Annotated in this window: 55 protein-coding genes and 4 pseudogenes (1 of these 59 cut by a window edge); 42 read left to right on the top strand and 17 right to left on the bottom strand. The window is 69.8% G+C overall.

Annotated features, from left to right (window positions below):
- Window positions 1–168 precede the first annotated feature (168 nt).
- From ACFYOS_RS04760 to ACFYOS_RS04825, 14 genes are all read left to right on the top strand, one after another.
- On the top strand, window positions 169–459 hold the full coding sequence (locus ACFYOS_RS04760) for a hypothetical protein (RefSeq protein ID WP_387136059.1): 291 nt from the start codon (window positions 169–171) through the stop codon (window positions 457–459).
- A 157-nt stretch (window positions 460–616) separates the two neighbouring features.
- Window positions 617–1,657, top strand: a complete 1,041-nt coding sequence (locus ACFYOS_RS04765) for a DUF2637 domain-containing protein (protein WP_387136060.1) — start codon at window positions 617–619, stop codon at window positions 1,655–1,657.
- Window positions 1,658–1,671: 14 nt separating this feature from the next.
- Entirely contained in the window at window positions 1,672–2,076 is a 405-nt protein-coding gene (locus ACFYOS_RS04770) for a hypothetical protein (RefSeq protein WP_387136061.1), read from the top strand.
- A gap of 326 nt (window positions 2,077–2,402) precedes the next feature.
- Entirely contained in the window at window positions 2,403–3,368 is a 966-nt protein-coding gene (locus ACFYOS_RS04775; protein ID WP_387136062.1) for a recombinase family protein, read from the top strand.
- Window positions 3,369–3,604: 236 nt separating this feature from the next.
- On the top strand, window positions 3,605–3,871 hold the full coding sequence (locus ACFYOS_RS04780) for a hypothetical protein (RefSeq protein WP_387136063.1): 267 nt from the start codon (window positions 3,605–3,607) through the stop codon (window positions 3,869–3,871).
- A gap of 117 nt (window positions 3,872–3,988) precedes the next feature.
- Window positions 3,989–5,056, top strand: coding sequence for a ParB/RepB/Spo0J family partition protein (locus ACFYOS_RS04785; protein WP_387136064.1), 1,068 nt, complete (start codon window positions 3,989–3,991; stop codon window positions 5,054–5,056).
- A gap of 124 nt (window positions 5,057–5,180) precedes the next feature.
- Window positions 5,181–5,360 carry a hypothetical protein gene (locus ACFYOS_RS04790; protein ID WP_387136065.1) on the top strand — a complete coding sequence of 60 codons (180 nt, stop codon included), beginning with the start codon at window positions 5,181–5,183 and terminating at the stop codon, window positions 5,358–5,360.
- A 415-nt stretch (window positions 5,361–5,775) separates the two neighbouring features.
- Window positions 5,776–6,258: a hypothetical protein gene (locus tag ACFYOS_RS04795; protein ID WP_387136066.1), complete on the top strand. Its 483-nt coding sequence runs from the start codon at window positions 5,776–5,778 to the stop codon at window positions 6,256–6,258.
- Window positions 6,255–6,521 (top strand): hypothetical protein, encoded by a 267-nt coding sequence (locus ACFYOS_RS04800; protein WP_387136067.1) that lies wholly within the window; start codon window positions 6,255–6,257, stop codon window positions 6,519–6,521. The genes ACFYOS_RS04795 and ACFYOS_RS04800 overlap by 4 nt, the downstream gene beginning before the upstream one ends.
- On the top strand, window positions 6,521–6,787 hold the full coding sequence (locus ACFYOS_RS04805) for a hypothetical protein (protein ID WP_387136068.1): 267 nt from the start codon (window positions 6,521–6,523) through the stop codon (window positions 6,785–6,787). Before ACFYOS_RS04800 ends, ACFYOS_RS04805 begins: the two co-directional genes overlap by 1 nt.
- Window positions 6,788–6,790: 3 nt before the next feature.
- Window positions 6,791–6,940 carry a DUF6011 domain-containing protein gene (locus ACFYOS_RS04810; protein WP_387136069.1) on the top strand — a complete coding sequence of 50 codons (150 nt, stop codon included), beginning with the start codon at window positions 6,791–6,793 and terminating at the stop codon, window positions 6,938–6,940.
- On the top strand, window positions 6,937–7,200 hold the full coding sequence (locus ACFYOS_RS04815; RefSeq protein WP_387136070.1) for a hypothetical protein: 264 nt from the start codon (window positions 6,937–6,939) through the stop codon (window positions 7,198–7,200). Before ACFYOS_RS04810 ends, ACFYOS_RS04815 begins: the two co-directional genes overlap by 4 nt.
- A 1-nt stretch (window position 7,201) precedes the next feature.
- On the top strand, window positions 7,202–7,612 hold the full coding sequence (locus tag ACFYOS_RS04820) for a hypothetical protein (protein WP_387136071.1): 411 nt from the start codon (window positions 7,202–7,204) through the stop codon (window positions 7,610–7,612).
- Window positions 7,613–7,628: 16 nt separating this feature from the next.
- Window positions 7,629–8,129, top strand: coding sequence for a hypothetical protein (locus tag ACFYOS_RS04825; protein WP_387136072.1), 501 nt, complete (start codon window positions 7,629–7,631; stop codon window positions 8,127–8,129).
- Window positions 8,130–8,494: 365 nt separating this feature from the next.
- Here the strand turns inward: ACFYOS_RS04825 and ACFYOS_RS04830 are convergent, their stop codons facing one another.
- From ACFYOS_RS04830 to ACFYOS_RS04845, 4 genes are all read right to left on the bottom strand, one after another.
- The gene (locus ACFYOS_RS04830; protein WP_387136073.1) at window positions 8,495–9,277 is read right to left on the bottom strand and encodes an integrase core domain-containing protein; all 783 of its coding nucleotides are present in this window, start codon (window positions 9,275–9,277) and stop codon (window positions 8,495–8,497) included.
- 119 nt (window positions 9,278–9,396) lie between these two features.
- Window positions 9,397–10,938, bottom strand: coding sequence for an aldehyde dehydrogenase family protein (locus ACFYOS_RS04835; protein WP_387136074.1), 1,542 nt, complete (start codon window positions 10,936–10,938; stop codon window positions 9,397–9,399).
- Window positions 10,939–10,981: 43 nt separating this feature from the next.
- On the bottom strand, window positions 10,982–12,148 hold the full coding sequence (locus ACFYOS_RS04840) for an NAD(P)/FAD-dependent oxidoreductase (RefSeq protein ID WP_387136075.1): 1,167 nt from the start codon (window positions 12,146–12,148) through the stop codon (window positions 10,982–10,984).
- Between the two features lie 44 nt (window positions 12,149–12,192).
- Window positions 12,193–13,404, bottom strand: a complete 1,212-nt coding sequence (locus ACFYOS_RS04845) for a PucR family transcriptional regulator (RefSeq protein WP_387136076.1) — start codon at window positions 13,402–13,404, stop codon at window positions 12,193–12,195.
- A gap of 356 nt (window positions 13,405–13,760) precedes the next feature.
- On the opposite strand from ACFYOS_RS04845, the gene ACFYOS_RS04850 reads away from it, so the two are divergent.
- From ACFYOS_RS04850 to ACFYOS_RS04870, 5 genes are all read left to right on the top strand, one after another.
- Window positions 13,761–15,032, top strand: coding sequence for a branched-chain amino acid ABC transporter substrate-binding protein (locus ACFYOS_RS04850; protein ID WP_387136077.1), 1,272 nt, complete (start codon window positions 13,761–13,763; stop codon window positions 15,030–15,032).
- An 82-nt stretch (window positions 15,033–15,114) separates the two neighbouring features.
- The gene (locus ACFYOS_RS04855) at window positions 15,115–16,158 is read left to right on the top strand and encodes a branched-chain amino acid ABC transporter permease (protein ID WP_387136078.1); all 1,044 of its coding nucleotides are present in this window, start codon (window positions 15,115–15,117) and stop codon (window positions 16,156–16,158) included.
- Window positions 16,071–17,423, top strand: coding sequence for a branched-chain amino acid ABC transporter permease (locus ACFYOS_RS04860; protein ID WP_387136079.1), 1,353 nt, complete (start codon window positions 16,071–16,073; stop codon window positions 17,421–17,423). The genes ACFYOS_RS04855 and ACFYOS_RS04860 overlap by 88 nt, the downstream gene beginning before the upstream one ends.
- A complete protein-coding gene (locus ACFYOS_RS04865) occupies window positions 17,420–18,229 on the top strand; it encodes an ABC transporter ATP-binding protein (protein ID WP_387136080.1) in 810 nt (269 codons plus the stop codon). The genes ACFYOS_RS04860 and ACFYOS_RS04865 overlap by 4 nt, the downstream gene beginning before the upstream one ends.
- Window positions 18,230–18,291: 62 nt before the next feature.
- Window positions 18,292–18,996: an ABC transporter ATP-binding protein gene (locus tag ACFYOS_RS04870; RefSeq protein ID WP_387136347.1), complete on the top strand. Its 705-nt coding sequence runs from the start codon at window positions 18,292–18,294 to the stop codon at window positions 18,994–18,996.
- Window positions 18,997–19,134: 138 nt separating this feature from the next.
- Here the strand turns inward: ACFYOS_RS04870 and ACFYOS_RS04875 are convergent.
- From ACFYOS_RS04875 to ACFYOS_RS04885, 3 genes and pseudogenes are all read right to left on the bottom strand, one after another.
- Window positions 19,135–19,361, bottom strand: a pseudogene (locus ACFYOS_RS04875) (elongation factor Tu); the annotation flags it as partial.
- Window positions 19,362–19,636: 275 nt separating this feature from the next.
- Complete coding sequence (locus ACFYOS_RS04880; RefSeq protein ID WP_387136081.1) at window positions 19,637–19,777, bottom strand: hypothetical protein; 141 nt, start codon at window positions 19,775–19,777, stop codon at window positions 19,637–19,639.
- A gap of 3 nt (window positions 19,778–19,780) precedes the next feature.
- Entirely contained in the window at window positions 19,781–20,188 is a 408-nt protein-coding gene (locus ACFYOS_RS04885; protein WP_387136082.1) for a hypothetical protein, read from the bottom strand.
- A gap of 135 nt (window positions 20,189–20,323) precedes the next feature.
- Here ACFYOS_RS04885 and ACFYOS_RS04890 point away from each other — a divergent pair, with 135 nt between their 5' ends.
- From ACFYOS_RS04890 to ACFYOS_RS04920, 7 genes are all read left to right on the top strand, one after another.
- Window positions 20,324–20,689, top strand: coding sequence for an ArsR/SmtB family transcription factor (locus tag ACFYOS_RS04890; RefSeq protein WP_387136083.1), 366 nt, complete (start codon window positions 20,324–20,326; stop codon window positions 20,687–20,689).
- Window positions 20,686–22,404 carry a SulP family inorganic anion transporter gene (locus ACFYOS_RS04895; RefSeq protein ID WP_387136084.1) on the top strand — a complete coding sequence of 573 codons (1,719 nt, stop codon included), beginning with the start codon at window positions 20,686–20,688 and terminating at the stop codon, window positions 22,402–22,404. The genes ACFYOS_RS04890 and ACFYOS_RS04895 overlap by 4 nt, the downstream gene beginning before the upstream one ends.
- A gap of 18 nt (window positions 22,405–22,422) precedes the next feature.
- Entirely contained in the window at window positions 22,423–22,755 is a 333-nt protein-coding gene (locus ACFYOS_RS04900; protein WP_387136085.1) for a hypothetical protein, read from the top strand.
- Window positions 22,756–23,296: 541 nt separating this feature from the next.
- Entirely contained in the window at window positions 23,297–24,445 is a 1,149-nt protein-coding gene (locus ACFYOS_RS04905; RefSeq protein ID WP_387136086.1) for an NADP-dependent malic enzyme, read from the top strand.
- Window positions 24,442–24,786: an ArsR/SmtB family transcription factor gene (locus tag ACFYOS_RS04910; protein WP_387136087.1), complete on the top strand. Its 345-nt coding sequence runs from the start codon at window positions 24,442–24,444 to the stop codon at window positions 24,784–24,786. The genes ACFYOS_RS04905 and ACFYOS_RS04910 overlap by 4 nt, the downstream gene beginning before the upstream one ends.
- 60 nt (window positions 24,787–24,846) lie before the next feature.
- Window positions 24,847–25,743 carry a hypothetical protein gene (locus ACFYOS_RS04915; RefSeq protein ID WP_387136088.1) on the top strand — a complete coding sequence of 299 codons (897 nt, stop codon included), beginning with the start codon at window positions 24,847–24,849 and terminating at the stop codon, window positions 25,741–25,743.
- On the top strand, window positions 25,740–26,237 hold the full coding sequence (locus ACFYOS_RS04920; RefSeq protein WP_387136089.1) for a hypothetical protein: 498 nt from the start codon (window positions 25,740–25,742) through the stop codon (window positions 26,235–26,237). Before ACFYOS_RS04915 ends, ACFYOS_RS04920 begins: the two co-directional genes overlap by 4 nt.
- Before the next feature lie 138 nt (window positions 26,238–26,375).
- Here the strand turns inward: ACFYOS_RS04920 and ACFYOS_RS04925 are convergent, their stop codons facing one another.
- The gene (locus ACFYOS_RS04925) at window positions 26,376–27,131 is read right to left on the bottom strand and encodes a DUF6081 family protein (RefSeq protein ID WP_387136090.1); all 756 of its coding nucleotides are present in this window, start codon (window positions 27,129–27,131) and stop codon (window positions 26,376–26,378) included.
- A 404-nt stretch (window positions 27,132–27,535) separates the two neighbouring features.
- Here ACFYOS_RS04925 and ACFYOS_RS04930 point away from each other — a divergent pair, with 404 nt between their 5' ends.
- Window positions 27,536–29,026 (top strand): MFS transporter, encoded by a 1,491-nt coding sequence (locus ACFYOS_RS04930; RefSeq protein WP_387136091.1) that lies wholly within the window; start codon window positions 27,536–27,538, stop codon window positions 29,024–29,026.
- 67 nt (window positions 29,027–29,093) lie between these two features.
- On the opposite strand, the gene ACFYOS_RS04935 is transcribed toward ACFYOS_RS04930, so the two are convergent.
- Window positions 29,094–29,249 (bottom strand): hypothetical protein, encoded by a 156-nt coding sequence (locus ACFYOS_RS04935; RefSeq protein WP_387136092.1) that lies wholly within the window; start codon window positions 29,247–29,249, stop codon window positions 29,094–29,096.
- A gap of 93 nt (window positions 29,250–29,342) precedes the next feature.
- Window positions 29,343–30,023: an LUD domain-containing protein gene (locus ACFYOS_RS04940; RefSeq protein WP_387136093.1), complete on the bottom strand. Its 681-nt coding sequence runs from the start codon at window positions 30,021–30,023 to the stop codon at window positions 29,343–29,345.
- Window positions 30,024–30,355: 332 nt separating this feature from the next.
- On the opposite strand from ACFYOS_RS04940, the gene ACFYOS_RS04945 reads away from it, so the two are divergent.
- The 10 genes and pseudogenes from ACFYOS_RS04945 to ACFYOS_RS04990 all read left to right on the top strand — a co-directional run.
- Window positions 30,356–33,676 (top strand): LamG-like jellyroll fold domain-containing protein, encoded by a 3,321-nt coding sequence (locus ACFYOS_RS04945; protein ID WP_387136094.1) that lies wholly within the window; start codon window positions 30,356–30,358, stop codon window positions 33,674–33,676.
- Between the two features lie 10 nt (window positions 33,677–33,686).
- Window positions 33,687–39,893, top strand: coding sequence for an RHS repeat-associated core domain-containing protein (locus ACFYOS_RS04950; RefSeq protein ID WP_387136095.1), 6,207 nt, complete (start codon window positions 33,687–33,689; stop codon window positions 39,891–39,893).
- A gap of 164 nt (window positions 39,894–40,057) precedes the next feature.
- Window positions 40,058–40,624: a DDE-type integrase/transposase/recombinase gene (locus ACFYOS_RS04955; protein WP_387136348.1), complete on the top strand. Its 567-nt coding sequence runs from the start codon at window positions 40,058–40,060 to the stop codon at window positions 40,622–40,624.
- A gap of 87 nt (window positions 40,625–40,711) precedes the next feature.
- Complete coding sequence (locus ACFYOS_RS04960) at window positions 40,712–41,374, top strand: nitroreductase (RefSeq protein ID WP_387136096.1); 663 nt, start codon at window positions 40,712–40,714, stop codon at window positions 41,372–41,374.
- A 252-nt stretch (window positions 41,375–41,626) separates the two neighbouring features.
- Window positions 41,627–42,922, top strand: coding sequence for an alpha/beta fold hydrolase (locus ACFYOS_RS04965; RefSeq protein WP_387136097.1), 1,296 nt, complete (start codon window positions 41,627–41,629; stop codon window positions 42,920–42,922).
- A 5-nt stretch (window positions 42,923–42,927) separates the two neighbouring features.
- A complete protein-coding gene (locus ACFYOS_RS04970; protein WP_387136098.1) occupies window positions 42,928–43,473 on the top strand; it encodes an RNA polymerase sigma factor in 546 nt (181 codons plus the stop codon).
- Window positions 43,470–43,943: an SRPBCC family protein gene (locus ACFYOS_RS04975; protein WP_387136099.1), complete on the top strand. Its 474-nt coding sequence runs from the start codon at window positions 43,470–43,472 to the stop codon at window positions 43,941–43,943. Before ACFYOS_RS04970 ends, ACFYOS_RS04975 begins: the two co-directional genes overlap by 4 nt.
- Window positions 43,944–44,019: 76 nt before the next feature.
- Window positions 44,020–44,451: a DUF3995 domain-containing protein gene (locus ACFYOS_RS04980; protein ID WP_387136100.1), complete on the top strand. Its 432-nt coding sequence runs from the start codon at window positions 44,020–44,022 to the stop codon at window positions 44,449–44,451.
- Between the two features lie 482 nt (window positions 44,452–44,933).
- Window positions 44,934–45,119: pseudogene (locus tag ACFYOS_RS04985) on the top strand (oligopeptide/dipeptide ABC transporter ATP-binding protein); the annotation flags it as partial.
- Window positions 45,116–45,265 (top strand): annotated as a pseudogene (locus ACFYOS_RS04990) (copper homeostasis protein CutC); the annotation flags it as partial. The pseudogenes ACFYOS_RS04985 and ACFYOS_RS04990, both read left to right, overlap by 4 nt.
- Before the next feature lie 64 nt (window positions 45,266–45,329).
- Here ACFYOS_RS04990 and ACFYOS_RS04995 read toward each other — a convergent pair.
- Both ACFYOS_RS04995 and ACFYOS_RS05000 read right to left on the bottom strand, forming a co-directional pair.
- A pseudogene (locus tag ACFYOS_RS04995) lies at window positions 45,330–45,617 on the bottom strand (DUF2716 domain-containing protein); the annotation flags it as partial.
- A gap of 120 nt (window positions 45,618–45,737) precedes the next feature.
- Window positions 45,738–46,670, bottom strand: coding sequence for a LysR family transcriptional regulator (locus tag ACFYOS_RS05000; protein ID WP_387136101.1), 933 nt, complete (start codon window positions 46,668–46,670; stop codon window positions 45,738–45,740).
- A 73-nt stretch (window positions 46,671–46,743) separates the two neighbouring features.
- Between ACFYOS_RS05000 and ACFYOS_RS05005 the strand changes: the two genes are divergently transcribed.
- On the top strand, window positions 46,744–47,724 hold the full coding sequence (locus ACFYOS_RS05005; protein WP_387136102.1) for a DMT family transporter: 981 nt from the start codon (window positions 46,744–46,746) through the stop codon (window positions 47,722–47,724).
- A gap of 109 nt (window positions 47,725–47,833) precedes the next feature.
- Window positions 47,834–48,112: a hypothetical protein gene (locus ACFYOS_RS05010; RefSeq protein ID WP_387136103.1), complete on the top strand. Its 279-nt coding sequence runs from the start codon at window positions 47,834–47,836 to the stop codon at window positions 48,110–48,112.
- Here ACFYOS_RS05010 and ACFYOS_RS05015 read toward each other — a convergent pair.
- Entirely contained in the window at window positions 48,102–49,547 is a 1,446-nt protein-coding gene (locus tag ACFYOS_RS05015) for a SagB family peptide dehydrogenase (protein ID WP_387136104.1), read from the bottom strand. The genes ACFYOS_RS05010 and ACFYOS_RS05015 overlap by 11 nt on opposite strands.
- 569 nt (window positions 49,548–50,116) lie before the next feature.
- On the opposite strand from ACFYOS_RS05015, the gene ACFYOS_RS05020 reads away from it, so the two are divergent.
- Window positions 50,117–51,013, top strand: coding sequence for a hypothetical protein (locus ACFYOS_RS05020; RefSeq protein WP_387136105.1), 897 nt, complete (start codon window positions 50,117–50,119; stop codon window positions 51,011–51,013).
- Between the two features lie 396 nt (window positions 51,014–51,409).
- Here the strand turns inward: ACFYOS_RS05020 and ACFYOS_RS05025 are convergent, their stop codons facing one another.
- Window positions 51,410–51,985 (bottom strand): ArsR/SmtB family transcription factor, encoded by a 576-nt coding sequence (locus tag ACFYOS_RS05025; protein ID WP_387136106.1) that lies wholly within the window; start codon window positions 51,983–51,985, stop codon window positions 51,410–51,412.
- Window positions 51,986–52,042: 57 nt separating this feature from the next.
- Between ACFYOS_RS05025 and ACFYOS_RS05030 the strand changes: the two genes are divergently transcribed.
- Both ACFYOS_RS05030 and ACFYOS_RS05035 read left to right on the top strand, forming a co-directional pair.
- Window positions 52,043–52,228, top strand: a complete 186-nt coding sequence (locus ACFYOS_RS05030; protein WP_387136107.1) for a hypothetical protein — start codon at window positions 52,043–52,045, stop codon at window positions 52,226–52,228.
- A 2-nt stretch (window positions 52,229–52,230) separates the two neighbouring features.
- Window positions 52,231–53,265 carry an aldo/keto reductase gene (locus tag ACFYOS_RS05035; protein ID WP_387136349.1) on the top strand — a complete coding sequence of 345 codons (1,035 nt, stop codon included), beginning with the start codon at window positions 52,231–52,233 and terminating at the stop codon, window positions 53,263–53,265.
- Window positions 53,266–53,280: 15 nt separating this feature from the next.
- Here the strand turns inward: ACFYOS_RS05035 and ACFYOS_RS05040 are convergent, their stop codons facing one another.
- The 3 genes in view from ACFYOS_RS05040 to ACFYOS_RS05050 are tightly spaced (at most 9 nt apart) and all read right to left on the bottom strand, a layout consistent with a single transcriptional unit that may run on beyond the window.
- Entirely contained in the window at window positions 53,281–55,020 is a 1,740-nt protein-coding gene (locus tag ACFYOS_RS05040) for a multicopper oxidase family protein (RefSeq protein WP_387136108.1), read from the bottom strand.
- Entirely contained in the window at window positions 55,017–55,469 is a 453-nt protein-coding gene (locus ACFYOS_RS05045) for a DUF6220 domain-containing protein (RefSeq protein WP_387136109.1), read from the bottom strand. The genes ACFYOS_RS05040 and ACFYOS_RS05045 overlap by 4 nt, the downstream gene beginning before the upstream one ends.
- A gap of 9 nt (window positions 55,470–55,478) precedes the next feature.
- Window positions 55,479–55,831 carry the 3' end of a carboxymuconolactone decarboxylase family protein gene (locus ACFYOS_RS05050; RefSeq protein WP_387136110.1) on the bottom strand. The gene runs 637 nt beyond the window's last position, so the window shows 353 of its 990 coding nt (coding positions 638–990); the start codon falls outside the window, past its right edge — the gene reads right to left on this strand; the stop codon is at window positions 55,479–55,481.

Genomic DNA, 55,831 nt, shown 5'->3' on the forward strand with positions numbered 1-55,831 from the left:
GCCGGGGGGGGTTTAATGGCCGGCCTTTCGGGTGTGGGGGGGGGGGGGGGGGCGGGGGGGGGCGGCCCGCCCCCCCCCGCCCCCCCCGGGGCCCCGGGGGGGGGGGGGGGCCGGGGGGGGCCCCCCCCGCTTCCATATCCCGACCTGCCCTGACCTGAGGAGCGAGAGATGCCCGAGCTGACCTGCACCGAGCGCCTTGTGATCCCGACCTTCAACGCCGAGTTCGTGCCCGAGGAGGACGGCGGGCCGTGCACCGAGCCGGCGGTCGCCCGCCTGGTGACCGAGCACGACGGCGAGAAGTGCGGGGACGGCGGGCTGTGCCTGTTCGACCCGGAGGAGGGCGTGGAGCTGGCGCCGTACACGCAGGAGCAGCTGCTGTGCGCCAACCACCTGCACGAGCACGAGGCGGCGGTGGCCGAGCGCGGCGAGCTGGTGGGGGAGACGCTGACCCGCCTGTGACGACCGACGAGAGCCGCCCGGGACCCCCGGGCGGCCTCTACCCGTTGGAGGGAAACCGATGGAGAGCAAGAGGGTGCCGGACGTGCCGGCACTGCCGAGGCCGGCGGCACTGCCGCCCGACGGCGGCACTGCCGTCGCGGCTGCCGGGTAGGCCGGCGTGGTTCACGTGGAGAAGGTCGACGTGCCGGAGCGGCCGAGCAAGGGCGCGTGGGTGTCGGTGTGGCTGGCGTTCGGTGCCGGCATCGCGGCATCGCTGGCGGCGAACATCGCGCACGCCGGGACCGGTGGCGTGGCGCGTGCCGTTGCCGGGTGGGCGCCGCTGGCGCTGCTGCTGTGCTCGGAGGTGATGACGCGGGTGCCGCCACCGCGGCACAAGTGGCTGCGGCGCGTGCAGGTCGTCAGCACGGTGATCGTCGCCGGGGTCGCCGCGCTGGCCAGCTACCGGCACATGAAGGGCCTGGCCCTGGAGTACGGCGAGGACGGCCTGACGGCGAGCACGCTGCCACTGTCGGTCGACGGCCTGGTGGTCGTGGCGTCGATCGGGCTGGTGGTGCTGTCGCAGCAGCGGCGGGAGGCGGACGCCGCCGCGCGTGCCGCCGCCCTGGCGGCTGCCGCCGAGCGGGAGGCGTACCTGAGTTCCGTGGTCGCGCCGCCGCCCCCGGTGCCGGTGCCGCCGGCCGCCGCCGAGCCAGTGCCGCTGCCGGAGCCGGACCCGCTGCCGGAGCCGCAGCCGATGCCGGAGCTGGTGCCGCTGCCGCAGTCGGTGCCGCTGCTGGAGCCGGAGCCGGACCCGGAGCCGGTGCCGCTGCCGGAGCCGGACCCGGAGCCCGAGCCGGTGCCGGTGCCGCATTCGGCGCGGGTGCCGCTGCCGTCGCTGGACGTGGTGGTGCCGCCGGAGCCGTGGCCGGCCCAGCCGCCGCTGCCGCTGCCGCCGCCGGACCCGGCGCCGGTGCCGGACGCGGCGACCGAGGAGCTGTGGGCTGCCGCCCGGAAGAGGTGGCGGGACTCCGCGGCCGCCGGCGAGCCGCTGACGGGGCAGGCCCTCGGCCAGAAGTTCGGCCGGGGCGAGAGATGGGGCCGGCAGCGCATCGCCGAAGCGAAGGCGGAGCTCCAGGCCGGGAAGGAGGCCGGCGGCGACGTCGCCGGCGACAGCGACCAGCAGGAAGCCCGGGTGCCGGTCGGCGCCGGGGTCGCGTAGAGGAGGAGAGACAGATGGTGTCGATGGCGATGATCGCGGCCGAGCGGGCGGCGCAGTTCCCCGGCAACCCGTACGCCTGGGTGCTGACCCGGGACCGGGCCTGCGAGCTGGGCGGCATGTTCGAGTCGGAGGTGGGAACGTCCGGTCCCCGGCAGGCCACCGCGGAGATGGTCGAGCGGGCCCGGACCGAGGGCCGGCAGTTCCGGATGCTCGACGAGGGCGACACCGACCAGGGCGCGATCGAGGAAGGGAAGGACGTCGACCCGGCGGAGCGCGGCGTGGTGTACGAGGGGCTGATCTGGACCGAAGCGGAGCCCGGCGGCGACGCGGACTTCGGGCCGCTGGACGACTTCGGGCAGCCGAACTGGGGCTGCGTCGAGATCCAGTACCGCGAGGGCGACCGCTGGGTTTCGCTGTAGTGGCGAGCCGTCCGGTCGCGATGGTTGAATGTGACCGGTCTCGTCCCGCGATGCCGTGCGGTGAGCGGGGCCGGTCAGGGGAGCCGTCGGGGGACAGCAAGACCTGATCGGGCCCGCTCCCAGCCAAGAGCCCGGGCCTCCAATAGGGGGTTCCGGGCTCTTTGTGTCCGGAGTTGTCCGACTTGCCTGTGAGGTTACGGTGTCCGGAAGGCGACAACTGCCCCGCGTAACTCATAGGTACCCGTAGGTAGCACGGTGCCATGAGGCACTGCTAACTTATAGGCCGGTCGAGTTCAGGCCGGCCAAAGCGCGTGCTGGGGGTCAGGATGCGGTGCTACGGGTACGACGAGACAGGACGGGAGATCATCGATGCTGAGGCGTCGGTGATCCGTGACGTCGTGAAGCGAGTGCTCGACGGGGAGAGTATGCGATCAACCGTCGCCGATCTACGGGCACGGGAGATCATGACGTCCGCCGGGCGGCCCTGGACCCAGCAGTCGCTGTCGCGGCTGCTGCGCAACCCGCGGCTGGCCGGCTTGAAGACGTACCTCGGCGAGGTGGTCGGCAAGGGCGAGTGGCCGCCGATCATCGACGAGGCCACGCACGGCCGGCTCCTGGAGCTGCTGGACGCCCCGGAGCGCAAGCAGCCGCATGCGACGAACGTGCGGAAGTACCTGCTGTCTGGCGGGTTCCTGGTGTGCGGCTACCCGCTGCCCGACGAGAACGGGCCCGGCACGCACATCGACGGGAAGCCGCTCTACACGCAGCCGAGCAACAGCGGCAAGCGCGGGTACGTCTGCCGGGCCGGCAGCCCCAGCTACGGGTGCGGGCGCATCCGGATCGCGGCGGAGAGCCTGGAGGAGGAGGTCGCCGCCCGGGCCCTGGCGCGACTGGCCTCGCCGAAGGTGCGGGCCCGGCTGGAGCGCGCCGTGGGCTCGGCGATGAACGGCGCGGCGCCGATGCAGGCGGTGCTGCAGGCGATCGAGGACCGGCTGGCCGAGGCCGGCCAGGCGTACGCCAAGCGGGAGATCAGCCTGGTGACGCTGACGGCGATCGAGGCCGAGGCGAAGCGCGAGCAGAAGCAGCTGCGCGAGCGGCTGGCCCAGGCGGAGCGGTTGCAGGCGCTGCCGGCGACGACGCCGGAGGGCCTGGCGGAGTGGTGGGTCGACGCGCCGCTGGAGCGGCGCCGGGAGCTGCTGGCGCTGGTGCTGGACCGGATCATCGTGAAGCCGGCGACCCGTGCGGGCGCGACGCAGCTCGACGTCGACCGGCTGGAGTTCGTCTGGAAGTAAGGGGCACACACTGGCCCCCACCGTTATATCGGTGCGCCGCGTCTCCGTGTAACAACGGGTTGCCGCGTGGCGCGTGAAAAGTATTTGCGAAGCCGAGTTCGGCCCTGTTGCGTCCGGCCACGGTCCGCATAGGATCGGTGACATTGATCTTTAAGGCTGCCTTAGCCGCCTGCTGGCCTGTGGGGTCGCAGTGGGATGGTTGGTGCATCGAGACGGATGACGGGGGGGCTGAGACGTTGTACCGAGAGCGCGAGATCGATGTCCAGAAGCTGGCGGCGAGGATCGAGGCGGAGCTGGAGTCGGGCCGGGCGGACGACGCCGACCTGAGCGACGAGCAGGCGGAGAAGGTGGCGGCCGTGCTGCGGCCGGAGACGCCGGTCGAGCTGCTGTCGAGAGTGGTGGGTCGGGCGGTGCGGCAGACGGTGCGGACGGCTCAGCTGGTGGCCGCCGGCCCCCTGGTCCCGACGCTCTTCGCCGCAGTGGGCTCGGCGATGGCATCGTGATGCGCTCCACGGTAGAGCGTACATAAAATATTGACGGCAAGATCGTCTTTTGACTACAATGAATGTGTACCGCTTGGTGCGACCCGTTCACTGTGGAGGAAGACGATGGTTGCGAGTGTGACTGCTGCGAAGAAGCCGGCGAAGCCGGTCCTGCGGACGATCCCCGTCGGGAAGATCGAGGCGGACCCGGACCAGCCGCGCAAGCAGTTCACCGAGGAGGAGCTGGCCGAGCTGGCGGCCTCGATGAAGAAGCTCGGCCAGCTCCAGCCGGTCGCCGTGCGGAAGCTGGCGAAGGCGGGCACCTACCGCCTGGTCGTCGGCGAGCGGCGCTGGCGGGCCGCCCAGCAGGGCGGCATCGAGGACCTGGCCGCGATGGTCTGGGAGATGGACGACGAGGCGGCGTTCATCGCGCAGGTGGCGGAGAACGTCAACCGGCAGGACATGACGCCGATGGAGGAGGCCGCGGCGTACGCGCGCCTCGCGGACGCCGGCTGGGAGGTCGAGGCGATCGCCGAGCTGTTCGGCAAGAGCCAGCCGTACATCGGCTGGCGGATCGACCTGCTCGGGCTGATCGACGACGCGAAGCAGCTCGTGGCGAAGGGCCAGCTGCAGGTGGGCGTCGCCTGGTACGTGTGCCGGCTGTCCGCCGACCAGCAGCGGCGGTTCCTGGTGAAGTGGGCGCGGGGCGAGTTCTCGTCGGCGCGGGACGCGGAGGCGTTCGCGAAGGCGTGCAAGGCGGCCGAGGAGCAGGGCGGGTTCTTCCAGCTCGACGAGGCCGAGCACAGCGAGGAAGAGCAGGAGAAGGTGGTGGCCGCGCGGAAGAAGGTGGTCAGCAAGATCGACCGCCTGGCGGCGGCCGGCGAGATCCTGGCCGAGCTGGCGCAGCTGGACGAGGTGGAGCTGGCGAAGCTGCTCGCCGGCGCCGAGGGCGGCGTGGCCGCGTACCGGCAGCGCGTCGACCACCTGCGCACGGCGGCGGGGAAGGTGTCGGCGAAGCTGCGCAAGGCGCAGGCGATCGCGGCGTCGGCCAAGGTGGAGCTGGACCCGGAGGTCGTGGTGGAGGTGCCGGCCGAGCTGGTCGACGTGTCGTCGACCGGGCCGATCAAGGTGGACCCGAACTGCACCTGGGAGGGCCATGAGAACGCGGTGGAGGAGGCCGGCTTCTGCCCGGTGTGCCAGCACTGATCGGCGAGAGTGGACGCCCCGCGGGCTGACCCGCGGGGCGTTCCTCGTCCCGGCGCAGCCTGTGCGGGCGCGGTGGGAGTGCGTATGCTCCGGGCGTGGACGTCTGTTCGCGTGGAGCGCACTGATGCCGGTGCTCGGGCCGATCGACCTGACGCCGTGCGGGATCTGCCGGCGAGCCCGGGTGCGGGCCCGCCGAGGCGACCGCGACCCGGTGGTGCTGTGCCTGGCCTGCGACGGCGGGCCCCTGGTCGAGAAGGCCCGGCGGGTGCTCTCCGAAGACCAGCGGCGGGCTCTGAACCTGTGAGGCGGCGTCGCCGTGGCCGCCAGCTGTACGGTCGCAGTTTGACTGTGCGTGGTCTGTCCGATACAATGTTTATGTACAACCCTCGGCTGTTGGAGGCGATCGGTGCGAGGCAGGTGGTCAGGGTCCTGTGGGCGTGGCCGCTGCCGTCCGGGCCGGCCCGCCTGCGGCAGGCGATGCGGCGAGCGCAGGCCGAGCTGTACCGGCAGGCGCGGATGCTGAACGCGGTCCCGCTCGGACCGGCGGCCTTCCGGGTCGCCCGACGAGCGGTGTTCGACACCCACGCCGGTCCGGCGCTCGTCGCGGAAGTCAGGGCAGCCCAGCTGCCGAAACCGAACGGAGAGGGGACAACTGTGCCCGCAAGCTGTACGGCCGCAATGCTCGACTGCGGCCTCCGATGCCGGCGAGGTGAGGCGCGATGAGCCTCACCGCCCAGCAGGAAGAGCAGGCCCGCAAGGTGAAGGCGGCCCTGCCGGGCTACCTGGCAGTGCGGGAGACGGCGGCCGCCGTGCTCCTCGCGGCCGGGAAGGACATCGGGCTGCGCCTCGACGAGCGCGACGCCCGGGACCTGGCCGAGGCCGTGGTCGACGCGATCCACAAGGGCGCCGAGGTGCGCGGGATCTCGTTCGCCTGCGACGTCGCCGACATGGAGCTGGCCGCCCACGACCGGTACCTGCTCCCACGGTCGAAGGCGGAGGCCGCAGCCGGCGACCCGATGGCCCGCAAGGTGCTGCACGACCTGGAGATGTACGTCGACGGCGCGAAGAAGCTGCGTGACGAGCTGGTCGAGCGGCTGGCGCGGGTCGGCGGGCAGTGGATGGCCGAGCGGCAGAAGGTCGTCGCGGTCGTGCCGATGCCGACCCCCGACAAGGGGCAGCACCGGGCGAAGGCGGCGGCGTGACCGCGCTCGCCGTCCAGGTGCCGCAGCTCGACCCGGAGCAGGCCGCCAAGATCCGGGCGGCGTGGGAGCAGCTGGGCCGCCAGCTCGCCGAGCAGTTCAAGCCGCTGCAAGAGGCGTTCCGGCAGCTCGGCATCGCCGTGCGGCGCGCTCTCGCGGCTCTCGCACCGCTGGTCCGCCTGGCGGACCAGCGCCGGGCGCGGCTGCGGGCGATGCACACGGAGTACCGGCGGCGGCTGCGGCACCGGCGGCGGCGGGCCCGGTAGTGGCCGAGCAGGAGACGGCGCGGGACCGGGCTCTGGCCCGGGCCCGCGCCACCCGGCGCGAGACGGGCGCTGACCTGCCGCCGCGCCGGGGCCGGCCGATGGTGACCCGGCCGCCGGCGGACGCCCCGCCGGTGGATGACCGGGTGGCAACCCTGGCCACGGCGTACCTCGTCGACGGCTACACGGCCGACGAGGTGGCCGAACGGCTCGGGGTCGACCGCGGATGGTGCCGGGGGATCGCCGCCCGGCTGCGAGGGAGGAGGTAGCCGATGCCTGACCAGGTGGCGGCCAGCCCCGACGAAGAGCCCGTGGAGTGCGAGGACTGCGGACGTCCGCTGCGGACGAAGCGGGCTCGCGCCGAGCGGGTCGGACCGAAGTGCCGCATCAAGCGGCTGCTGGCGTTGGGAGGAGCAGCGTGACCGCGATCCTCAGGTTCCGGGGCGGGGTCTACACGCCGCTGGTGCAGGCGAAGGCGGTCCTGCCGCTGCCGCCGCTGCCGGACGGCGAGGCGGTCGACGTCGCCCACGGCGACGGGATCGCGGAGCTGGAGCTGCTGACGATCACGGGTCCGCCGTCGGTGGTCGCGTCCGCTGTGGACGCGCTGGGCGCCTACCTGGACGAGCTGGTGCCGGCGATGGCCCAGCTCTACGACGAGTCCACGCCTCAACATGGAGGTTGAGTTGCAGCTGTTCACGAACCGCTACCAGCGGTTCAAGCCCGAGCAGGGCGCGCCCGTCCGGTCGACGGTCGGGGCGCCCAGGTTCCCGCTCCCGTACGACCTGGCCGGGTACGCCCGGCTCCTCGCGCCGAGCTACGCGATGTTGAAGATGGCGCAGGGGCCGTACCGGCACATCTACCTGGAGCGGATGGAAGCAGCCGGCGTGGATCTGATCTCCGAGCAGTTCGCGGAGATCGCCGACGCGGCCGGCACCGACCGGCTGGTCCTGCTGTGCTTCTGCGACCTGAACGTGCCGCCACCGGACAACTGGTGCCACCGGCGCATGTTCGCCGCCTGGTGGGAAGACCAGACCGGCCAGGAAGTGCGCGAGCTGGACCGGCGGCGCGAGACGCCGGCCGCGACCCTGTTCTGACGACGAAGGAGTTCACGTGGAACTGACTCTGGAGAAGCCACCGGAGGCGGGCGTGCCGCTCGACCTCAACCCGGAGCTGGAGCCCGGCGCGTCCGGGTACTTCGCGGGGGAGTGGCTGGAGTACCCGTACGACGGCGGCCGCCGGTTCGAGTCGGCGTACACCGGCACGCTGGTCCGGCGCTGGAACGGCTGGGCGGTGTGGTCCTGCACCCGCGACGTCGCCGCCGCAGTGGTGACCGACGAGGAGACCGCCCGCCGGCACTGGCGGGCGGTGTACGAGGCGCAGGGCATGACCGAGCCGAGGCTGAGCCGGACGCTCGACGCCGACGTGCCGGAGATGCGGTGGGACGGCGACGTGATCGTGGTCGACCGCCGCTACGCCGGCGAGGAGGAGCCGGAGCTGCGCATCGAGCCGGACGAGCACGGCCGGTACGTTGTGATGGGCGGGATCTGGCCGTGGGAAGAGGTGCCGGTCGACGGGGCCGACACGGTGCACGGGGTCGCTGAGCGACCGTAGCCGTACAGCTGGGGGCCGGTCCGTTGGGCCGGCCCCTTCGCAGATGGGCAAGATCAACGGTGTTCCCGGCGGGAACACGGGCGGGAACAGAGGGCCACAAGCGGCTACAAGGGAGCACGAGTAGACACACGCTGAGCAGGGCCGATAGAATTGGCCCTGGTCAGGAGGTCGGAGGTGCGGGGTTCAAGTCCCCCCTCGGACACGATCTTGAGAACCACGATAACAGGCCGCTGAGCTGGGCGAATCCAGCAAGGCGGCCTTCGTCGTTTCCGGGGTGCACCCCGCGCCGGGAACATCTCGGGAACATGGGTTCCCGGGTGACCTGTCGGGTTCCAAAACCCTGCCACTTGTCCTGGGCTGGGCTTCTATGCGGCTCGTTCATACTCAGTGATCAGCCCGCCGAGGACGGGCCGGCGTTTGATCCGTTCGTGGGTCAGGTCAACGACGGGACGGTCGGAGCGCGGGGGCTGCAACTGCAGGGCTCGGTGTGGGCGCCGCCGGTTGTAGTGACGGGCGTATCCATCGAGCGTGCGGCGCAGATGCCGCTGGCCGAAGATGAGCATTCGGTCTGTGGCCTCGCTTCGGACGGTGCCGACGAACCGTTCCGCGTAGGCGTTCGCTCGTGGGCTTTGCGGTGGGATTTTGCAGACCGTGACGCCGGCGTCGGTCAGCACGCTGTCGATGGTGTCGGTGAACTGCCCGGCCCGGTCCCGGATCAGGAATCTGAACTGATCGGCGCGCTCGCCGAGGTCCATGAGCAGATTTCTGGCCTGCTGGGCGGTCCACGGCCCGTCCGGGTTGGTGGTGACGCCGAGGATGTGCACGTACCGGCTACCGACCTCGAGGACGAAGAACACGTACAAGCGTTTCAGGGTGAGCGCGCAGTCCACGTGGAAGAAGTCGCAGGCGAGCATGGTCGACGCTTGGGTGCGCAGGAATCGTCGCCACGTGGTGTGGTTGCGGCGGACCGGTGTTGGTGGGATGCGCGGAGGGCGACCAGCCGCCGATGCCAGCGAAGGACCGTGGCTGGGGTGACGAGGCGATGGGCTGGCGATCCGGCAGAACACGAGGTAGATCAGGCGGAGCGACACGAGTAACGATGGTGCCCGCATCCCCTGTCGGGCACCACATCTGGCCAGGCCAGCCACGATGACCGGGTTTTGGAACCCCGCAAGGGCGATTGACCTCGGACCGAGACGGGTTCATTCAGCACGTCCATCGATCCCACCATGCAACGGCGCCTTTGCGAGCCCGACAGGTTCAGCGGTCAGACCGTGAAGTCGACGCCCTGCGCCAGGGGAAGCTCACCGGAGAAGTTGACCGTGTTGGTCGCCCGGCGCATATAGCTCTTCCAAGCGTCCGAGCCCGACTCGCGGCCGCCGCCGGTCTCCTTCTCGCCGCCGAAGGCGCCACCGATCTCAGCGCCCGAGGTGCCGATGTTGACGTTGACAATCCCACAGTCGGAGCCGTCCGCGGAGATGAACCGCTCGGCCTCCCGTTGGTCGTTGGTGAAGATGCTCGATGACAGGCCTTGGGGCACCGCGTTGTTCATCTCGATTGCCTCGTCCAGGCTCTCGTACGGCATAACGTACAGGATCGGCGCGAACGTTTCCTGCCGGACGATGTCGGTCTGCTCGCCAACGCGCACGATCGCCGGCTCGGCGTAGTACGCGTTGGGGGCCTGGTCTTCGAAGCGACGCCCACGGCCAACCAGTACCGCGCCACCCTGCTGGGTGGCGGCTGCCAGGGCGTTGCTCATGTTCTTGTACGCGGAGTCACTGATCAGCGGGCCGACCAGCGTTCCCGCCCCCAGCGGATTGCCGATGGGCAGTCGGTTGTACGCCTCGGAGACCTTCTCGACGAGCCGGTCGATGACGGAGGTGTGTGCGATGACCCGGCGCATCGTCGTACACCGCTGCCCGGCGGTGCCTGCGGCCGCGAAGACGATGCCGCGGGTGGTCAGGTCGAGGTCGGCCGAGGGCGCGACGATGGCGGCGTTGTTGCCACCCAACTCAAGCAGGACACGTCCGAAGCGGTCGGCGACCCGCGGTCCGACCGAGCGGCCCATGCGGGTTGAACCGGTGGCGCTCAGCAGTGCCACGCCCGATTGGTCGACGAGCGCCTGCCCGACGTCCGCGCCGCCGATCAGCACCTGGCTGAGGTGCGTCGGCGCCCCCAGCTCCGTGATGGCCCGGTTGAGCAGGGCGCCGCACGCGGCGGAGGTGAGCGGGGTGATCTCCGACGGCTTCCAGACGACAGGATCGCCGCAGACGAGGGCGACCGCCGTATTCCACGACCAGACGGCGGCGGGGAAGTTGAAGGCGCTGATGACGCCCACGACGCCGAGCGGGTGCCAGGTCTCCAGGAGGCGGTGACCGGGCCGCTCGGAGGTCATCGTCCGGCCGTACAGCTGCCGGGAGAGGCCCACGGCGAAGTCGCAGATGTCGATCATCTCCTGGACTTCGCCGAGCGCCTCCGAAGCAATCTTGCCGACCTCGAGGCTGATGAGCGCAGCGAGGTGGCTCTTGTGCTCGGTCAGCAGCTCGCCGAACCGTTTGACCAGGGCGCCGCGGACCGGTGCCGGTACGGTACGCCACGCGAGGAACGCCTCCTGGGCGCGCTCGACGGCGAGATCGACGGCCTTCGCGTCCACCCACCCGACCGAGAGCAGGCTCTCACCATTGATGGGCGATGTCGTCTTAACGTCGCCGGCGATCGCCGCCAGGTCCACTCCGCACCGCTGTGCGGTGGTACGGGCAAGCTCGGCGAGTTCCTCGGCACGGGGAATCGGGGTTGGCCTCGATGCCATGAATGTCTCCCTGTACTGGTCTTGAGCGCGTGCGCGCGGGCGGTCAGACGATGTTCAGTTCGGGTCGGATCTCGGCGTCGGCGAACCTGCCGGCATGCAGCCCGCTGACGTCGACGAAGGGCTGCCGACCCAGGTAGAGGTCCCTCATGACCTCCCCGACGGCCGGACCCATCAGGAAGCCGTGGCCGGAGAAACCGGTGGCGTACAGGAACCGTCTCACCTCGGCCGCCTCTCCGATAAGGGCGTTGTGGTCGGGAGTCATCTCGTACAGGCCGGCCCAGCCGCTGGCGATGCCCACGTCTGACAGTGCCGGGGTGCGGCGCGCTATCGCCTTGCCCAGCCCCGGCAGCCAACTATCGGAGCGGGTCAGCTTGAACCCGGGGGTCTCGTCGGGGTCGGACATCCCGAGCAGCAGCCCTCTGCCCTCACAGTGGAAGTAGAGGCTGGTACCGAAGTCGATGGTGAACGGGGTGGCGGCATCGAGGCCGGGGATCGGCTCCGTGATGAGGATCTGTCGGCGCAGGGGGGATACCGGCAGGTCGACGCCGACCCATTCGCCGATCTGGCGTGACCACGCGCCGGTCGTGCAGATGACCGTGTCGGTCTCGATCCGGCCGCCCTCCGTGTTAACCGCGACGATCCGATCGCCGTCGGTCTCTATGCCGATGGCGGCGCAGCTCGTGATCAGTTTCGCGCCGTTACGGCGGGCGGCGGAGGCGTATCCGAGGACGACCGACTCGGGGGTGCAGTGCCCGTCGGTGGGGGCGTACACGGCGCCGAGCAGGCCCTCGGTGGAGATCAGCGGGGACATCCGCTTCGCCTCGTCGACCGGGATCATTCGACTGGGTACGCCGAGTCCGTTCTGCAGCGCGACGTTGCGCTCGAACGTGGCCACGCTCTCGGGGGAGTCGAGCAGGAACAGGTAGCCCACCTGGTGCAGGTCGATCTCCTGCTCGAAGCGCTCCCGGAAATGCCTGAACATCTCTAGGCTGCGGAGCCCGAGTGCGATGTTGATCCGGTCGGAGAACTGGGCGCGTACCCCGCCGGCGGCCTTGCTGGTGGAGCCGGCGCCCAGCGCCTCCTTCTCCAGGAGTGCGACGTCGCATACGCCCGCCGCGGCCAGGTTGTACGCGGTGCTGACGCCCATGACACCGCCTCCGATGATCACCACCGACGCCTTCGACGGTAGTTCGCGACCGGTTCGCGTCATCGTTCCTCGCTCTCAAAACGACCCTGGGTTGGCGGAATGAGCAGCTATCGCCCAGCGGGTTGCCCGCCGTTGCGGTGGGGGATGAGGCCGGCGAGGCGGCCGAGCTTGATGCTCAGGTGCAGGGCCAGCCGATCGAGCCCGTCGTGCAGGTGGAGGCCGGACACGGTCTCCACTTTGCGGAGGCGGTGGTAGACCGTTCCGCGGTGCACGTTGAGGAAGGCGGACGTGCACTTCATGTCGCAACCGCTATCGAGGTAGGCCTCGAGCGTCGGCAGCAGGCTGGGGTCACCGGCGTCCATGATGGACCGTACGACGGAGGCGGCCAGCGCACCGACCTGGTCGGTGGGGATGCAGACCAGCGCCCGGAAGGCGCCCAGGCGGCCCCATTCGGCGACCGGCCCCAGCTCGGGTAGCGACTCCGCGACGCGCGCCGCAAGTTTGGCCTGGCGGTAGGCTGCGTGGACCTCGACGAGTTCGGTCTGCGGGTCGCTGATGCCAGCGACGACGGTCGACAGCGGCGGGTGCGTGGTGTTCAGGTAGACCCGGCGCAGCCGCGCCGCCGCCGACCGTGCGGGCTGGAGATCGCCGGACCGGGGCAGCGGTACGAGGAGCACGGTGTGGTTCGACTCGACGACCCGCAAGACGGCCCGTGGCAGGGCGTCTGTGCCGACGTCCCACAGAACCGTCTCGAGGTCGTCGGGGGTCGCCTCGGCGGCCGGATGCGCAAGTACGACCGCGGCCACCGGCGAGCGGGGCGGGATGATGCCGGCCTCCAACAGCTCAGCTGCTGCCCGCTGCCGTACGTCGAGCGGCGCGGCGACCAGGTCGGACAATCGGCTTGCGTCAACATGGCGGGCGCGTTGCATGGCGTGCAGCAGCCGGCCGATCTCCGCGCCGACGTCTGCGACGTGCTGGAGCTGATGATCGGTCAGCACCTGCCCGTTGTCGAGAATCCATAGGTAGCCGTAGGTGAGGTTGTGCCAGCGGGTTGGCACGGCCACCCGGCTCCACATGCCCTGATCCGGGTCGGCGGGGATCCGCAACGGACCGATGGCGGAGAAGACGCCGCTGCGCTCCAGTAGCGCGCGGGCCTGGTGGGGAGTGCGGCGCAGTAGCAGACTCTCCCGTCGGATCCAGTCGATCTCGCCGCCGTGCGGGCCGAACACGATCGAGTCCAGCCGTACGTCAGTCAGCTGTATCGGCAGCCCCACGTATTCCGTGAGGTCATCGACGATCCGCTGGAGATCAGAGTGCACGAGGACTCCCAGGCATCGACCAGCCGCCGTTTGGGTATCCATCGATTTTGAACAATCGTCGAAAAGATCGGGAGTCTTCGACGGTTGCGGAACGATAAACGGCACGATCGGCTGGTCGCTACCAACACGTTATCCAGGGAAAACGGTGCGAAGGTGCAGGTCGGGCACGGTACCTCGACAGATGTTCAACGCCGGGTGTGCTGACCACGACAATCGTCCATCGCCGCGCGGGCCGGTCGCGCCTACGGTCGTCGCCACGATCGAGGTCGGTACAGCCGGGCTCGGGGAGGGGCCCGGAGGCCTACCGCGGCTTCGCCGACCCCAGTCGCAGTTACGACGAGGGAGAGGAGCTCCGGATGGCCAGACATGTCAACGTACTCGCGGGTCTGGTGGTCGTCGCGATGGCCGCTGGGGCGTGCGGGGGAGACCCGGGCGGCACGGGTACCAGCGCCGGCGCGGCGAAGAACGTCGTCGTCGGCGTGGACCTGCCGTTCCAGGGCGCGTCCAAGGACGCCTCCGACGCCACGTGGAACGCCATGCAGCTCTACCTGGAGCAGCAGGGCGGCAAGGCCGGCAAGCACACCGTGACACTAAAGAAGTACGACGACTCCACGGCGGCCAAGGGCGCGTGGGACGACGCCACCTGCGCCAAGAACGCGCAGGACCACGTCGCGAACGCCAACGAGGTCGCGGTCATGGGCACCTACAACTCCGGCTGCGCCAAGATCGAGGCTCCGGTGCTGAACGCGGACTCGACGGGACCGCTGCTGATGATCTCGCACGCGAACACCAACCCCGGCCTGACGAAGAAGTGGGACCCGGGCGAGCCGGAGAAATTCTTCCCAAGCGGCAAGCGGAACTACGGTCGGGTCATCACCACCGATGACTATCAGGGTGCCGCGGCCGCGCAGTTCGTCGCCAAGGATCTTCAGCTCAAGAAGTGCTACGTGCTCAATGACAACGAGACGTACGGCCAGGGCGTGGCCAAGACGTTCGCGGACGAGGCGAAGAAGCAGGGTATCGAGGTCGTTGGCGAGCAGGCCTGGGACAAGGCCCAGCCGAACTACGTGGCGCTGTTCCAGCAGGTCAAGTCGAAGAACCCAGACTGCGTCTACTTCGGCGGCATCTACGACAACAACGGCGGCCAACTGGTCAAGGACAAGGTCAAGGTCCTCGGCCCGAACAGCGGCCCGGTGAAGCTGCTCGGTCCCGACGGCTTCACGGGCTACACCGACCTGCAGAAGCTCGCCGAGGGCCAGGGCATGTACCTGACGTTCGCCGGCCTGGACACGGCGCAGCTGCGGGCGGCCGGCGGCGCCGCAGCCACCTTCCTCGACGCTTACAAGGCCAAGTACAGCTCCGACCCGGTTACCAGCTATGCGCTGTACGGCGTGATGGCGCTGCAGGTGATCCTCGCCGCCATCGAGAAGTCCGACGGCACCCGCAAGGGCGTTCGGGACGCGGTGTTCGAGGGCTCCGGCATCTCCATTCCGGCAAGCAAGGCGGTGCTCGGCAAGGACCTGGCGATCGACCCGAAGAGCGGCGACGCCAGCGCCCGCGACATCTCGGTTTTGATCATGAAGGGCAACAAGGAGACGTTCCACAAGGCCTGGCCTGTCACCTCCTGAGCCGCCGCTATCAGGGTGTGGCGCGCCGAGGCCGGCGCGCCACACCACCGGACGCTCTACCCACCGCCGCACAGGGAGCCCCATGACCCCGACCACCCTCGCCCGGACCGCCATCCGTCCCCCGCTGTCCCGGCGGGCGGTCATCGAGCGCTCGGCTGCCACCTTGATCCTCGTCGCCGTGGCGATGTGGCTTCTCGCCAACGTCGTAGAGTCGCCGGGCCAGTTCTTCTCTGCCGCCGTTGCCGGGCTCAACAACGGTGCGCTCTACGCGCTCATTGCGCTGGGCTACACGATGGTGTACGGCATCATCCAGCTGATCAACTTCGCCCACGGGGACTTGTTCATGCTGGGCACGCTCTTCAGCGGCTTCCTGCTCACGACCGTCATGGGGCAGCGGGAGTCCAACGTGGTGGCCTGGCTGCTCTTTCTGGTCACCCTGCTCGCCACGATGGCCTTCTGCGGCACGCTCAACGTAGTGATCGAGTTTCTCGCCTACCGCCGCCTGCGTCGTGCACCCAGGCTCGCCCCCCTCATCACGGCGGTGGGCATGAGCTTCGTGCTTCAGCAGATCGGCCTGCTCTGGAATGGTTCGGGCCAGAGGCAGTGGCCAAGCGTCCTACCGTCGGGCGCTATCCACATCGGCGCTGTCCAGATCGACTACAAGTTCCTCATCATCATCGTCCTCACGGTGCCGCTGCTGCTGCTGATGAGCTCGCTGGTCACGAGGACCAAGCAGGGGAAGGCGATGCGGGCGACATCGCAGGACCAGGACGCCAGCCGGCTGATGGGCATCAGCGTGAACTCGACGATCTCTTTCACGTTCCTCCTTGGCGGGGCGCTGGCCGGGGCGGCCGGTGTCATGTACCAGCAGACGATCGCCTCGACCCGCTTCGACCTCGGCTTCCAGCTCGGGCTCATCGCATTCACTGCGGCGGTCCTCGGCGGCATCGGCAATCTGACTGGTGCTGTGCTCGGGGGCGTCCTGATCGGGCTGATCCAGGGCATCAACGATGGTGCGCCATACGGACTCGGGCAGAAGTGGTCGCAGACCGTCGTGTTCAGCATCCTGATCCTGCTGATGGTGTTTCGACCGGACGGCCTGCTCGGCCGCGCAACGGGGGAGTAGCCGTGGGATACGAACTGTCCAGGCCTGAGCCGACACCGCAGCGTCGACGCTGGGTGCCCGAGCATCTGCGGTGGCCGATCGGCTTCGCCCTCGCTGCACTGGCCGTGTTCTTCCTGCATTACTACGCCAGCAAACTCGGGGCCGACGGCTTCCTCCAGACCTGGCTCCCGCGCGCGTCGCTGAACGAGGCGCTCGTCTGGGTGATCTGCGCGCTCGGCCTCAACATCGTCGTCGGGTACGCCGGCCTGCTGGATCTCGGGTTTGTCGCGTTCTGGGCCATCGGCGGTTACACGGCCGCGTGGCTGATGTCGACGTTCTTCTATCAGACCCAGGTGCACCTGTTGGGGTCGGTGCCGACCAACCAGCCGGGCATCCATTTCAGCTTCTGGATGGTGCTCGTCGCCGGTGCGGCTCTGTGCTTCGTCTTCGGGGTCATCATCGGTGCACCCACCCTCCGGCTGCGCAGCGACTATCTCGCGCTCGTCACGCTCGGATTCGGCGAGATCATCCCACAGGTCTTCCGGAACGGAGACAACGTCTTCGGGTTCAACCTTTCCAACGGGGACAAGAGCATTACGCCGGTCGACCCGATCTACAGCGTCGCGATCGAGGCGAATGGTCTGAGCATCCGTAACCTCGGTCCGTTCGACCTGCTGTCTAAGTACCTGATCTTCGTCGCGCTCGCCGCGCTCATCATCTTCATCTCACTGCGGCTGCGGGAGGGCAAGCTCGGCCGGGCGTGGCTGGCGATCCGCGAGGACGAGGTGGCGGCGAGCGCCATGGGCGTGCCGCTCATGCGCACCAAGCTTGCGGCGTACGGCATCGGCGCGGTGGCCGGGGGCATCGGTGGGGTCGCGTACGCCACGCACGTGAATGGCGCCTTCGCGGGAACGTTCCGGTTCTCCATCTCCATCACGCTGCTCGCGATGGTCGTGCTCGGCGGCATGGGCAACGTCTGGGGCGTCACCCTCGGGGCGCTCATCCTCGCGTGGGTTAACTCGACCGGCCTACCGCAGTTCGGCAACGCCTTCAACGAACAGTTCGGCACCGAGATCAACTTTACCTCGTACAACTTCCTGATCTTCGGCGGCGCGCTGGTGTTGATGATGCTCTTCAAACGGGAGGGCTTCCTGCCGGAGTCCCGGACGCGACTGGTGCTGCGCGAGCACGAGAAGACCGCCGTGGGTCAGGAGGCGATCGAGGTCGACGAGCTCGACGAGCAGGTCGAGCGCGCGGCGGCCGGCGAGGGGGATGATCGACGGTGACTACGACGACCAGGACGACCGAGACCCGGACGGCACTGCGGGCCGAACACCTCACGGTCCGCTTCGGCGGCCTCGTGGCGGTGAACGACGTCAGCTTCACGGTGCCCGAGGGCGGGATCGTGAGCATGATCGGCCCTAATGGGGCCGGCAAGACGACCTTCTTCAACGTGCTCACCGGGCTCTACGAGCTGACCGCAGGCCGCGTTTACATCGGCGACCGCGACATCACCAACCTGGCACCGCACCGCATCGCCGCCCTTGGCGTTGGCCGGACGTTTCAGAACATCCGGCTGTTCGGACTGATGACCGCCGAGGAGAACGTCAAGGTGGCCATGCATTCCCACCTGCGCTCCGGGGTGACCGCGACGGTGCTGCACACCCCGAGGCAGCGCCGCGAGGAGCGCGAGGCGCGGGAAACGGCGCGGGAACTGCTCGACTTCGTGGGCATCGCCCGGGCCGCGGACGAGTACGCCCGCAACCTCTCCTACGGCGACCAGCGTCGGCTCGAGGTCGCGCGGGCGCTCGCGGTGCGGCCGAGCGTGTTGCTGCTCGACGAGCCGACGGCCGGGATGAACCCGCGGGAGTCCGCCCGGTTCACCGAGTTCGTCCACCGGGTGCGGGAGGCGAAGAAGCTGTCCGTGCTGCTCATCGAGCACGACATGAGCGTCGTGATGCGGGTTTCGGAACGGATCACCGTGCTCGACCACGGCGAGCGCATCGCGGAGGGCACACCGGAGCAGATCCGGTCCGACGCCCGCGTCATCGAGGCTTACCTGGGCAAGGCCGCCCGGGAGCGGAGGTTGTGACCATGCCGAACGCCTTCCACGCCGTCCCTGTCCCGGAGCAGCGTGCCCCGTCCAGCGAGCCGATGCTCTCGCTCGATCGGATCGAGGTCTACTACGGCAACATAGCCGCCGTGAGGGGCCTCTCCCTCACCGTCATGCCCGGCGAGATCGTCACGCTGCTCGGATCGAACGGGGCCGGAAAGTCCACCACGCTGCGCACCATCTCCGGGCTGCTGCATCCGCGACGCGGCACGATGACTTTCGAGGGGCGCCGGCTCAACGGATTGCCCGCGCACCAGATCGTGCGCCTCGGGATCGTTCAGGCGCCGGAGGGTCGCCGGATCTTCCCGCGCATGAGCGTCGATGAGAACCTCGACCTCGGCGCGTTCGTGCGTACCGACAGGCACGGGATCGCCGCCGACAAGGAGCAGGTCTACGAACTGTTCCCCCGCCTGCGCGAACGCATCGCGCAGCGCGCGGGCACGTTGTCCGGGGGCGAGCAGCAGATGCTCGCCCTCGGCCGGGCGCTCATGGCGAGGCCGAAGCTGCTGCTCCTCGACGAGCCGTCAATGGGTCTCGCCCCGGTGCTCGTCGAGCTCATCTTCGAGACCATCGCCCGCATCCGGCAGCAGGGCACCACGGTGCTGGTCGTCGAGCAGAACGCGCTCGCGGCACTGGAGATCGCCGACCGGGCGTACGTGCTGGAGTCCGGCCGGCTGAAGGTGTCAGGCGCGGCCGTCGACGTCGCGAACAACCCCGACGTCGTCCAGGCCTACCTCGGCGGCTGATCACGGCTGGGGAAGCACCGCCTTCGCACGCCTTGCCGGTCTCAGTTGTGCCGGGATATGTGCCCGACGATCTTCACACTAGGCCGGGCAGGCCGTACGGGAAGGGCCCTTGTTGGCAAGGGGCCCTTCCACGCCACCTCAGTCGAGCAGCTCGGTCACCGTGCCGGCGGCCACCGTACGGCCACTCTCCCGGACCGCGAAGCCGAGCCCGACATCCATCGCGGTCGGCTGCCCAGTTCCACCGACAGGTCAACGGTGTCGCCCGGCAGGACCATCGTCACGTCACCGAGGTCTATCGATCCGACCACGTCTGTTGTGCGGAAGTAGAACTGCGGCCGGTAGTTGGCGAAGAACGGCGAATGGCGATAATCGTGGACGAGTCCGGCGAGGCGATCGCGACGGCGGATGTTGAGGTCCGTGATCGTGATGGGATCGGTGATCGGGTCGGGTAGCGGGTGCAGGGGCCGAGCGTTGTTGATGCCGCGGCGCGGGCGATGAGCGTGGTAATGCCGCTCGTACTGGCGTAGCGCGTGCGGCAGATGTGGCTGGTTCCAGATCAAAGTCCGGTCCAGCAGTTCGCGGCGACAGGTCTGGATTCTGTGCTCGCGGGGTTGGCGCGCTTCCGGCCGGGCCGCGTCGGTTAGTCCTCGAACCAGCACTCCTCGTGCGCCACCATGCTCGCCTTGAGCCGGGTGTTGACGCCGATCTGCTGGTAGAGCGACTGGAGCAGCCGGTACATCGCTCGCTCGGAGTAGCCGGTGTCCGAAGCCAGGCGGGCCACGGTTCAGCCGTTGGACAGCCGTCGCATCCAGGCGACCTGCTCCGCTGAGGGAGCCGAGCGGCGCGGGGGCCGGCCACCTCTGCCGGTCAGCAGGAGGTCGGCTACATCAGCCGGCATGACTGCCTCGCCGTCGAGCGTCGCGGCCACCGCCCGCCGCAACGCCGGCACCGTCGCCGCGCGCGCCACCACCGACCGGGCACCGGCCCGCACCGCCCGCACGCCCACAGAGGGAACGTCGCCGGACGGCAGCGCGACGACGAGTGGGAGGGGCCGCATGCGGCACAGCGCGGTCAGCCCGTCCAGGTCGTCGGCAGAGTGCATGGTCAGCAGCGCGTCGAACAGTGCCGGGTGTGTGCCGTCGCGGTCGCGGATCAGGTATCGCGCACTTGAACCGGCGTCCTGCAGGTCCATGACGATGTTGCGGGCCCTCCGGGTCACCCACGCGGTGGCCGAAGGTGTTGAGGATCACTCCGGCCGGGGCTGCCGGGTTCGGCGATATGAAGAGGTATTCAATTGCCTAGGCCGTTAGTCGGGTGGGGAGGGCGTGTGGTGCTGCCGCTGTATGAGAGGAAGGCGGAGTTCTTCCGCACGCTTGGGCATCCGGTGCGTATCCGGGTGCTGGAGTTGCTCGGTGATGGGCCGATGACGGTGCGGGATTTGCTGGCTGATGTGGACATCGAGGCGTCGAGCCTGTCTCAGCAGTTGTCGGTGCTGCGTCGGGCGGGGATCGTCACGTCGAGGCGGGACGGGTCGGCGGTCATTTACGCGCTCGCGGGGCCGGACGTGGCGGATCTCATGCGGGCGGCCCGCCGCTTTCTCACGGAGATGCTGGCCGGTCAGGCGGAGCTGCTGGAGAGTCTCCGTGGGGACCGGGTCGACGCTGACGGCGAGCCGCTGTCGGTCCCGCGGTGAGCGCCGCCGTGCTCGGCCGGGCGGCCTGGCGCCGGGTGGTTGGTCTTCTGCCGGGGGCCACGGATGTCGCGGCGATGCGGAGGCAGCCTCGCCGTGACCTGGTCGCCGGGCTCACCGTTGCGGTGGTGGCGCTGCCGTTGGCGCTGGGGTTCGGGGTGTCGTCCGGTTTGGGGGCCTCGGCCGGTTTGGTGACCGCGATTGTGGCCGGTGCGCTCGCCGCGTTGTTCGGCGGGTCGAACCTGCAGGTGTCTGGGCCTACCGGGGCGATGACGGTGGTGCTGGTGCCGATCGTGGCGCGGTACGGGCCGGGCGGGGTGCTTACCGTCGGCGTGCTGGCGGGCCTGATCTTGCTGGCACTGGCCCTGCTCCGCGCCGGACGGTACGTGCGTTACGTGCCGGCGCCGGTGGTGGAGGGCTTCACTGTGGGTATCGCCGCGGTGATTTTCCTGCAGCAGGTGCCTGCCGCGTTGGGGGCGCGGAACCCGGACGGTGAGAACGTCGCCGTGGTGGCGTGGCGGGCGTTGGTCGAGTTCGCTGGCCATCCGAACTGGCCCGCGCTGGTGGTGGCGCTCGGGGTGGCGGCGGTGATGCTGGCCGGTGCGCGTTGGCGTCCCACGGTGCCGTTCTCGCTGATCATGGTGGCCGCGGCTACCGTTACTGGGCAGCTGTTGTCGCTCGATGTCGCCCGCATCGGTGTCCTGCCCGCCACGCTGCCCGCCCCCTCGCTGGGTTTCCTGGACCTGGCCGCCGTGCCGACGCTGTTCACCTCGGCGTTGGCGGTCGCTGCCTTGGCCGCGCTGGAGAGTCTGCTGTCGGCGACGGTCGCCGACGGCATGACGGTGAATCAGCGCCACGACCCGGATCGGGAACTGTTCGGTCAGGGGGTCGCGAACCTGGTGACTCCGCTGTTCGGCGGCGTACCGGCGACGGCGGCGATCGCCCGTACCGCGGTCAACGTCCGCTCCGGCGCCCAGTCGCGACTCGCTTCGCTCACCCACGCGGTCGCGCTGGCGGTGATCATGCTGGTGGCCGCTCCGCTGGTGGCGCACATCCCGCTTGCCGCGCTGGCCGGGGTGCTGCTGGCCACGGCGGTGCGCATGGTCGAGGTGGGTTCGCTGGCCGTCCTGGCCCGCGCGACGCGCTCCGACGCGCTCATCCTGGTGCTGACCGCGATAGCCACCCTCGCCCTGGACTTGATTGCCGCCGTCGGGATCGGCCTGCTCGTCGCTGGCGCGTTGGCCCTCCGCAAGATCGCGCGTGCGGCCCGGTTGGAGGAGGTGCCGCTCGACATCGCCGATCACCACGTTGAGGAGGCGGCCTTGCTCCGGGAGCACATTGTGGCCTACCGCTTCGATGGACCGTTGTTCTTCGCGGCCGCCCACCGCTTCCTGCTCGAACTGTCCGAGGTGTCGGATGTGCGGGTGATCATTTTGCGGATGTCGAGGGTGTCGACGATTGATGGTTCCGGCGCGCTGGTGTTGCGCGACGCGATCGAGCGTCTCGAACACCGCGGCATCGCGGTCTTTGTCTCCGGTGTGCGGACGGGGCAAGAGAAGATCCTCGACGCGGTCGGCGTGCTCGACCGGCTCCGCGCTGCTGGTCGCGTCTTTCCCGACACGGGAGAGGCGATCGGCGCGGCTCGCGCCCATTTGCGCAGCACCGGCGTCCTGGCCACCGAGGAGCCGGGCGTGCTCGACGCCGCCGGGCAGTCGTGACGGAACTACACCGGGAGGGTGGATGCGGCGATGAACCCGGCCCGGCGTGCGGCGTGGGACGCCTATCTGGCGGTGCGGGTTGGCCTGCTACCCGACCTTGATGTCCTGCCTGTGAGGGACCACAGGGTCGCGGCGAAGCTGGCCGGACTCGCGGTCCGCATCCGTCAGCACGCCCGGTTGTGGCCCGACTACGGAGGCAAACTCGTCGTCGCGGTCGGCCGCGCCCGTGAGCTGCAACGCGCTGGCGATCGCGCCGGCCTGACCGCTCTGCTGCGAATCATGTTCCTGTGGCTGTTCAGACTCTCACGCGGTACCGCACGGCTGCCAGGCACGGCACCCGGCAGTAGCTGACCCGGTGCCGGCGTCGGAGGATCGTCCCGACGTGGGTGAACGGGCGTCGGCGGCTACCAGGCCGGCACGGCTGGCGAGGCCGTCGAGTGGTGAGGTTGCCGGCGAGTTCGGTGCGATGGGTTGGCTTCTCCTCCTGTCGGCATCCCGGCATGGGAGTCCAAGGGTTGCCAGCCGGCCGTCGTTCCCGGCTGCGGGAGGCGGCATGGCCCGCCGTACGAGAGATGGGCCGGCGGGCCATGCCGGATCAGGGCGCCGTCATCGCAGCGAGCACGGGGGGCGTCGAATCTCTGCCGACAGGGCCGCCCGCGGTCGATATGCCGGACTGGTCCCAGGGCTCCGTGCTGGCTCTATGTGTGATCCGCTTCCCGACGCCCTCATGACTTGCTAACTTTAGCAAGTCGCGAGATGCGCTTGGTTGCAGATCGCCAAGGTGGGGAGGCGGCTTACGCCGCGCCCGTCCGGGTGGCTGACGCCTCGCAGTCGCGGTCGCTGGTACGTAGGCGGCCTCATTGATGGATGCTGACAGGAACGGCGGTCCCGGATGCCAGGACGGCGCGAGGGATTGGCGGCAGGTGGCAGGCCGCCAGAAAGGGAGCGAGCTGCCCCTGCGGCGGACGAGGTGACCAGGCGGCGGAACCGGGTCGCGGTGGTGACCGACGGCACAGCGGTACCGGGCCGGGGCGCCGTGGGACTGGCGGCGGCGTTGCGGGTGGTGGACGGCAAGGCGGTCCTGTTTGCCCAGCTGGCCGCGATTGAGGCGGTGCCGATTTGTCTGGCGTCCACGGGCCCGGACGAGTTCGTGGCGGCGGTGCGGGCGCTGGCTCCCTCGTTCGATGCGATCGATCTGGAGGCGATTGCGGCGCCGGCCTGTTTCGAGGTGGAGCGACGGCTGCAGGAGGCGCTGGACATCCCCGTTTTTCACGACGACCAGCACGGTACGGCGATTGTGGTGCTGGCCGCGCTGCGCAACGCGTTGCGGGTGGTGGGCAAGCGGGTGGAGTCGGCGCGGCTGGTGGTGATCGGGGCCGGGCCGGCGGGTGCGGCGACGGTGAGGTTGCTGGTGGCCGGCGGCGCCACCGATGTGGTGGTGGTCGTGCGGGGCGGGGTGCTGCACCGCGACGACGTGCCCCGGTTGCCGCCGCATGAGGCGTGTCTTGCCGGGTGGACCAATCTGCGGCGGGTGCGGGGCGGGCTGGTTGAGGCATTGGCTGGGGCGGACGCGGTGGTCGGGTTCTCCCGGGCGGGGGTGCTGACCCGGGAGTTGGTGGCGTCGATGGGCGAGGCGCCGGTGGTGTTCGCGTTGGCCGCACCCCAGCCGGAGATCCGCCCGCAACTGGTGAGTGACATCGCCACGGTGGTGGCCACCTGTCGCGCCGACCACCCGAACCAGATCGACAACGCGCTGGTGTTCCCGGGGGTGTTCCGGGGTGCGCTGGATGCGGAGGCAACGTGGTTCACGACGTCGATGAAGCTGGCCGCCGCTGATGTGCTTGCCGGGCTGATTTCCCGGGAGGAGCTGTCGGCCACCCGGCTGCTGCCTGGGGTGCGCGACAATCGGGTCGTGCCTACCGTGGCGGGGGCGGTGGCGGCGGTCGCGGCCGAACTTCGGCGCAGTTCGCCTCCGGCCGGCGGCGTGCCGCGGCAGGACGCAGCTCGTAGCGTGTCTCCCCAGGAAGGGGTGGGCTCGTGAGTACGCCGTTGTATCAGGCCAAGGCCGAGTTTTTTAAGACGTTGGGGCATCCGGCGCGGATTCGGGTCCTCGAGCTTCTCGCGGAGCGGGAGCATGCGGTGTCGGAGTTGCTGCCGCACGTGGGTATCGAAGCGGCGCATCTGTCGCAACAGTTGGCGGTGCTGCGCCGGGCGAGCCTGGTGGTGACTCGCCGAGACGGTTCGACCGTGTACTACTCGCTGGTCAGCCCGCAGGTGGCGGAGTTGCTGGCGGTGGCGCGGCGGATCCTGACCGAGGTGTTGACCAGTCAGGCCGAGCTGCTGGGTGATCTACGCGCCGCTGAGCGGGCTGATTCCTCGTGAGCGCGCGCTCCCAGCAGCGCGGGCAGGAAGGCCCGGGAGGACGTCGATGAGGGGGAGTGGATGGTGGGGCTGATCGGCAAGATCCGCAGCTTGGGTCGGGTGGCCGAGCGCGCCCCGGGCGCGTCGGCGCAACCGCTGCCGGCCGCGGCCGCGTTGGATGGATCGGCGCAGGTGCGGCACGTGGATGCCGGGTCGTGTAACGGTTGCGAGATCGAGATCGGCAGCCGTTCAGCCCGGTGTATGACAGCCGAGCGGCATGGGGTGCGGCTGGTGGCCTCGCCGCGGCACGCTGACGTGTTGACAGTGACGGGCCCGGTCACGGTGAACATGGCAGGGGCGCTACGTAAGACGTACGAGGCGCGGCTCGACGCCCTCACCATCCCCGTCCACACCAACGGCGACGTGTTGGCCCGCTTCCTCGTACGCGCCGACGAAATCCGCACCTCCGCAGCGATCCTCACCGCGCTCCTGCCCACCCTCACCAGCGGCACGGCAGCCAGCAAGCACACCTTGCCGGCACCCGGACGCCGAGCGGCCGACGTAGGCATCGTCGAAGGCTGGCGCGGCGCCATCACCCACCGCGTCGAACTGAACCCGGACGGCGCCATCACCCGCGCCAAAATCGTCGACCCCTCGTTCTTCAACTGGCCGGCCCTGCCCGTCGCACTCGCCGACACAATCGTCCCCGACTTCCCCTCACCAACAAAGCTTCAACCTCTCCTACGCCGGAAACGACCTCTGATGCCAGGTAGGAGCAGGCCCCCGCTGCTCGCGATTTCTACTGGCGCACCTACACCGGCCGCGCCGACCTTGCCACCACCGTCATGGCCAGCCTCGAACACGACGCGTCCGACGCGGGGGGACGGCTACGGCGACGGCGACCTGCGTGTGATCTACATGCCGAATAGGCCGAGTCCTGGCGATCGTGACGGCCTGGGTGATCAGATGCAGCCATGACAGCTCTCTCGTGGCGTGACGGACTGCAGGAACTGCGCCGACTGGTCGCGGCGGAAGGCGGCGACCCGGATTGCATCCAGGACGTCGGCCTCGCGTGGCGTGCCTTCCGAGCGTTCCTCGTGGTCCCGTTGGACGGTCTCTTCGACCGCTGGGACGGTGACGTGGAAGCGGACACCCTGGTTCTCGAGTTCGGTGCCTCCGAACGGCCGGACGGCCCGCCGCGGCTGCTGCTCGCCCGGCGCTTCGCCATCCCTGCGGTCGAATGGCACGATGGTATGCCGGGCGGCGAGGACGCGCTCGATCTCGCGGATACGGTCCAGATCGAGATGGAGCTGACATTTCCTCCCGGCACCAGTGGGGAGGCCGACGGCTTCTGGACGGCGGCGCGCAGTGGTGAGTTGGACGTGACGGCACTCGCCGAGGCCGGGGATCTCGTGACCGGGCTCCGGCTCGGGCCGATCCGTAGCAGGATCGCACTGACGAACTGCAACTAAGAGGTCCCAACAAAATGATCTAGCGGCTTTGCCCCTTGTAGAGGATGATCTACAGTGTTCGGCCGTGAGGCGTGGTGAGCAGCCGCCGGCTCCAAGATCCGCCAGGCGGATTACCGTTCAAGGCTGCATGACGGGGCACTAGTCGAGTTGGCGCGCGTTGGCGAAGCGGAAGCTCCGCCATGCCCCGCGCATCCCCTGACCGCGGATCGATGTACTGCGGCCGTGGGCCTGGGGGTGCAGCGTGAACAGGCCGAAGCCGAGACCCACGCGGTCGGGTAGTTGGTCGAGCGTGACCGTGTAGGTGAGCTTGCCGTCGACGAACCAGCGGGCGCGTGGTTGGTCGGTGTCGAGTTCGATCACGTACTGGTTGGAGTGGCCGGGCGCGCTTCGCGTGCCAGCGAACGGAGCTTCGATGAGGTACGTGAACGCGTTTTCAGGTGCCACGTTGGGCAGCGGTAGTTGCTCGTGCAACGCCCAGATCCGCTCCCCTGATGTGGCGAAGTCGAACACCGTCCCGGTCGACATGTTCACGACGTTGAAGATGGCGACGCCGTCGCGGAAGTCGTGCGCGTTGCCGTGATGGCTCTGCGCTGACATCTCGACGGCGAAACGTGCCGTACCGTGGTCGGGGAGTGCGAACAGCGCGCGCGAGACGTACGCGTGCTTGGGGTCGTCCAGCATGTGCGAGCCGTCGAAGCGCAGACTGAAGCGCGGGACGTCGACTTCGGCGCCGCCGGCGACGCGGACAATCTCGTTCGGCTCCTCGTGACGGCGTACCTCCGCACCGAGCGGCACCTCCAGCGTTGACCACCGGCTCAGGTCACCGGATGCGAAGTCGTCGTACGTCGACCACTCGGTCCCGCGCTGGTTGCCGGCGGCATCGTTGGCGGTCATGCCGGATCCTCCCTCGCGACGGCAATTGCACCGCCCGTCGAAGATACGCCTCCGCCGGCCCTGACCAGGCCGGGAAAGCCGACAGCCACCCGCCCCGGGGATCACGAGTCGGGCCGCACTCGCCGCCTGCACGGGTGGAACTCAGCAGCCGAGCGCGCCGCTGCGAGCTCGCCCAAGGTTGTCGCGGTCGCCGATCCCGGCGCGGAGGAAATCCGAAGCCGCTGCGCGGACGGAATCCCGCCAACTACCGTCGGACGTGACACGGTTTCGCGCCGGTCACGTCCCGGGCCCCCGCCTGCCGCCCGCCCGCCGGCGAGGCCTTCCTGACCCAGGTCGTCGCTCCCCGCCCCGCCTGACCGTCCCGGCGTACATCGCCGGCAACGAGTCTTCACGGAGGCCGCACCATGCCCGGAACCACCTCCACCGGCCCCGGCTCGCCAGACGCAGAGGCGGCGGCAGCGGCGCACCCGCGGCGTTGGGTCGCGCTCGCGGTCATCGCGGTCGCCCAACTGATGGTGGTGCTGGACGCCACGATCGTGAACATCGCGCTTCCCCAGGCCCAGGCCGACCTGGCGATCACCGACGCCGACCGGCAGTGGGTGGTCACGGCGTACACGCTGACCTTTGGCGGGCTGCTACTGCTCGGCGGCCGGATCGCCGACTACTGGGGCCGCAAGCGGACCTTCCTGGTCGGCATGGCCGGCTTCGCGCTCGCCTCGGCCGTCGGCGGGCTGGCCACCAGCGGCGGGATGCTCTTCGCCGCGCGCGCGTTGCAGGGCGCGTTCGGCGCGCTCCTCGCCCCAGCCTCGCTCGCGCTGCTCACCGTGCTGTTCACCGAGACGCGGGAGCGGGCCAAGGCCTTCGCCGTCTACGGCGCGATCGCCGGTGGCGGGTCCGCCGTCGGCCTGCTGCTCGGCGGCGTGCTCACCGAGTACGCCGACTGGCGGTGGTGCCTGCTGGTCAACATCCCGATCGCCGCCGTGGCGCTGGCCGCCGCGATCCCGCTGGTGCCGGAGAGCCGGGCGCACGGCGACACCCGGTACGACGTGCCCGGAGCGCTGGTGGTCACCGCCGGCCTGGTAAGCCTGGTGTACGGGTTCACCCGGGCCGCCGAGCACGGTTGGAAAGCCACCGCGACGATCACGTTCATTGTGGTGGGCGTCGCGCTGCTCGCCACGTTCGTGTTGATCGAGCTGCGCTCCCGCCACCCGCTGCTGCCGATGCGGATCCTGCTGGACCGCAACCGCGGTGGGGCGTACCTCGCCTCCACGCTGATCGGCGCCGGCCTCTTCGGCGCGTTCCTCTTCCTGACCTTCTACTTCCAGGTGGTGCTGCGGTACACGCCGTTGGAGGCCGGCCTGGCCTCGCTGCCGGTGACCGCCGGCGTGCTGCTCGCCGCGGGTGGCGCCAGCCAGCTGCTGCCCCGCGTCGGCGCAAAGCCGCTGATGGTGGGCGGCGCGGCGCTGGCGGCGTTGGGCATGCTCGTGCTCACCCAGGTCCACGTGGACACCTCGTTCGTCACCCACCTGCTACCCGCCCAGGTCGTCCTCGGCCTGGGGCTCGGCTTCACGTTCGTGCCGCTGTCCAGCCTCGCCCTGTATGCGGTGCCCGAGCACGACGCGGGCGCGGCCAGCGCCACGCTGAACGCCACCCAGCAGGTCGGCGGCTCGCTCGGCACGGCGCTGCTCAACACCATGTACACCAGCGCGGTGACGGGGTACCTCGCGACCCGGGTGCCGGGCCCGGCCACCCAGGTCAGGGCGCTGGTCCACGGGTACTCGGTGGCCTTCGCCTGGGGCGCCGGGTTGATCCTGCTCTCCGGCCTGACGACCCTGATCCTGATCAAGGTCCACCGGCAGGACGTCCCCGCCGGCGGTGCCGTGCACATGGGCTGAGCCCTGCCGCCGCTGCCGCTTGCGCACGATGACCGGGGCGAAGCTGCCATCCCGCTCCCGCGGCACGTCACCCGGCCGGCTTCGACTCGGTGGAGGGTTCGACGGTCCGCTGCCCGGCCGCCGCGCACGCCCGGCGCACCGCGAGGGTCTCCCGGATCCGCCGCCGGGCCGCCCGATACCGTCGGTCATCGTGGCAGCTGCGGTGAGCGGGCTCAAAGATCATGTCCGACTCCTGAATCACATGGCGGCAAGATAGGCAGTTGGATGTGAAGAACCGCGAAGAAGGCGTGGTCCGGCCGCGCGGAGCCCTGGGTGATCACGGCGTTTCCTGCTGCTGGCCGGCCATCAGTAGCCGATGGGCTCGCGGACGAGGACGACGGTGCCGCGCTCGGGGAACATCTCGCGGTTGATGATGAGGATCTTGGCGAGCATGGCGGGTTGGCCGGTCAACGCACGGAATCGGGCGACTTCCCGTGGGTAGGAGTAGGTCTCGATGCGTCGCAGGGCGGTCTCGAGGTTCGGGACGACCTTCTGGGCGCCGACGACCCAGATACTCTGGGGCCGCGTTGAAGCTGTAGAGGCTGAGCTGGCTTCCGCTGGCGGAGGCGGCGAGGAGCCGCCCGTCCTCGGTCACCGCGTGGACGCTGCCGACGACGACGTCGGGCGCGGCGCCTGCGATACGCATCTCGTCGAATCGTCCTTCCTCCCGAAGCTTCATGAGCTTCGGGCGCATCGGGGTGAACCGGCCCGAGGTGTTGATGTCGTCGTCCAGTCCGGACAGACGAAGCGTTTCGCTGGACGAGGTGAAGATCGTCTTGTCGGTGGGCAGCAGACGGTTGACCAGCGCGCGAGCGTCGGCAACACGCTCGACGATCTCGACAGCGAAGTTGTGTTCGCGAAGCGCCTCGGCAGCGCGCTGCAGCTGCTCCTCGGTGGCTGCCTGCTCGGAGGTCTCGTCGAGCGGCAGGCCAGCCTCGGTGGTGGTCGGGGTGGTCATGTGGTTCCTCGCTTGTTTGTTGTTTCAGCCGCTGTCGCGGGCTGGGGTTTCGATCAGGGTGCTGTTCGCCGGTGCCGTGATGTGTGGGTCAGAGGCTGGCGGCCCGGAGAACGAGAGCCCCGCGACGCGTCCCGGATCATGGCCGGCCTCCCGGCGCTGCAGCCCGGCGAGAGCGCCGCTGACCCCACGGGTCAGTCCGGTCACATCGGCCCGGTCAGCGCCGGTCCGACGGTGTCGTCGGAGTCGATGAGCGCCGTGATATCCGGACGGTAGTGCGGCGATAGCGCCGCCCGGGATGCTGCCGGCAACTGATGTCTGCGGAAGGGTCTGCGATGCGTGCCCGGAAGATGTCCGCCCCACTCGCGTCACTGGTCAGCCTGGTGACCACAGCCTCGGCCCTGGTGGCCGTCACACCGCTCGCCGCGACGGCGGCGCCGCCAGCGCAGGGCGAGTTGGGGGAGGTGGCGGCCCGGTCGGCCGCGGTAGCGGCCGGTCGCCGGGTGGAGGCCACCGCCCTGCGTACCGACCGGCAGCAGGTCTTCGCCAACCCCGACGGCACCTTCACTCTGCAGCAGTTCGTCGTCCCGGTGCGGGTCCGCCGCGGGACCGGCTGGGTGCCGGTCGACACGAACCTGCGTCCTGGCCCGGCCGGCATGGTGGCACCGGCGGCCACCACATTGGACATGGCCTTCTCCGCCGGTGGCGACACCCCCCTGGTACGGCTGCGTCGCGACGGCGCCGAGCTGGCGCTGCACTGGCCGGGGAAGCTGCCCACCCCGGTGCTCTCCGGTGACACCGCCACCTATCCGGAGGTGCTGCCCGGCGTCGACCTGACCATGCGGGCCAGCGCGGAGGGCTTCACCCAACTACTGGTGGTCAAGTCGGCGCAGGCGGCGGCCAACCCCGCCCTCGCGACCGTCCGGCTGCGCACCACGACCAGCGGCGTGACGGTACGACCGACGCCCGGCGGCAACCTGACCGCGGTGGACCGGTCCGGGCGTCCGGTCTTCGAAGCCCCCGCGCCGTACATGTGGGACTCCACCGGCGCCGGCAGCCGGCAGGTGCCGGGCGGCCGGGTCCGGTCGATGCGGGTCGGGGTGAGCCCGGACGAGCTGGCCCTGGTGCCCGACCGGCAAATGCTGACCGACGCCGTCACCCGGTACCCGGTCTACATCGATCCGTCCTGGTCGGGTGCCCGACTGGCCTGGACACAGGTGTGGAGCAACCTGCCGAGCCTGTCGTTCTGGAACGGCGCCAACGACGCCGAGGACGAGGCCCGGGTCGGTTACGACGCCACCGACGGGAAGCTGACCCGATCCTTCTTCCGGTTCGACACCACCGGCGTGAAGGGAAAGCACATCCTCGGGGCCACGCTGCAGACGTACGAGGTGTGGTCCCGCTCCTGCACCGCCCGGCAGGTGGAGGTGTGGGCGACCAACGCCATTTCGTCGTCAACGACCTGGAACAACCAGCCGACCTGGGCATACCGGATGGATTACAAGAGCCTCGCCAAGGGCTTCTCGTCGTCCTGCCCGGCCGGTGGCGTGGAGTTCAACGTCACCACGCAGGTCGTCAACGCCGCGGCGGGCGGATGGAGCAACGTCACCCAGGGGCTGCGGGCCTCCAGCACCGCGGAGTCCAACAAGGACACGCTGTCCTGGAAGCGGTTCCGGAACAAGCCGTCGATCACTATCAGCTACAACACCGTGCCGAGCAACCCGACGAACCTGACCACCGACGGGTCGTCCACCTGCACCATCGGATCCGGCCGGCTGATGCTCGGCACGGCGACCCCGACGCTACGGGCCTCGGTCAGCGACCCGGACAACGCCGTGAAGGCGCACTTCCAGTGGTGGGCGGTGGGCGGCACGGCGCCGGTCGGCGAGTACACTTCCGCGTCCGTGGCCGGCAAGACGCCGACCATTGTGGCGAAGACGGTTCCGTCCGGGGCGTTCACCAACGGCTCGATCGCCAAATGGCGGGTCCGGGCCGAGGACGGCACCGACAGCAGCGCCTGGAGTGCCTGGTGCGAGTTCCAGGTCGACACCAGCAGACCGCCGATCCCGACGATGACCTCCAGCGCGTTCCCGGACGGCGCCGAGGGCGACGCGGTGATGGGCGTCAGCACCTCGGTGACCTTCGGCGCCAACGGCGGCACTGACGTCACCTCGTACGAGTACAGCGTCAACGGTGACGCCACCGCGTTGAACAAGACGGCCACGCCGGCCACGGCGGGCGGCTCGGTGACCGTCTCGCTTACCCCGGACCGGTTTGTCAACTGGCTCAACGTCCGGTCGGTGGACAAGGCGGGCAATCGATCCTCCGTCGCCACAGTGGTCTTCTACGCCGCCTCGCCACCCGGACCGGTGGGCGAGTGGATGCTGGACGAGACCGGTGACGGCACTGTCGCTGTCGACTCCTCGGCCGGTGCCCACGACGCCCCGCTCGCCGGCGGCGCGACCTGGTCGGACGGCGTCCAGGGCGGCGCTCTGCACCTGGACGGCGTGAGCGGCTACGCGGCGACGGCGGGCCCGGTCGTCGATCCGACGAAGTCGTTCTCGATCAGCGCCTGGGTACGGCTGACCGACACCTCCCACAACGCCGTCGCGCTGACCCAGGTGGGCGCGCATGCGAGCGTCTTCGCGCTCTACTACTCCAGCTCCTACCGGCACTGGGTGTTCAACCGCACGCCGGCCGACGCCGACGCCGACAACTACACCCGGGCCGTCGGGACGAGCGCCCCGGCGGCGAACACCTGGACCCACCTGGCCGGGGTGTACGACGCGCCGGCCCAACAGATCCGGCTGTACGTCAACGGCGTGCTGGAGGCAACCACCGCATTCACCACGCCATGGAGCTCCACCGGCGGCCTGCAGCTCGGCCGCTCGCTGGTGCACAGCACGTTCGGCGAGTACTGGACCGGTGACATCGACGCGGTGCGGGTCTACAACCGGGTGCTGCTGGCCGGCGAGCTGCAGCAGGTGCCCCGGCTGGCCGGGCAGTGGAAGCTCGACGAGACGACCGGCACCACGGCGGCCGACGCGGTCGGCGGCCACCTGGCAACCTGGTCCGCTACCGGTGTCACCCGGATCGCCGGGGTCAGCGGCAACGCCGTGGCGGTGAACGGTTCCACCGGTGTGCTGACCGCTTCCGGGCCGGCCGCGCGGACCGACGCGAGCTACACGGTGACCGCCTGGGTCCGGCCGGACAGCCTGACCAAGAACGGGATCGCGGTCAGCCAGCTCGGCGGCACGGTGGCCGGCTTCAACCTCGGCTACTCCTGGAACACCGACTACGCGGCGTACCAGTGGTCCGTGCAGACCTCGGTCACTGACGCCTCCGGGTCTGAGCTGCACGAGGCGGTTGACCTGTTCGACACACCGACCGTCGGGACCTGGGTTCAGCTCGCGGCCGGCTATGACGCGCAGGCACACCGGCTGCGGCTTTACGTCAACGGCCAGGCGGTGGCCGAGACGTACCACGCCAGCGCGTGGAACGCCGGCGGCAGCCTGTTGATCGGCCGCGGTCAGGCCTCCGACGTGACGTTCTCGCAGTACTTCACCGGCGGGATCGACGACGTCCGGGTGTACGCGGGCGTCCTCTCCGATCAGGAGATCTTCGACAGCTACAACGACGTCGCCAACCAGGCGTAGGAGGCCGGCGATGATGCTCAGCTGGACACGCATTCGGATCCGCCTCGCGGGGGCGACCGCCGCGGCCGTCCTCGCCGGCGGTTTGGTGGCCACCCCGGCGTCCGCGGCACCGCCCACTCCCGGGCCTTGGCGGTCGGCGACGCAGGCACAGCGGTCGGTGCCCGGCCGCGACTTCGTCGGCCGCCCGATGCCGGCCGACCCGGGCGCGGCCGCGGTGCGGCGGTCGGCGCCGGTGGTCCGCTGGCCGGCGGCCGCCACGGCCGAGGTGGCCGTGCCGGTCGGGGCGACCCGCCAGCAGGCCGGCGCTCTCCCGGTCCGGGTGGGTCAGCCGGTCCGCCCGACTGCGGCCAAGGCCGGTGAACCGGCGATCAGTCCGGACCGGGTCCGGATCCAGGTGCTCGACCGGTCGACCACCGAGCGGGCCGGCGTGACCGGCCTGCTGGTCACCGTCGGAGCGGCGCGCGCCGGCCGGGTGTCGGTCGAGGTCGACTACTCCTCGTTCCGCGCCGCCTACGGCGGGGACTGGGCGTCCCGACTTCATCTGGTCCAGTTGCCGGAATGTGCGCTGACCAGCCCGCAACGCCCGGAGTGCCGGGCCGAGAAGGCGCTGCCGACCGACAATGCGGTTCGGGCCGGCAAACTCACCGCCGACATCTCGGTCGGCGCGACGGCGACCCTGCTGGCGGCCACCGCGGCGCCGGCCGGCAGCGCTGGCAGCTACTCGGCGACCCCGCTGGCCGCCTCGGCATCCTGGGAGGCCGGCGGATCGGCCGGCGACTTCAGCTGGACGTACCCGATGGACGGGCCGCCGTCATTCGGTGGCCCGGAGCCGGACCTGAACATCTCCTACTCCTCGGGCAGCGTGGACGGCCGGACCGCCGGCACCAACAACCAGGCGTCCTGGGTGGGCGAGGGCTGGGACCTCAACGAGGGTTTCATCGAGCGGCGGTACAAGTCGTGCTCGGACGACGCGACGACCACTCCGAAGCCGTACGACCTGTGCTGGGAGACCGACAACGCGTTCATCACCCTGAACGACCGGACCATCGAACTGGCCAAGGACGACACCACCGGCGCCTGGCGGCTGCGCAACGATGACGGCTCCCGGGTGGAGCGGCTGACCGGTGCCACGAACGGCGACAACGACGGTGAGTACTGGAAGCTCACCAGCCGCGACGGCACTCAGTACTTCTTCGGGCTCAACCGGCTGCCCGGTTGGACCACCGGCAAGGAGGTGACGAACTCGGCGTGGACGGCGCCGGTCTTCGGCAACGACACCGGCGAGCCCTGCCACGCCTCGACCTTCGCGACGTCCTACTGCAACCAGGCCTGGCGATGGAACCTCGACTACGTGGTCGACCCGGACGGCAACGCGATGTCGTACTTCTACACCACCGAGACCAACTACTACGGTCGCAACATGACGCCGTCGGCCGGCACCGCGTACCACCGGGGCGGCTACCTGACCCGGGTCGACTACGGCCAGCGCTCCGACACCATGTATTCGGCGCCGGCGCCGATGCAGGTCGCCTTCGGCGTCGAGGAGCGGTGCGCGGCGGGTGCGACCTGCGGCACCGGTGTGATCACCAAGGACACCGCGAAGAACTGGCCCGACGTCCCGTACGACCAGGCCTGCGCGGCCGGCGCGACCTGCACCGACCTGTTCGCCCCGACGTTCTGGACGCGTAAGCGGTTGGCCAGCGTCACCACCCGGGTGTGGGTCTCCGGGACCACCTACCGCGACGTCGACACCTGGACCCTGGGCTACCAGTTCCGGGACCCCGGCGACGGCACCTCGCCGGCGCTGTGGCTGGCCTCCCTCACCGACACCGGCAAGGTGGGCGGCAGCACCGCCCTGCCGGCCGTCACCTTCGAGGGCACCCAGCTGGAGAATCGGGTGGATGCGCAGGAGGGCATCCCACCGATGTACAAGTGGCGGCTCACCGACGTGTACGACGAGTCGGGCGGCCACGTGCGGGTCAACTACTCGGCCAAGGAGTGCACCCGGGCGGCGCCGCCGACCCCTGACTCGAACGCCCGCCGGTGCTTCCCCCAGTACTGGACCCCGGAGGGCGCCATAACGCCCCAGCTGGACTGGTTCCACAAGTACGTCCCGATCCAGGTCCTGTCCGACGACCAGTCCGGCATCGCCGGGATCGAGGAGACCGACTACGAGTACCTCGGCGGCGGGGCCTGGCATCACGACGACAACGAGCTCACCCCGGCCAAGTACCGGACCTGGAGCGAGTGGCGCGGGTACGGCCGGGTGCGGGTCACCCACGGTGCGCCGGGCGAGGTGCGCTCCCAGCAGGAGACGCTCTACCTGCGGGGCATGGACGGCGACAAGCTGACCAGCGGCACCCGCAGCGTCTCGGTGACCGACTCCGAGGGGGTCGCGGTGACCGACCACCCGGCGCTCGCCGGGTTCGTTCGGGAATCGATCACCTACAACGGGGTCGGCGGCAGCGAACTGGACGGTGAGATCGACGACGCGTGGATCTCGGCGGCCACCGCCGCCCACGGGTCCACCAAGGCATACCTGACCGGGGTGGCCGAGAAACGCAACCGGATCGCGTTGACCTCCGGGTATCGGCGCACCGAGACGCAGACCAGCTTCGACTCGTACGGGCTGCCGACCCAGGTCAGCGACCTCGGCGATACGTCGACGAGCGCCGACGACGAGTGCAACCGGACCACCTACGCCCGCAACACCGGGGCCTGGATGGTCGACTACGAGGTGCGCGTCGAGCGGGTCTCGGTGAATTGTTCGGTGAGCCCGTCCCGCCCTGCGGACGTGCTCTCCGACGGCCGGACCTTCTACGACGGCTCCACCACCTTCGGCACCGCGCCGACCAGGGGCGACGAGACCCTGACCCAGGAGCTCGTCAACTATTCGGGCGGCACCCCGACGTACGCGCAGGTGACCCGGGTCAGTTACGACAGCTACGGCCGGCCGCTGAACTCGTACGACGCCCTGGATCAAAAGACCAGCACGGTGTACACGCCGGTCAGCGGGGGGCCGACCACCGCCGTCGCCGCCACCAACGCACTCGGACACACGACGACCACCACGATGGAGCCGGCCTGGGGTGCGCAGGTCGCCACGGTCGACGCCAACGGTCGCCGTACCGACCTGACCTACGACCCGCTCGGCCGGCTCACAGCGGTCTGGCTGACGGACCAGTCCAAGTCCGCCGGTGCGCCGGCGAACCTGAAGTTCTCCTACCTGGTGCAGACCTCGGGACCGAACGTCGTGACCACGCAGAGCCTGCGTGACGACGGCGGCTACGACCCGGCGTACGCGTTCTACGACGGCCGGCTGCGGCCGCGTCAGACCCAGGAGCCGGCCTCCGGCGGTGGCCGAGTCGTCACCGACACCTTCTACGACTCGCGTGGCCAGACGGTCAAGACCAACGCGCCGTACTGGAACAGCGCGGCCGCCGGCACCACCCTGCTGACCGTTGCCGACAACACCGTGCCGTCGCAGACCCGCTTCGTGCAGGACGGTGACGAGCGGGAGACCAACCAGATCCTGCTCTCCTATGGCGTCGAGAAGTGGCGTACCACCACCAGCTACGGCGGCGACCGGACCACCGTCGACCCGCCGGCCGGCGACACCCCGACGACCACGCTCACCGACGCCCACGGGCAGACCAGCGAGCTCCGCCAGTACACCTCGGACTCACCGACGGGCGGCTACGACGCCACCACCTACACCTACACCCGCTCGGGTGACCTGGCGACGGTCACCGACCCGGCGGGCAACGTCTGGCGGTACACCTACGACCTGCGCGGGCGCAAGGTGCGCGACGACGACCCGGACAAGGGAACCACCACCTACACCTACGACAACGCCGACCAGCTGCTCACCGAGACCGACGCCCGCGGCACCACCCTGGCGTACAGCTATGACGACCTGGGCCGCCGGACCGGCCTCTACGAGGGGTCGACCGCGGGACCGAAGCGGGCCGCCTGGACGTACGACACGCTGGCCAGCGGTGCGGTGGTGAAGGGACAGCCGGCGACGTCGACCCGGTACGTGAACGGCAACGCTTACACCACCGCGGTCAACGGCTACGACCTGCGCTACCGCTCGCTCGGCAGCACGGTCACCATCCCGGCCAGCGAGGGCAACCTGGCCGGCAGCTACCGGGTGAACACCGGCTACACGGCCACCGGGCTGCCGCTGCTCGTCTCCTACCCGGCGGCCGGGGGTCTGACCGCGGAGACCCTGCGGTACGGCTACGACGGTGACGGCCGGTTGCAGACCGCCCAGACCGGGTTGGCGACCATGCTGACCGCGGCCAGCTACACCCCGTTCGACGAGCCGGCGCAGTACACCCTGCAGGCGGTCGCCGGGAAGCAGGTCGCGCAGACCTTCTTCTACGACGACGCGACCCGCCGGTTGACCCGTTCGCTGGTCGACCGCACGGTCGCCCCGCTGCACCTGGCGGACGTCAACTACAGCTACGACCCGGCCGGCAACGTCACGCGGATCGCCGACACGCCGCTCGGCGGGACGGCGGACACCCAGTGCTTCAGCTACGACTACCTGCGTCGGCTGACCCAGGGCTGGACGGCGACGGACAACTGCGCCGCCGCCCCGAGCCCGTCGGTGCTGGGTGGTCCGGCCCCGTACTGGCAGTCCTGGACGTACGACAAGACCGGTAACCGACTCACGGAAACCAACTACGACACCACCACCGGCGCCGGGGTGACCAGCACCTCGACGTACCCGCCGGCCGGCTCGCCGCAGCCGCACGCGCTGTCCACGGTGGCTACCGGGGGGCAGACCAACTCGTTCAGCTACGACAGCACCGGCAACACCGTCGGCCGGAACGTGGCCGGCTCGGCGCAGGCCCTGACCTGGGACCCCGAGGGCACGCTGGCCTCGGTGACCGAGGGCGGCAAGACCACCGACTACCTGTACGACGCGAACGGCAACCGGCTGATCCGCCGGGACGCGGACGCCGTCACCCTCTACCTCGGCGGCACCGAGCTGAAGTTGACGAAGGCGACCGGGGCGGTGTCCGCCACCCGCTACTACCCGCTCGGCTCGGTCACCGCGGTGCGGACCGTCGCCGGTCTCACCTTCGAGGCCGCTGACCGGCACGGCACCGCACAGCTGTCCATCGACGCTGATGACCTCGCTGTCACCCAGCGCCGCTACCTGCCCTTCGGCAAGCAGCGCGGGGCCACCCCGAGCTGGCCGACCGAGAAGGGCTTCGTCGGCGGCACCGTCGACCCGACCGGACTGACCCAGCTCGGCGTCCGGGAATACGACCCGGTGACCGGACGGTTCATCTCGGTCGATCCGCTGATCAACCCCAACGAACCGCAGCAGATGAACGGGTACGCCTACGCCAACAACACCCCGATGACCGAGAGCGACCCGGACGGTCGCTGGTCGTACGACCCGGGCACCGGTCACTACTGCGATGCCTGTGGCGGCTACGACACCCCGAACGCCCACAAGAGCAAGCCCAAGAAGAAGAAGTCGACGAAGAAGCGCTCGTCGAGTTCGGGTGGCTCGCACTTCTGCGACGGCTGCGAGTACGGCGGCAGCGGCAACCACCACTACCACCCGAAGCGCAAGAAGGTCTCGCCCGCCGATCTGCACATGTACGACCAGCGGAAGGCGGCCGAGGCACGCCGGCTGGCCCGCGAGTACGCGGCCAAGAAAGCCCGGGAGGAGGCCGCGAAACGGGCCCGGCTGGCCGCGCTGAAGGCCAAGAAGGACCAGTGGATGCACTGCATGGCCCGGTACGCCGGCTACACCAGCATCTGCGGCAAGGATCCGATTCCCCGTAACGGTGGCTTGTACGACCATCTCTACAAGCACGTGGGCATCGGTTGGTCGGCCTGTGTAGGAACGTGCTACAAGGTCAAGTTCCAGAACGGCAAGATCAGCGTGAGTGCATCGATCAACAGCAACCCGACTCTGCCCGGTCCCGGCTCGCTGTTCCCGACCATTTCCTACTCCCATCGGTCCCACGGGCGCCACGACATCAGCGTCTCGGGAAGCGTTGGCCGATGGGGTGGCGGTTACGGCATCGACGAGAAGACCGGCAAGGTCGATTGGGATGACTGGGATGTCTCCGTCGGCACCAACCCTGCGGGTGGCTGGATCGGCACCGAAAACCAGGGCATTACGGCAGGTGGGATGACCATGAGCTACACCATCTGGAGCAGCTGCCGGCGCGGCTCTTGCCAGTAGCCGTCCGTGAACCGGCTGGCCGTCGTGGCATCCCGCCACGGCGGCCAGCCGCGTTCCGGGTCCCTGTCCGGACGCGCCGTGTCCGGACGGTGGCCGCCGTCCGCGCTCGCCTGTCTTCCGTGACCGCTGAGCCGAACAACTGACGTCTATCCGTTTGCGGCGACATCACCTACCTGGGCGTCGGCGCCGGCTGGTGGTATCCGGCTACGGTCATCGACCTCGCCACCCGCCGTCTGATCGGCTGGTCGATCACCACCCACCTGCGCACCACCCTGGTCGTCGACGCCCTCGACGCCCTCGATGCCCTCGACGCCGCGGTGGCCGCCCGTGGTGGTCGCGTCGACAACGCGATCTTTCACAGCGACCGCAGTAGTCCAGTACACCAGCGGCGACCTCGCCGAGGCCTGCCACCGCCACGGCGTGCGCCGCTGGCGAAGTCCCTGCCGAAGACCGCGGAGGTGGCCGGAGCCGGCTACGTGATGCTCGGCAACCTCTACGCGTACGGGCCGACCCCGACCGAGTTGTCCAGCTCCCATCAGTCTGGACGGTGCCGGCAGCGGGCCGCCCGGGGACGGCCCATGTTGGCGGCGTCCGGCCGCCTCGCCGACTACCCCGGTCGATCCTGCTCTGTTGCGCCTCGAGCGGACTTGGCGGCACGCCGACGCTTACTCACGTTCATGTCGCGAGCGACATCGACGGCGGGGCAGCCGCAGTCCGCCAGCTCTCTGTAGATCATGTCGCTTGCGCTCGCCGACTGCATGGACCGAGATGCGCCCCACCCTCCGCACGACATGATCAACGCTTTGTACGCTGGCGCGATGGACGTCTACGGTGCGGTACGGACGAGGCAGTCGGTTCGTAAGTTCACCGATCGGCCCGTGACGCGGGAGGTCCTGCAACGCGTGCTGGAGGCGGCCGCCAACGCTCCGTCGGGCAGCAACATGCAGCCATGGCATGTCTACATCGTGTCTGGCGAACCGTTGGCAGAGCTGAAGAGGCGAGTGGCCGAGCGGGTGGCCGCCGGTGATTCCGGCGACGATCGCGAGTTCGCGGTCTACCCGCCCGAGCTGCGCTCGCCTTACCTCGAACGAATGGCGGCTCTTGGGGAAGGTCGCTACGGCTCGCTCGGCATCGCGCGCGGCGATGTCTCGGCTCGGGCACGGATCCGAGCCGAGAACTGGAACTGCTTCGGAGCCGGCACGGTGTTGTTCTGCTATCTGGACCGGGACATGCCAGCGCCGCGGTGGTCCGACGCGGGCATCTACCTGCAGACCGTGATGCTTCTGCTGCGGGCCGAGGGACTGCACAGCTGTACGCAAGAGGCTTGGGCGGAGTATCACCGCAGTGTCGCCGAGGTGATCGCGCCGCCTCCCGAACGAATGCTGTTCTGCGGCATGTCGATCGGCTTCGCCGACGCGACGGTGGTGCATCCGCGCATCCGCCGCGCCCCGCTGTCGGAGACCGTGACGTTCGTAGGCTGAGCGGCAGCGCGCCGTCACCACGCCACGCGACTGTCTGGTCTCAGTGATCGATCATCTGCCCAGGGGTGCAACTTGGGCCACGACAGGTTGGCAAAGACGAGTGTCGGTGAAATGGGAGTCGAACCTCGCCTCCCCCTGAGAGGGCCCGCTGCGACGACCGCGGCGTTTCTTACGTGATGCGTGTCACTGCAAGGAGCGCCGACTGTCGGTGCCGCCTCCTGTTCGTGTGAGCAACCACGAAGGGAGTCGGGAATGCGTAAGTGGACGCTTCTCTGCGTCGCCGGGATGCTCACGGCCGGGATGTTCATGCCTGCCGCCGCGTCAGCCGGTGAGCCGCAGGTCCGGGAGGATTACATCACCCTGACTGGTGACGTCGGGCCTGGTCCGGCTGGCAACACTCGGTTACACGTGTTGCGGGTCGGTTCGCCGTCGGCGCGGCAGGTGCTCGTCCTGGTGCCCGGGCAGTTCGGCGCGGCGGGCGACTTTCGGTTTCTGGCCCGAGAACTGGCCGGGCGGCTGCCTTCGACGCAGGTGTGGGCAGTGGACCGCCGCGAGCAGGACCTGGCCGACCTGTCGGGTTTCCGCAGCGGCCACCCCGATCGGGCCGCGGCCTACTACCTCGGCGGGCAGTACCGGGCACAGACCGCACAGACCGCGCCGTACGTCGCGGACTGGGGGCTATCGGTGACGCTGGAGGACCTTCGCCGGGTGGTCCTGGCTGCGAGGGATGGCGGTCGGCGGCAGGTCGTGCTGGGCGGGCACTCGTGGGGTGCCGCGACGGCGCTTGCCTACGCCGGGTGGGACTTCGACGGCCGGGCCGGTTACCGGGACCTTTCCGGGTTGGTGTTGATTGACGGCGGGGTGCACGACGCGTTCGCCGGAGAAGGTGATGTGTACCGGCTGTCTGTGCAGGATGCGGCGGACCGGTTGACGAAGATCGCCGGCGGCGAGGTGTTCGACCCAGCGCTCACGATGGGGCGGACCGAGACGTTCGCGATCCTGCAGCAGCTGGCCGGGCAGTACGCCAAGGCGGCGCCGAACGCGCCCTCAGCACTGGCCGCCTACCTGCCGGCGGCGCTGCGGCCACCGACGCCGGTGACGAACCTCGCCCTGCTGGACTGGCTGTTTGTAGGCCATCCGCTGGTGGCGGACGCCAGCGTCAACCCGGCGTACACCCGCCTGCCGGTGCTGGCTGACGCGATGGCTGGGCCGGTGCCCTCCGCTTTCGAGTGGTACTGGCCGGAACGGCTCACGCTGGACCTGGAGGCGACCGACGCATACGGACGCACTGCGGCCGCGGATCTGTTGGGCCTGCGACTGTGGCACACCCACGACATCGACGTGCCGCTGTACTCGTTCCAGACCGGCCTGACCCACGGCACCGTCAACACAGCGGCGCAATGGGTGGTGGAGAACTCGAAGATCCCGGCAGCCAGCTACGGCGGCGACAACGCGATGACCCATCTGGACGTACCGTGGGCCGATCCGCAACGCAACACGATGCTACGTAGCGTGGCGCCATTCCTGCGACAGCTCAACGGACGGTGACGATTGTGGACGACAACCAGGTGGGATCGCACTTCGTCGATCCCACCTGGTTGGCTACGACAGTACGGCGTGCCCAACGCGGGGACCTGATCGCCCTGCACGACCTCCTCGACGCGATCACGCCGTATGTACGTCGGCTGTGTGGACCGATCGCGTTACAGGACGCACCAGACGCTACCCAGGAGACACTGATCGTCGTGCTGCGCCACCTGGGGGATTTGCGTGAACCTGGCGCACTGTTCGGATGGGTACGGGTGATCGCGGTGCGGGAGGCGGTGCGGATCGCCAAACAGTCGTCGCGGACCGTTCCCATGGAGATGGTCGAGGTCCCCGCGCCCGGCGACCCGGCGCTGGTCGCGGACATCCGCGATGTACTGAACCGGTTGTCCCCCGAACACCGGGCCGTGTTGATGCTACGCGAGCTGGAAGGGCTCGACGAACAAACGGCCGGCCAACACCTCGGGGTGCCAGCCGGCACGGTGCGATCCCGGCTGTTCCGGGCCCGGCGCAGTTTCCGCAAGGCATGGCACACGGAAGGGGGCCGGCGGTGAACTGGCCGATCAGCGACCTCGACGAACTGCGCCGGCTGCACATACTGCAGGCGGCGTTTCCTGACGCCATGCTGGCCGAGACAGTACTTCTGGCCACCTTCGACCAGGTGTGGTCGGTCATCAGCGACGTGGAGAACGAATTCCCCGGCCTGGTGCCCGATGTCAAGTCGATCCGCATCATCGCCCGGAACGGCGATCGCATGCGAGCGATGGTGCACGGCCGGTCCAGGCTGCGCGCACCGTTCGACATGATTCTGCGCCCCGGCTGGTGCCTGATGCAGAGCCGGTTCCTCATCTTTGGCATGGCGGCCGTGCCGGCCGGAGACCACACCAGGTTCGGCTACCTGGCCGGGTTGCGTCTGCCGGGCATGCGGATCGTGAGACCATTGCTGGCACCGTTGCAGCGAAGGCTCGCCCGGGCCGTCCTGCGCCGCTTCGAGGCACGGTTCACCCACCCGGAGCCCCACTGAGTGGCACACGTCACCGGAGTGTTCCGGCCAGCGACCGCCTCTATCCAGCATGCAAACCTACAAAGTAGCGGCCGTTGTGACGGCCACCGTCCTGGGCGTCGACGCCCTCATGCATGTGTACTGGCTGACCGGCCGGACCTGGCCGGCCCGCGACACCAGGGCCTTGTCCCAGGCGGTACTCAACGCCGAGGTACCGTTCACCCCACGAGTGCTCGTGCCGCTCATTGTCGTGCTGACCGTCGGTGCCACCGCGGTGCTCGCCAAGGCCGGCCTGCTGGGCGGATGGTTGCCCGACTGGCTGCCCGGTTGGATCCCGACTGCCGCAACCGTCGCCGTCGCCGTCGGAGCGCTCCTTCGCGGCGGCGGGGGCATCGTCTGGGCACTGGGCATCGGCGCCAGGCGCGACACCGCCTTCTATTGGCTAAACCTCGCGTACACCCCGATGTCTTTGATCTTGTGCAGTGCCGCCACAGTCGTAGCCGTCCATCAGTGTCTGGCGCGGCGCTGAAAGTGCCAACGCGCGCGTCATTGACGGTGCCGAAGTTGGCAGCGTCGCTGGCTGACAGCGGGCATGAAACCTCTGTTCCAGTTCCACTCTTGATCCACTCGATCAGCGCCGCCTTGCTCATGGAATGCGACCCGGCCCAGGCGGCACCGACCTTGCCGCGTTGCGGCGTGCCCAAGCGCATCCGCTGAGACTCCACGCGCCGCCCGTTGCGGGACCGGGCGGCGCGTGGCCCACGTTTGGACGGAAGGGCCGGGGTCGTTGCCTCTCGGCGGTCTACGCCTGGGGCTGCCGGGTACAGAAGTCCTTCGGACCCCGACCTTCCGCGCGGTGAAGAGTAACGGTGCCCACTGACACTCGGGCGCCGGCTATGGCGGATTTAAGTCGCCACTAAGCCTTCGATTAGCCATAGCCGTTCGCTTGCGCGGAGCCGCCTCGGGCGGCGAGATGTACCTGCTGGCCTCCACCTGCCGGCGCGCCGATTCCGAGGCGAGCTGCCCAGCGCGCTGAACCCGCCCACCGGGTGCCGGTTCCGGACCCGCTGCCCCCTGGCGCAGGAGATCTGCGAGACGGAGCCGCCGCTGGCCGGCGACGGGCACCAGGTGGCCTGCCACTTCCCGCTGCGCCCGGAGTCGAGTGAGGCGTCTGCACGGGCCGGGGCGGCCGCATGACCACGGTGGAGATCTGCGTGAGCGACGTGCCGACGGCACTGGTGGCCGAGGCCGCCGGTGCCGACCGGCTGGAGCTCTGCGCCGATCTCGGCCAGGGCGGCACCACCCCCAGCCTGGGGACGGTCGAGGTGGCCCTGCGGACGTTGGGTCAACGGAGTAGGAGATCAATTCCGTGAACTCTTGACCGGCAACCAGCTCCTGACCAAAGATGCCTTCGGTCATGTCCTCGGTGAGGAAGGCGTAAAAGTCGCCGTCGGGAAATACGTCGACCGACCACACCTGCCTCGCCGGCCGAACCTGATCGTCGCCCGTCTTCTGGCGGTGCGGCCAGAACCAGTAGCCGGGATGTTGCCAGTCCAGCACGATAAGCCGCTCAGAGACGGGAGAGGCTTGCGTCATCGCCGGTAGAGCGACGGGCGTTAACCGCCGCTCGGCCAGCCGCGAACGTGGAGGCGGGGCTGTCGAAGATCGGGCCGAGATCGATCGTGACGGAGGGGCGAGGCTCGATGATTGCCGGCCCCGGTCGGCGAAGCGTGGGGTAGCAGTCGAACTCGACCACGAACCGCTCCCAGACTTCCACTTTGGGGTCGCCGGTGAGTTCTTCCCAGGCTGGCGCTGTCACCCGAGCAACAGGTTCTGCTCGATATTGCGGGCCTGGTCTGTCACGACGGCCAGGAAGGCCGCGAGCGCGGGGGCTGCGGGGCCGTCCCGAAGGACAGCGACCAGTCGACGCCCGAGCCTCTCCTCGGCGATGTCACGGATCGCCAGGGCTGGGTCTGCTGCGGGCAGTGTCAGCGCCGGCAGCAGCGCGACGGCTCCGGTGGTGCGCACGAGTTCGAGCTGGACGTCCGCGTCGCTGGACCGGTGCCGCACGTCGGGTTCGTAGCCGCCGATGGACCGGCAGCTTCCCACGACCATGTCGTGATGGCCGGTGCCCGCGTCGGAGGCTACCCAGACCTCTTGCCGCAGCGTGGACAATGCGATGGGTCCTTCATGCTTGGCCAGCCGATGCCCGGGTGACAGGACCAGTTTCAGTGGCTCCTCGTGCAGCAGCGTGAACCGCAGCCCTGCCGGCCGGGGGCGTGGGTGACCGTCGTACTCGTCGCTGATCACCAGGTCGACCGCTCCGAGCCGCAGTCCTGGTAACGCCTGTTCGAGTTCGAGCTCGGAGACCTCGGTGCGGACCTGCGGGTGCTCGACCATCATGCGTGCCACTGCGGGAACCAGCAGGCGACGAGCCGCTGACTGCAGACCGCCGGCGCGCACGGTGCCCCGCACCTCACCGCTCAGCGCGGCCAGGTCCGCTGACGCCGCCTCGGCTGCTGCCAGCAGGACTCGGGCGTGCTGTGCGAGCAGACGCCCGGCGTCGGTGAGCCGCACACCACGGCCGGCCTTCTCGAGCAGGCGCGCACCGACCTCCTTCTCCAGAACGCTCAACTGCTGGGACACCGAGGAAGGGCTGTAGCCGAGAGCCAAGGCCACCGCGCCGAGAGTCCCTCGTTCCTCAAGCTCGCGGAGCAGACGGAGCCGACGAAGATCCAGCGTCACCATCCTGAAATACTAACGAATCAGGTCCACCTATCGTCACTGGACCTGGAGTGTGTGGGCGCCGATGCTCTAGGGCATGGGTCCCGCACTGTGCCTTCTGTCAGCCGCGTGCTTCGGCGCCATGGCGATCTTCGGGAAGCTCGCGTACGCCGCGGGCGTCTCGCCTGAAGCGCTGCTCCTGGTGCGCTTCGGCTTCGCCGCCGGCCTGTTGGCGATGCTGCTGCTCCTGCGACCGGGTCTGCGGCGGCGCGACCCGGCGATCCCGGAGCGAAGGACGGGTCCTGCTCGAGTGACCCTGGGCCTGCTGGTGACGGCCCTCGGCCTGGGCGCCGTCGGGTACGCCACCCAGGCATCCCTGTATTTCGCGGCCTTGGCGCTGATGGACGCCTCGCTGCTGTCCCTGGTCTTCTACACCTACCCGCTGCTGGTCACCCTCACGGCCGTCCTGCTGGGCCGGGACCGCCTGACACCCGGCCGCTGCGCCGCACTGGTGGCCGCCTCCTGCGGGACGCTGCTCGTCCTCCTCGGTACCGGAGGTGTGGACTTCCACCCGCTCGGGGCGACCCTGGCGTTCGGCGCCGCTGTCACCTACACCGTCTACATCCTCGTTGCCGACACCGTCGTGCACCGGCTGCCACCGGTGATACTGTCCGCGCTGGTGATGGCAGGGGCCGCCCTCACCCTGGGCGCACGCGCCCTCGTGAGGGGCGGGGTCGACCTCAGCTTCGGGCTGCAGGGATGGTTCTGGCTCGCGTGCATCGCGGTCGTCTCCACCGTCTTGGCGATGCTGACCTTCTTCGCCGGCCTGCGGCGGACGGGCCCTTCGACGGCAGCCATCCTGTCGACGTTCGAACCGGTCGTCACCACGGCGCTGGCGGCGCTCACGCTCGACGAGATCCTCACCCCCGTTCAGATAGCGGGTGGCCTGCTCGTCCTGTCGTCCGTGGCCGTCCTGCAGGTGCAACGGACACGCCCCGGACACCGCGGCGCGGTGCCACACCGGGTGCCGAAGCGACCCGACCTCGACAACCCGAAACAGCCGGTCTCGATCAGCTAGAAGGAGCGCTCACAGGCATGTCCAGGCGTTCACACGCCTTCCGACCTGACGGACTTGGTCACAGCATCGCCGGGTCTCGATCCGGCCGCCGCGACGAAAGGGAGGACCCGTGAAAGCGGTCGTAGCCGAGGAGTTCGGAGGCCCTGACGTCCTTCGAGAGGTCGAGGTCAAGCAGCCCGAGCCGGAACCGCATCAGGTGCTGGTGAAAGTCACTGTCTCCGGGGTCGACTTCCTCGACGTACCCCAGCAAACCGGCGCCACCCGGCTGCGGACGCCCTTCCGCGTGGACGTCGAGGGGTCGGGACTGTCGCGGCTGGCGGACCGGGCCGGGTGCAATCGGCCAGGAGTGGCCAGGGCAGCCAGCACCAGCGGGACCGTCAGCGGGTGATCCGCCGAGGCCGGCCGGGCAGGCCGCCCGGCTTCGGCCGGTACGTGGGTAGCCCGATGGCGACGGCGAGCATGCAGGCCGCACGAGTGTCGAACGCCTCCGAGATGTCCTGGTCGTAGAAGGTCAGGCCGGTGCCGCCGTGGCCGAGGGTGGTGGCGGCCAGTTGCAGGCGGCCGGCGGCCACCCCCGCCTCGAGCTGGGCGACCCGGTACCCGCGCTCGCCGTACCCGTCGAGCACCTGGTTGAGATCGGCGCAGGCGAAGTTGGTGAACGCCGAGTCGCCGCCGAGCGGCTGGTCGAGGCAGAGCCTCCGGCTCAACGCCCGAACCCTGGGCTCCGGCGCTGGCCGGCGCAGCTGCGGCGGGCCGTCGGCCTGCTGGTACAGGCCCGGCTCCATGCCGTGCACCGCGTGGATCGCGACCTCGTGGGAGAGCAGGGTGGTCCCGGTCGGGATTGCGTCGGCGGGGACCGCTCGGGTCGCGGCCGCCATCGCCCAGTGCAGCAGCTCGGCGGGGGCGAGTTGGCGGCGTATGCGCCGGGTGGAGCCGCGGCGCAGGATGACGGACTCGATCGGCTCGCTGCCGACCGCAACCGGTGCATCGACGACGTCGGTGGCGCGGGGCAGGCCCGCGACGGCGGCCGCCCGCCAGCCGTTCACGTCGTCGTCCGTGGTGATCTCGCCGGCCTGCTGCACCTGGTTGACCAGCGGGAGGTCGGCCGGCGCGGGGGAGAGCTGCGTCGGCGGGAACTGCGGCGCAGGTAGCTCGACCGGCTCGGCAGCGGCGTTCGCGGTGGGCCGGCCGCAGGTGATCACCGCCACGGGGAACTCCGTCACGCCGTCGACGCCGAGCAGGCCAGACACGGCGGCGTCGACGAAACCTAGCCGTACCCGCACGGGTAGCCCGTGGCCTTCGGCGACGGCGAGCAGATTCGCGAGCAATGTCCCGGCGTCCCAGTAGACGTGCCGCCAGCCCCGTTCGCCGTACTTCCACGAGGTGCGCCACGGGAGACCGGTGACGACGAGGGCGAGCGGGCTGGCTGCGACGTCTGGGTCGGCGGTGGCATCGGCCAGCGCCAGGCGGTGGTCCCCAGCCGCGAGCGCCTCCAGGCCGAACACCTCCGGCGCGAAGTGGTACAGCCCGGCGTCGAGCCCGGCAACCTCACCGGCCACCGCGTAGACCTCGAGCGGGTGGAGATTGCCAGCGGAGGGGGCGGCCCGGAACCAGAGGTTGTCTCCGGCGGTCCGGGTGACGCCGGCCGAGTAAAACAGCAGCCGGGCGAGGAGTTCATCGTCGATGCTCGGGTCGCTCGGCGGTACCCACCCGGACAGGGCCGCCACGGCCGGCGCCCCGGCCGGCGGCAGGTCGCGGGGGAGAGCGTGCAGCGGCGCCCCGAGGTGACGTTTGAACGGCTGAGGCCGGTTACTCGGATCCATGGGGACGAACCCCGAGACACCCGACGGCCCGCCGCCGCGACACTGGTTCGTCTGGTGGTGGTAGAGCCGGGTCACCTCGCCGGTGCGCATCCGCCGGGCATACCCGCCGGCACCCGACGTATGCCCGCGTGCCGTCCGCGGCCCGCACCCGCCGGGCAGCCGCCTCAGTTCGGTGCTGCTACCTCGTCCGGTGGGTGCAACCTGCAGGTTCTCGCAGCGTCCACCGGCACCCATCATGCACAGTCGACCACCCATCGAATCCGTCCGCACATCAGCTGCGATCTCGCCGCTCTCACCAAATCGGCGGCCTGCCGCGGGTTGCGTTGGCGGGCGCAGCGTCCATCTTCCGTGACACCCTCGCCCTGCACGACAATGCACGTGTGCCGCTAGTCGTGGCTCGACGCGAGTACGTCCGGTGATGGCACCGCTTGGTGCGCCAGCTTCGGGTTTGCGCCTCGGCGGACCAGCCTACAACAGCCTGCGCGGGCCGGTGTGGCTCGGACAGGTCGCGCCACCGGCGTCGCGGCACCTGACTTGGTGTCTGAACATTCACCGGGAGGGGACCGTAGATGTCGCTGATCCGTCAGTCCCGTCCCGCGCTTGCCACGGTCGCGGCATTGGCTGGCATCGTGGGGGTCCAGCGGACCGTCCAGGCAGCGTTGGGCTCCCGCGGGCACACGGCGGTGGCGCAGTCGCCGGAGTTCCTTGCATGGTCGGCGTTCGTGTCAGTGAGTGTCGTGATCTACATTCACGTGTTCGTCAGGACCGTACGAGTGGTGCGCCCACCGTCGCGGGCGGTGCTGGCGGTGTCGATCATCGCCTACCTGCTCGTCGGCGGGGTGGTCCTCAAGCTGCTGACCGGCCACGGGCCAGCCGGAACGCTGGACACGGTGCCGCTGGTGATGCGTCCCCTGTATGCGGTGGCCGAGGTCGCAGCGGCGCCCGCCGTGATCGGGCTGTGGCTGGTCCACGCCAGGCTGCGCCAGGTTGATCATCTGCTCGAGCAGTGGCCCGAAAGATCAGACCCCGTGCTTACCGAGTTGCTGAGGAGCCGCACCGACCTCCGTCGCTGCTTGGCGGGGCTGAGCCTCATCGCATCAACCGCCCTCATCAACACGGCGGCACTGCGAAAGGCCCATCTGGCGTACGGCCTGCGGCCAGAACAGTTCCCGTCCGCCCTCGTGTTGCTGTACGGCGCCGCGGTCACCGCCATCGTGGCGCTGATCTACGTCCCAGCGTTTCTGGCATGGCGCGAGCGGGCTACCAACCTGATTAGCACGGTGTACCCCGTCCCCGCCGACGCGCGGCCAAGCGAGGAATGGACGAGCGGGCGGGCGAGGTTGAGCGACCTGGTCGGTGTGGATGCGACGGTCGCGAAGACCCTGGGCGCCGCATTCGGCATTCTCGCCCCGCTGGCCACCAGCCTGCTGAGTGTCTACATCCCCGAGCTGAAACCTGGCCCGTAGGCATCGACTCCCCAGCTTCACGGCATCCGCACGTGCCGCGACTCGCGCGCTTCGTACTGGACCGAGAACGGAGAATCGCAATTCCGCAGGGCTTTGGTGCACAGCGTTTTACGGGTTCTACCGCCGCCGTCACTCCGCCTTGAGCCGATAGCTGGCCAGTGCGGTGAGCGCGCCGTCCAGGGCGGACAGCTCGCGCCGATCATGAACCTCGCGGTCTACGAGATCCGCGACGGCAAGATTGCCGCCTGGCGCGACTACAGCAACCCTGAGTACGCGCGGAAGCTCCTCCAGAGCTGACCCGGACGCCCGAGGCGGCGGGCGTCCGGCCGGCGTCGAAAAGCATGGCACCGGTACGGCGACGGTGAGCCATCCGTGGACCGGGCGCAGCCTCGGATCTCACGGCTCCGTGGGGAATGCGTGAACGAAGGCGAGAACCGTGTGCCGTTCCTGGCCGTCCTCGGGGATTTGACGACGCCGCCAGCCGAGTAGGAGCTCGTCGATCTGCTGCCCGAGCTCGGCGAGCTCGTCCGGGGTCAGCCGGAGCCAGACGTGGCCTGCGTAGGCGACGTCGTCCCACGGTTGCTCTGCGGTCTCCAGGAACTCCCGCGCGTGCTCGTACTGTCGCTGAAGCAGGGCGCCCTCGGCGGACGTCGCGGCGGCCTGAGCGGTCGGCTGGTCGCGGAACTGGCCAATCGTCCAGCGCATTCCGCGCGTGACGAGCTTCCATCGGCGCTCTCGGCGGTCCGTGGCGGCCGCTGGCGCGGGAGCGACCAGCCCTGCCTCGACGAGCACTTTGAGGTGGTGCGACACGCTGCCGGTGGCCAGATCCATCGCCCGCGCCAGTGCCGTTGTTGTCGATGGCCCATGCACGGCCAGGGCGTCCATCAGCCGCGCACGGTCCGGGTGGGCGAGAGCGGTCAGGGCCCGCACGTCGTCGATTTGCCGGATATCTCCCGGTTCACCATCACGCATGACTCAAGCATACAACCAGATTTGCGCAAATCCGCTTGCAAACCTAGGGTGGCGGGCATGCCCCATCTCCCTCACGCCTTCCGGATCTTCTGGCTCGGCCAAGCCGTCAGCCTGTTGGGGACGGCGACCACGTCGACGCTGCTGCCGATGCTCGCGCCGTTCGGCCCGCTCAAGGGCCGGCGCGACCTCCCCGCACCGCCACCCCGGCGCTCGCGGCCCCTCGAAAGGAGCATTTCCGCATGACAATGAGCTACGCGCCGCTCGGACGCACCGGAATGACAGTCTCCCGCTTCACGCTCGGGACGATGATGTTCGGCTCCGCCGGCAACCCGGACCACGACGACTGCATCCGGATCATCCACACCGCCCTCGATCGGGGTATCAACTTCATCGACACCGCCGACATGTACTCCACCGGCGAGTCCGAATCGATCGTCGGCAAGGCCCTCCGCGGTCGCCGTGACCAGGTCATCCTCGCCACGAAGGGACACTTCGCCCTGGCGGAGGGCCTGAACAGAAGCGGCAACTCGCGACGCCATCTGCTCCACGCCGTCGACGCCAGCCTGACCCGGCTCGGCACCGACTACCTCGACCTCTACCAGGTGCACCGCCCCGACTGGGACACCGACCTCGAGGAGACCCTCGGCGTCCTCACCGACCTGGTCCGGGCGGGCAAGATAAGGACGTTCGGATGCTCCACGTTCCCCGCGCACGAGATCGTCGAGTCCCACCGGGTCGCCGACGCCCGCGGCCTGATGCGGTTTCGCACCGAGCAGCCGCCCTACAGTCTGCTGGCCCGCGGCATCGAACGCGACGTGCTCCCGGTCGTTGAGAAGTGGGGCATGGGCGTGCTCACCTGGAGCCCGCTGGGCTTCGGCTTTCTCACCGGTCGCTACCGCCGCGGCATCAAGACCGGAGCCGAGGGGAGAGCCGCACTTCGGCCCGCCTGGTTCGATCCCGCCGATCCGGTCGTGGCGCGCAAGCTCGACGTCGTTGAGCAGCTCGTGGAGGTGGCCGACAAACTCGGCGTTCCGCTGCCGGCGCTGGCGACGGCATTTCCGCTCGCGCACCGCGCCGTCACCTCGGTCATCACCGGACCCCGCACGCTCGAACAACTCGAATCCACGCTCGAGCACGCCGACCTCGTCCTCGACGATGACGTGCTGGACCGCCTCGACGCGATCGTCCCGCCCGGCACCGACGTGTACGACCCGAACGGCGCCGCCAACCCGCCGTGGATCACGGATGCGAGGCAGCGACGGCGAGTCGTACGACGCTAGTGGTGCGGCGGAGGGTCACGAGTACATCAGGTGCAGCGTCATGCCGGCGTCGGCGTGCGCCAGGTTGTGGCAGTGATTGGCCCACATTCCGGGGTTGTCGGCGGGGAAAGCCACCTCCCAGACGTCGCCGGGGCGTACGTCGAAGGAATCCCACCACAGCGGACTGCCGGTTGCCGGCTTTCCATTGCGGGACAGCACCAGGACGTGATGGCCGTGCAGATGCCACGGGTGCACCACCAGTGATCGGTCCACGATGGTGAACTTGACGATGTCGCCGAGGCGTACGACCTGGGGCGGGATGTTCGGATCGGCCGCGCCGTTGACGGTGTGGGCGTACCGCGGAAGTAGTCTGTGCAGGTCGAGCCCGCGGTCGAGAACGAGGGTGAACTCCTTGTCGAATCGGGACCACGGCACCGGAGAACCGACGCCGTAGGTGAGCGGATCCAGCACCGGCCACGCGCCGGTCGCCGCCGACACCGGTCCGGTCGAGTAGACCACCCGTCCGTCGACGAACAGCGCCACCGGCGTGGCGGGAGCGGTGAACACCAGGTCGTAGCGTCCCCCGGCCGGGATGAGCACGGCGGTGTCCACCAGCGGCGTCGGGCCCTGCAGGTCGGATCCGTCGATCGCCGCGACCTGGAACGGGGTCCCGGCCAGGGCGTAGCGGTGCGTCGTGCTGTCGGTGTTGATCAGCCGCAGCCGCACGGGCACCCCCGCCTCGACCGGCTCCGTTCTCGGTGCGGGCAGCGGAAGGCCGGCCAGCGTGTGCACCGGCACCGTGACGTCGACGCCGGTCACCGGTGCCGGGCGCACCACCAGGACGCCATAGAGCCCCATCCGCACGCCGACGTCGGAAACCGCATGCGTGTGGTACCAGTACGTCCCGGCCTGATCGGCGCGGAACCGGTAGACGAACTCCTGCCCGGGCAGCACCGCCGCCTGCGTCACGCCGGGCACTCCGTCCTGACTGTTCGGCACGTCGTACCCGTGCCAGTGCAGGGTGACGCCCCGCGCGATGTCCCGGTTGCGCAGCGTCACCTCCAGGACGTCGCCGACGGTGGCGGTCAGCTCCGGCCCGGGGACCTGCCCGTTGAACGCCCACGCTGCGATGTCACGGCCGCTCACGCTTACCGTGGCGGTCGCGGCCGTCAGGGTGAACCGCCTGGTCGGTTCGCCCACGCTCCGCCCATCCTCATGTCGATGATCATGTGGTGTGGCGGGGGCAGCGTCCGGGGCGACTGCCAACCCGGTGCCGGTCACCAGCGCCGCGACCGCCACCACGACGGCCGCCCGGGACACCGTCCGCGACGGGCGCGCCCCGAGGACGCGCCACGAGACCGAGGTCGCCGCGACGACGCCGGCGACCGCGAGCAGTCCCGTGCCCGCCGACGCGGGGTAGCCGTGCAGGACCGTCACGAGCAGGGCGCCGCTCTCGGCGTACCCGGCGAAGAGAAGCGGGACCGCGACGGACCGGATGTCGCCCGGGGCCCGCAGCAGCCGCGGCCCGGCGACGACCACCGCCGCGAGCGACAGGGGGGCGGCGATGAGGACCTTCTCCGCCGCGAACCACCAGCCGGCGCGGGCGAGCGCGGTGATCGTGATCGCGCGGGCGACCGTGGCGAGCAGCGCGAAGGCGGCCAGTCCCAGCGCGAGCGGACGGCGCCGGGCGGCCGCCGCGGCTCCGCCGCCCAGCCACCCGGCGGCCGCGAGGACCGCGATCACGAGGTCGGCCACGAGCAGCGAGCCGACGGTCATGCCGGCTCCCCTTCAGGGATGGCCACGTGGGTGGCGTCGACCGGCGCCGGGCGGGCCAGCTTGCGCGCTGCCCGGTGGACGTTGACCACGACGTGCACCGCGATGATGCCGTTGAGCGCGTGCAGCCCGGCGATGGTCAGGCCGAACGGAGTGCTGACGCCCGCGGCGTCGGTGGACGCGTTCGCGAGCATGGCGATGACCGCCTGCACGACGACGAGGCCGAGCGGCAGGACCGCCAGTCCGACAAGCCGGCCCGGCGCCTTCGCCAGCACCGCGAAGACGATGGTGAGCAGGGTGAGAACGGGGATGACTGCCATCCCGTTGACGCTGTGCAGCGCGTACGCGCCGTCGCCCTCGGGTTTCGTGAACGCGCCCACGGCGGCGAAGACGAACTGCATGACGAACGCGACGAGCAACAGAGCACTGACGACGACGAAGGCCTTGCGCATGGTGACCTCCTAGAGCTGAGCCGGGGACAGTGCCCGGGCGACGTGGTCGGTGGCCGTGATCGCGCCGTAGGCGACCAGCCGCACGAGGTCGGCGTCGGCCGGATGGGAAAGCCGCCAGAGGGCGACGTCGCCCGCCGTTATCGCGCTGGGCGCGAACGCCGCCAGCAGCGCGATCCGCGTCCCGACGCGGTCGGTGCCGGGCAGGTCACGGACCAGATCGATGGCCCAGTCCGCGGGCCGGGCCGGGTACCGTCCGTCCTCCCAGCGCACGGTGGCCGTCACGGTCTGGCGAGCCACTTCGCTCAGGAGATCTCCGCCTCGCGTGGCGGCGTCCCTCAGCGACGCGTACGCGACGCCGACCG

Source organism: Micromonospora sp. NPDC005806 (assembly GCF_042871425.1).
Classification (GTDB): Bacteria; Actinomycetota; Actinomycetes; order Mycobacteriales; family Micromonosporaceae; genus Micromonospora.

Excerpts from the sequence above, each read along its gene's own strand:
- ACFYOS_RS04855 (WP_387136078.1), top strand. The coding sequence starts at position 15,115 with ATGACCCCGACCACCCTCGCCCGGACCGCCATCCGTCCCCCGCTGTCC.
- ACFYOS_RS04840 (WP_387136075.1), bottom strand. The coding sequence starts at position 12,148 with ATGACGCGAACCGGTCGCGAACTACCGTCGAAGGCGTCGGTGGTGATC.
- ACFYOS_RS04810 (WP_387136069.1), top strand. The coding sequence starts at position 6,791 with ATGCCTGACCAGGTGGCGGCCAGCCCCGACGAAGAGCCCGTGGAGTGC.
- ACFYOS_RS05030 (WP_387136107.1), top strand. The coding sequence starts at position 52,043 with ATGCCCCATCTCCCTCACGCCTTCCGGATCTTCTGGCTCGGCCAAGCC.
- ACFYOS_RS04945 (WP_387136094.1), top strand. The coding sequence starts at position 30,356 with ATGCGTGCCCGGAAGATGTCCGCCCCACTCGCGTCACTGGTCAGCCTG.
- ACFYOS_RS04790 (WP_387136065.1), top strand. The coding sequence starts at position 5,181 with ATGCCGGTGCTCGGGCCGATCGACCTGACGCCGTGCGGGATCTGCCGG.
- ACFYOS_RS04960 (WP_387136096.1), top strand. The coding sequence starts at position 40,712 with ATGGACGTCTACGGTGCGGTACGGACGAGGCAGTCGGTTCGTAAGTTC.
- ACFYOS_RS05005 (WP_387136102.1), top strand. The coding sequence starts at position 46,744 with ATGGGTCCCGCACTGTGCCTTCTGTCAGCCGCGTGCTTCGGCGCCATG.
- ACFYOS_RS04940 (WP_387136093.1), bottom strand. The coding sequence starts at position 30,023 with ATGACCACCCCGACCACCACCGAGGCTGGCCTGCCGCTCGACGAGACC.
- ACFYOS_RS05035 (WP_387136349.1), top strand. The coding sequence starts at position 52,231 with ATGAGCTACGCGCCGCTCGGACGCACCGGAATGACAGTCTCCCGCTTC.
- ACFYOS_RS05040 (WP_387136108.1), bottom strand. The coding sequence starts at position 55,020 with ATGACCGTCGGCTCGCTGCTCGTGGCCGACCTCGTGATCGCGGTCCTC.
- ACFYOS_RS05025 (WP_387136106.1), bottom strand. The coding sequence starts at position 51,985 with ATGCGTGATGGTGAACCGGGAGATATCCGGCAAATCGACGACGTGCGG.
- ACFYOS_RS04885 (WP_387136082.1), bottom strand. The coding sequence starts at position 20,188 with ATGGACCTGCAGGACGCCGGTTCAAGTGCGCGATACCTGATCCGCGAC.
- ACFYOS_RS04760 (WP_387136059.1), top strand. The coding sequence starts at position 169 with ATGCCCGAGCTGACCTGCACCGAGCGCCTTGTGATCCCGACCTTCAAC.
- ACFYOS_RS04905 (WP_387136086.1), top strand. The coding sequence starts at position 23,297 with ATGCCAGGACGGCGCGAGGGATTGGCGGCAGGTGGCAGGCCGCCAGAA.
- ACFYOS_RS04870 (WP_387136347.1), top strand. The coding sequence starts at position 18,292 with ATGCTCTCGCTCGATCGGATCGAGGTCTACTACGGCAACATAGCCGCC.
- ACFYOS_RS05015 (WP_387136104.1), bottom strand. The coding sequence starts at position 49,547 with ATGGATCCGAGTAACCGGCCTCAGCCGTTCAAACGTCACCTCGGGGCG.
- ACFYOS_RS04965 (WP_387136097.1), top strand. The coding sequence starts at position 41,627 with ATGCGTAAGTGGACGCTTCTCTGCGTCGCCGGGATGCTCACGGCCGGG.
- ACFYOS_RS04935 (WP_387136092.1), bottom strand. The coding sequence starts at position 29,249 with ATGATCTTTGAGCCCGCTCACCGCAGCTGCCACGATGACCGACGGTAT.
- ACFYOS_RS04770 (WP_387136061.1), top strand. The coding sequence starts at position 1,672 with ATGGTGTCGATGGCGATGATCGCGGCCGAGCGGGCGGCGCAGTTCCCC.
- ACFYOS_RS04915 (WP_387136088.1), top strand. The coding sequence starts at position 24,847 with ATGGTGGGGCTGATCGGCAAGATCCGCAGCTTGGGTCGGGTGGCCGAG.
- ACFYOS_RS05045 (WP_387136109.1), bottom strand. The coding sequence starts at position 55,469 with ATGCGCAAGGCCTTCGTCGTCGTCAGTGCTCTGTTGCTCGTCGCGTTC.
- ACFYOS_RS05020 (WP_387136105.1), top strand. The coding sequence starts at position 50,117 with ATGTCGCTGATCCGTCAGTCCCGTCCCGCGCTTGCCACGGTCGCGGCA.
- ACFYOS_RS04835 (WP_387136074.1), bottom strand. The coding sequence starts at position 10,938 with ATGGCATCGAGGCCAACCCCGATTCCCCGTGCCGAGGAACTCGCCGAG.
- ACFYOS_RS04775 (WP_387136062.1), top strand. The coding sequence starts at position 2,403 with ATGCGGTGCTACGGGTACGACGAGACAGGACGGGAGATCATCGATGCT.
- ACFYOS_RS04850 (WP_387136077.1), top strand. The coding sequence starts at position 13,761 with ATGGCCAGACATGTCAACGTACTCGCGGGTCTGGTGGTCGTCGCGATG.
- ACFYOS_RS04925 (WP_387136090.1), bottom strand. The coding sequence starts at position 27,131 with ATGACCGCCAACGATGCCGCCGGCAACCAGCGCGGGACCGAGTGGTCG.
- ACFYOS_RS05000 (WP_387136101.1), bottom strand. The coding sequence starts at position 46,670 with ATGGTGACGCTGGATCTTCGTCGGCTCCGTCTGCTCCGCGAGCTTGAG.
- ACFYOS_RS04930 (WP_387136091.1), top strand. The coding sequence starts at position 27,536 with ATGCCCGGAACCACCTCCACCGGCCCCGGCTCGCCAGACGCAGAGGCG.
- ACFYOS_RS04920 (WP_387136089.1), top strand. The coding sequence starts at position 25,740 with ATGACAGCTCTCTCGTGGCGTGACGGACTGCAGGAACTGCGCCGACTG.
- ACFYOS_RS04950 (WP_387136095.1), top strand. The coding sequence starts at position 33,687 with ATGATGCTCAGCTGGACACGCATTCGGATCCGCCTCGCGGGGGCGACC.
- ACFYOS_RS04795 (WP_387136066.1), top strand. The coding sequence starts at position 5,776 with ATGAGCCTCACCGCCCAGCAGGAAGAGCAGGCCCGCAAGGTGAAGGCG.